Raw genomic sequence first — 54,894 nt, 5'->3', positions numbered from 1 at the left:
GTGGCTGAAGAGGCGCCCCTGCTAAGGGTGTAGGTCGTGTAAGCGGCGCGAGGGTTCAAATCCCTCCTTCTCCGCCATTTTATAATGGCCCGTTGGTCAAGCGGTTAAGACACCGCCCTTTCACGGCGGTAACACGGGTTCGAATCCCGTACGGGTCACCATTTATTTTTATCTACATAATAGTGGAGGATTAGCTCAGCTGGGAGAGCACCTGCCTTACAAGCAGGGGGTCGGCGGTTCGATCCCGTCATCCTCCACCATATATTATCATCGCGGGGTGGAGCAGTTCGGTAGCTCGTCGGGCTCATAACCCGAAGGTCGCAGGTTCAAATCCTGTCCCCGCAACCAAAGTGGTCCCGTGGTGTAGCGGTTAACATGCCTGCCTGTCACGCAGGAGATCGCGGGTTCGATTCCCGTCGGGACCGCCATTTTAAATTTAATAAGGCTCGGTAGCTCAGTTGGTAGAGCAAAGGACTGAAAATCCTTGTGTCGGCGGTTCGATTCCGTCCCGAGCCACCATTTTAAAAACATTTGTTTTTAAAATGCCGGTGTAGCTCAACTGGTAGAGCAACTGACTTGTAATCAGTAGGTTGGGGGTTCAAGTCCTCTTGCCGGCACCATTTATATCGGAGGGGTAGCGAAGTGGCTAAACGCGGCGGACTGTAAATCCGCTCCTTCGGGTTCGGCAGTTCGAATCTGCCCCCCTCCACCATTTACAGGGGCATAGTTTAAAGGTAGAACTACGGTCTCCAAAACCGTCAGTGTGGGTTCGATTCCTACTGCCCCTGCCAATTATAAAATTAACATTGCATATATACGTGGCGATTGTGGCGAAGTGGTTAACGCACCGGATTGTGGTTCCGGCATTCGTGGGTTCGATTCCCATCAGTCGCCCCATTTATAAACGATATGCATATTCCAATATTGGGCTATCGCCAAGCGGTAAGGCAACGGATTTTGATTCCGTCATGCGTTGGTTCGAATCCAGCTAGCCCAGCCATATTTGCGGAAGTAGTTCAGTGGTAGAACACCACCTTGCCAAGGTGGGGGTCGCGAGTTCGAACCTCGTCTTCCGCTCCAATTTAATTTTAATAAATTTATTTAGTCTTGAGTAAATGGCGGCATAGCCAAGTGGTAAGGCAGAGGTCTGCAAAACCTTTATCACCGGTTCAAATCCGGTTGCCGCCTCCATTTATTTACAAGCTGCCGGGGTGGTGGAATTGGCAGACACACAGGACTTAAAATCCTGCGGTAGGTGACTACCGTGCCGGTTCAAGTCCGGCCCTCGGCACCATTTATAATTTTAACTTGCCTTTTTTATTTTGCCGATGTGGCGGAATTGGCAGACGCGCACGACTCAAAATCGTGTTCCTTCGGGAGTGTCGGTTCGACCCCGACCATCGGTACTTTAGCTTTACTTGAATCTTATAATGACAAGGCTTCAACGAATACGTTGAAGTCTTTTTTGTGTTTTTCTTAACACGACAAAAATAAACCAAAATCGTGTGCACCGAATCGTGTGTATAGGAGGTTTTTATGAGTAGACGTGGAGAGTTAAATGAAAAAGAATTAAATATCATTAAAAAGAAAGTAAATGATGAAGAAGCATTTGAAAAATTCTTCAGAGACTGCTATCTAAGGAATTTAAGACCTGCTACTGTTGAGTATTATAAAAACGAATTTCAAGCATTTAGAAGGCGTATAGATAAACAATTGGTTGAATGCCAGCAGCAAGATATTGAGAACTTTATTCTAATGAGTAAACAATCTATAAAAATCACGAGCATAAATACTCGATTACGTGCACTGCGTTCATTTTATAATTATCTTTCTAAAAATAAGCTGATTGATAAGAATCCCATGCAAAACATTAAACTATTGAGAGATCGTCAAAAAACGATTGAGACTTTAGATAACAAAGAGATAGAGCTATTAGTAAAAATAATAAGAAAACAGAAAACATTTGTTTCCTTTAGGGATGAAGTAATGCTACTTGTTTTTCTTGATACAGGGATTAGGCTATCGGAATTGGTAGGTATTGAAGTTGAAGACGTTAGGGGAAATAAAATCATAATAAGAAAAACTAAAAATTTATTTGAAAGAACAGTTTATCTTTCTGAAGTCACTCAAGAACAATTGAGAAGGTATATACAAATAAGAGGACATATAGAAGGGACAAATAAATTGTTTATTAGTCAAGACAATCTTGATTTACAGCCTCACAGCATTCAAAAAAGATTTACCAAGTACGGAAATACAGCAAATATAAATAAAAGGGTAAGTCCACATACATTTAGGCACACAATGGCAAAAAGAATGATAGTTGCAGGAGTCGATGCTTTCTCTTTAATGCATTTACTGGGTCATTCAGATATTACGATTACAAAGCGATACGTTAATATGTGGGGACAAGATTTAGAGGTGAAGCATAAACTTCATGGAGCACTAAAAGGTTTGACACTATAATTTTACGAATATTCAGATAAATAATATAATTAAATAAGAGATGGTAATTAAGCTTGGCGGCTCTACCATCTCTCACTAAAAAGCAGAAGATTAAACTTCTATGTTCATATGATAGCAAGTCTTTTTCTTCTGTGTCAACAAGGAGATAGAGAGTATGAAATTAATGTCAGTTTTAAGTGGTAAAGGATTTGTTATGTATAACAAACAATTAGCTAAATCAGTATCAGTAAATGCAGCAATTATCTTTGGTCAACTTTGTGCAAGTTATGAAAGCTTTAATGGAAAAGGAATGATTACAGTAAAAGACAACAAAGAATATTTTTTTCTAACAAGTGATACATTACAGGAAGAGACTGCTTTGACTTATAAGCAACAATTAAAGGCTGTTAAGGATTTAGAACAAGCAGGCTACATAGAAACTAAAATAATGGGTGTTCCCTCGAAGAAATACTTTTATATTACGGATAAAATCGTTCAAGAGTTATTTGATGAAGTAAACTCCAGCTCTGACAAAAGGGAAGACCTAGAAATTACAACAAAACCAGAAGCAGTAGTAAAAAAGGTAACTCCTAGCTATGACGAAAGGGAAAACCTAGGAATACCAAAAGGACACAGCAAGCCTGTACAAAAAGGCTCAAGTATTAAAAAGAAAAATAAAAAAGAAAAAGATAAAAATAATAATATAAATTACAATTGTAATTTCAAGAAACCTTTAGAACCAGCAGAATTTAGAGAACTATTAAGCAATGCCTGTAATGAATTTTATTCTGAATTCACAATTGGTAGGTGGTCTAAAAAACAATGGAATATCCTTATAGGAAAGTTTGTTAATGATACTATTGAAAGTGGACAATACCTTAAAGTACCGCAAGAAAATATAAGAGGGTTTGCTTTCAAATGTATTGAAAGAATGTGTAATAACTCAGATTATAAACATTCAGAAGAGTTTGCTGACTATCAAGAAGTTATGAAAGATCTATCTCACACCAAAATAAATTCTTATACAAGTGATAAGTTCTATAACTGGTTAGAGGATGACAATGATAATTTAATTTATTAAATTAATATAGAATAGCTCTTAGAGGCTCTAGATCAGCCTGCAATGATTTTCTATTTAGGTTTAATAGGTAATTAAAAGAATACAGCGAAAATCTCTAAAAATAAGATTTATATAATAAAATTACCTAAAGTGTTCTTATAAACAAGGAGGTTAACAATGTGGAAGAGATAATAAAAAAAGAGCTACAAAAATCAGAAATAGAATTGAAAAAACAGATTAATGAAGTTCGTCTAGAAATGAAAGAGAATTTTAATTCAGTCAATAAGCGTCTTGATGAGATTATTACTCGCTCTGATAGGGTTAATCATAATAGAACGGAAATGCGTGAGCTCCTTACGAAAATCGAGAAGAATACATCTAGTTATAGAGCGAAGTGAATATACAAAGCTGACTATAATATTCCAAATTAGTTTACATAATCGAGCAAAATAAAATTGTTCGGTTTATTTTTTGTTTCGTCTGTTCACAAATTCGTCACATATTTCGCTTTACAAGAACGTGTGTTCCGATATAACAGTAGTAGAAAATAAAACTACTGGAGGTCATACAAATGACAGAACAAATTAAAGAGTTGAAAGAAAAGCTAAGTAATCTAATAAACTGGGCACGTATTCTTGATAAGACTTGCGACTCTGAAGAAGATTACAAGGAGTTAGAAAAAACTGACAAAGAAATTGATAACATTCGTGCTAAATTGTTTCAGCTAACTGGAGATTATAAATACGCCACTGTTGAAGAGGTAATAAAAAAGTATCGCAGATCATATTCAGATGTTCGTGAGTATGGAGCAATTTCACTTTCTGAGCTTTACAAACGCAAGCGAGCTAAAATCGAAATTGTTAAACGGATTCAGAAACGAAATGGGGGAAGAAGGTTGTCTGTATATATGAGTAACCTTCATATTTTTTATGTTGAAAAAGAAGAAATCGAAGCTTATATATTAAAAAATAAAATGAAGCCACTTAACCGGAGAAAGCGACAATTTGATATGCTTATAAATGAAATGCGAGATTATGCTCATTATTTTGAAGTTAGAAATCGAGTTGAAGAAGTGCATGATTTAGTTCGTCAAGTATTTGGTCCTAACAAAATGGCTTTGGATGCTAAAGTAAATGAAATTAGGAAAGTTATAAAACTGACAAAAATGTTAAGGAATCAACTGTAATGGTTGATTCTTTTTTATTATAAAATTTTAATTTTATAATTTTGCTTTACACTTTTGATTTTGAAGATATAATGCCTCTGAAATGAAAAAAACATTCTAGGCTGTATCTATGTTTATTAATGATTACAAATAAATGTATTTTTTTCTATTATAAAACAGGTAATTTGTCATAATTTGTTGTATTAATATAAAAGAAGGGGGTGTGAAAGAATGTCTGATAAACTAAGGTACGAAAATTTTGTGAGAGCAGCTTTTTCGTTTGCTCTTAAAACGCCAATTGAACGCTGGGGAGATCCTGCTACTTTGGCTAATACTGATTATTATGATGATGATTATTTACCACGTGTAAAAGCAGCTGTTTCTTATTCAATGGAAATTTTTAATGGGGAAATTCGAGAAAGACCTAATCTCCCAGAAGAAGATTACGACTTGATGGATGAGATTCTTGCTTCAGTTATACATGCACCAAATACAGAGGTATTAACGTCATTAATTAATCGTTATAAAGAAGAACTTTATCAAAAATATATTGTATAATTTATTTGAATTTATAGGGTACTGATTTATCAGTATCCTTTTTATCTCTAAAATAAGTAATTTCCCATTTGGTAGCAGATAGGGAGACACCAAATATGGAAAAAACATATGAAACTAAAAATGGTAAGGTATTTTAAACTCCGGTTAAAGAGGTAAAATACGATGTTTTTACATTTATTTACGGTTGGAAGTCAAATAATGAAGAATAGATAATAACATTCACTTGCTAATTGTTAGCGAGTGTTTTTAAGGTGAGTAGGAAAGTAGTGAAATAAAGTTAAAATCTAAAGTTGTTCCATTTTAGGACTTAGTAATTTCATAATGGTACTCATGACATGTTTCAAAATAATACTCTATCTATACTTATTTACTATACTTATAAATAAAATACTTATTATACGAAGAAAAAATCAAGATTTTTCCTTCGATGCAAATTTTAATAAAATAATTTTCCGATGTTGTTTACAAATGGAACAAGGCAGATATAAATATAGCGTAACCAAATTATATAAACAACGGAGGAAATTAAAATGTACAACATGGAAAATAAATTCTTTAAAGTCTACAAGGAAATATATCAACACGAAAAATTTAGAGAACTAACTGGAGACCATATTATTTATTACTCTTGGCTTCTAGATTTAAATGAGCTGTCGAAAAAGCATGCTAAAGATTTTACAGATAGCGATGGACGATTATTCGTTATCTTTACAGAAGAGGATGCTTATAGGTATTGCAATATAAAGAAGGGTAAACTTTATAGAATTAAATCAAAGTTAAAAGAAGTTGGGTTAATTGATTACAAAGCACAAAAAGTAAAAAAAGCTGGAATCTCAACTCCTATTTACGTCACTCCTTATGATATATGGAAGCAGAAAAAACAAATTGATTTTGCATCTTAATAACATATATAAAGTAGATCCAATCAAGTAAATGAACTAAAAAAATTCCTGAAAAATGTTCAAACACTGTCTAGAATCATTTAGTTGTATATATAAATTATAGAGCAATAAAAGTATTAAAAAGTTATTATTTTACGTACAGAAACTTAGTTTTGTATATATTAATAATAGAGAAGTAAGTTAGAGAGCAATCTATTTTTTTATCTTCTATTTTGCTCAAGTAAGCAGTAGAAGTACTTAATAAGAATTTTTTAAACATGCGTTCCTCCGCATTTTCAATTCTTTCGTTATCTTTCTACTTCTTTGATGTGTTCATTAAAGTTTCAACTGAGAGCCAGTTTTTCCATCTGGTTCTCCTCTTTTTATAACTAATTGGCGTCTAAGACGCTTGTCATAATTGAATCTTCTCTTTATGTTCTTCTTTTCTAGTTGTTATCGCTCCAGCCGAGCACAGCATCCTAAGAGGCGTACTCTTTAGTACGTCTTTTTTAATTTAACTATTTAATAAGCATCAAATATAAAATTCATTTGGTATTTATTAAATAGTTAAATCTTAGGTGGGATCTTGGTCGAATCCTACTTGTTGCTTACATGTTAAGTAATGTACTAATTCCAGTGTAGATTTGACGAATTACATCATTTTGATTGTAGTTCACGAGGCATCTCATTTATTGAGATGTCTTTTTTTATTTCGCCTACTTTTTGTTTAGATAAACAAATTTCAATAATAAAATCACAACATTAGAAAGGACAGATTAAATGAAAAATCCATTTAAATGGTCAGGTTCAAAGGTAAAGACCCAAAGTTCTGATGAATATGTTGGCTCAGCAACATTTTTTTACAGCAGACCAGTGGCGCCAGTTGATGAAACTCAAGCTCTTTCAATTCCTGCTATTAAGGCAGCAGTAGAACTTATTAGTAATTCAATCTCTCAACTTCCTATTCATCTTTATGTTGAAAATGAAGCAGATCAATCGGTTGAAAAAATTAAGAATGATCCACGAGTAAATAGACTTAATTGTACTGCTAATAACTATGATGTCGGTCAGGTTATTAAGAAACAAATCGTACAGGATTATTTGTTACGAGGAAAAGCGTACGTCTACAAAAAAGAAGATGGTTCTCTTCATGTTTTACCTGCTAGAAACGTAAACGAAGAGGGAATGACGAAAGACTATATTTCTTTTATTAAAAAAACGTATCAGTATAACGGAATGGAAACTCTTTGGTTAGATGATACGGAAGTATTTGAAATTAATTCAGGTACAAATGGTTTGCTATATGATAACGCTCAATTAATTCAAATCGCTCTTAATCAATTAGATTATACAGATTCATTGCTTGGTAACGCAGCTATTCCTACAGGTATTCTTAAAGCTTCATCAAGATTGACTGAGAAGGCAATTAATAACCTAAGAGAAAGCTGGACAAGCCTTTATAGAGGCTCCAAGAATACTGGAAAGACAATCATTTTAGAAGAAGGTATGGACTACCATCCATTGAGTTTATCCCCTGACAAAATGCAAATGGTAGAAAGTCAGAAAGCTATTGTTTCAGAGGTTGCCAGAATCTTTTCGATTCCTGAGTCGATGATCAACTCTCATGCAAACAAATATGCTTCTCTTGAACAGAATAATCTTACTTTTTTACAGTCTTGTATTGGTCCAATCATTACTTCAATTGAAGGATACTTGAATAAAAATCTTTTAACTGATACCGAAAAAGCTTTAGGTTATCACTTCCGATTTAAGACAGAAGAAATCCTTCGTACAACTGAAAAAGAAAAGATGGATACAATCGAGGCGGCTTTTAAAAGTGGCCTTTTGTCGTTTAATGAAGCTCGTCATAAACTTCATCAGCCAAAAGTTAAAGATGATTACTACTTATTATCTCTTGGTTCTGTAATTAAAAATGCAGATACCGGTGAATTAACAATTCCTAACATGGGTGTTGTAGATAACAAAAATAATCAGAAGGAGGAAAATTCAACTAATGAAAATGGAAATAAGAACGACCAATCAAATCAATCTAACGTCTGATGGCAATGACTTATCAGTTGCTGGATACGTAAACAAGCCTGGTCAACTATCCGAAGTCTTAGGAGTTACAAAGAAATTCCGAGAGAAGATCGCTCCAGGTGCTTTCAAGCGTGCAATCGAGAATCGAAATAAAGATATTGATTTTCTTGGTGAACATGACGCAAAACAACTACTAGCAAGTACAAGAAATGATAGTTTAACTCTTCGTGAGGATCCCAATGGTCTATACATGGAAGCTAAAATCACTCCAACGAGTTTTGGACAAGACTTTTATACGCTAATATCTAGTGGCTTGATTTCAAGTATGAGCTTTGGATTTAGAAGTATTAAAGATTCATGGGATTACGTTGAAGGAATGGCCATTCGTACTATTGAGGAACTCGAACTTTTTGAAGTAAGTGCTGTAAAGAATCCTGCTTATTCGCAAAGCACAATTGCAGCTCGTGGAATTGACTTAGTTCAAGAGGTGGAAGTCCCTCAACAGTTATCTGATGATAATTCGGAATATTACAAAAATATTGAAGAAGAAAGAGGAAATGACATGATTAAAATGACTACAGAAAAAGAATTACGTGAAGGTAAAGCTGAACAACGAGGATATGATGAATTTTCACGGATTATTCGTGAAGGTAAAGAGATTCGTAGAGTAAACATGACAACAGATGGAGGTTCATTAATTCCAACTAACGTTGCTAATGAGATCGTATTAAAGATGGTTGAAATTTCTCCTGTATTTGCAAAAGCTCGTAAATTCCCAACAATGGCTGGTTCATTGAAAGTAAATAAAGAAAACGATTCAGTAGTAGCAGGTTTTGTTGGAGAAGCTGAAAATTTACAAGAACAAGTAATTAACTTTGTACCTGTTGAATTAAAACAAAAACGTGTTGGTGCTGCTATTTCTTTAACAAATCAATTTATCAATGATGCTGGAATTGATATTGGTGCTTACGCAAAAGACTTGCTTGCAAGACGTACAGTTAAAGCTGTAGAAAAGAGCATGTTGATTGGTGCCGGTGGAAACGAGTTTAACGGTATTATTAATGACGTTGATGTTAAACCTACTGCCTTTGCTGGTACATTAGAAACGTTAGAAATCGATGATTTACTTGATATGTATAACTCTATTCATCCCGATTTCTTAACTACTTCTGGATTTATTTTTAATCGTACCTTCTTTAACAAAGTATCAAAAATGAAGGATCAAATGGGCCACTTCTACCTACAGAACGGTATTGTAAACGGCAAGCTAACTTACACATTATTCGGTTTAGAAGTTTCTGTTACAGACGTTCTTCCTGATACTACTCCTGCTCTATTCGGTAATATTGAAGAAGCAGTTTCAATGCTTATCAAGAAAGATATGGGTCTTATCGAAGTAGCAACTGATACTACTCAGGCCTTGAGAGGCAGTCGTTTGTTCGTACTTGATGCATTCATGGATAGTGCTGTAACAAACCCTCAAGCAATCGTTAAATTAAACGTAAGTGCTTCTTAATTATACCTAAACTTGTGAAACATTTCACAAGTATGAGAGTCGATAATTTCGGCTCTCTTTTTTATTTCTTGATAAACGAAAGGAAGTAATACAATACCATGAAACAGACAGGCATGAGCGTTAAATTATTTATCAAAGATGCTACTACTGGACAAGTATTAGCAGGTCAAAAAACAGCGTCGTTAAAGCGTAGTGCTGATAGCATTGAGGCAACGTCAAAAGATACAGCAGGATTTTGGAAAGAGAGCTTGCAAGGCTTCAAATCTTGGTCAATTGATTGTGATGGTGCTTTTGTTGAATCAGATGTAGCATACGGCTTACTTGAGACAGCATTCTTAAATTCTCAGAACGTAGATGTTTATTTAGAATTTCCTAGTGGAGCTAAATATGAAGGTAACTGTACAATTACAGACTTCAGTATGGAAGCTCCATATGATGACCTTGTTAGCTACAAGATTTCATTAGATGGTAACGGTGCATTAACTACTACTGCGGGTACGCCTAGCTAATTTGATGGAGGTCCTAACGGATCTCCGTTTAAATTTCTTCAATACGCAGATGGCTAACAAATGCCTAATAAATTACAAGGAGTGATTAGTATGAAGAATTATATTAAACATGAACGTCCAGAATATATCGAAGCACTCGAATCTATTAGGCATCTGTATAGACCTGAAAAATATAGATTCATTTTAGCAGAATCTTTAGTTCTATATTTTGCTGCTCAAACAACATGCTTAACTGACATTTTAAAGAATACGAATAGACGTTTAAAAGAGTACGGATATAAAGCTGTTTCTCTAGGCTTTATACGGAACGTATTAAACAGATAATATAAGCTGTAGTATCTAAGCATATAACAGCTAAGTAATGCAGTTAGATACAGCTTATGATAAAGCAATGTAATGCTAATGAATATGTTATGTATTCAAGGAAGTAAGTGATGTAGTTACTAATCGATGGATTAAGTTAGATAGGTAGTAGTTACATTCAGTAGATGATACAGAAGATATAGCAACAACATACGATGGATGTAGCATCATCATACAGCAGATGCATCAGCAACAGCATCATCGACTGTAAGACGTCGAAGCATCGATGGTTAGCTACAGAAGATGTAGTTGACGTAGTAGATGTAGCATCAACGATTGAAGCAATGAAGCAACATCAATTGCAATCGTTATGTTGATTGTTAGAAAGATGATTGATAGTAGATGTTAAATAGCTAAAGATGATTGGTGCTCAATAAAGATTTCGAAGAAATTCATTTAATTTTTTAAAATTTTTTTGAAAAATGGAGGCGAAAGTTTGTATCGCCCACTGTTTTAGAAAAAAACAGACACTGTACTAATATTACGGGGGAAGGTTCACTAACTACGACCAACCCAAATCGCGATTTCGTGTAAAAAAGCCCATTCAAAAGAATGGACTTGGTATTGAATATTTTATTCGTTCATCAGCATGGTTTCTTTTTTATCTCCATACCATCCATCTCCACCTGGAGCAAGATTGTAAAAAGTCTGATCACTAACTGCATTGAAAGTGTCGATATACATTTTCTCAAGCTCATTTAATTGTTCATTTGTGTAAGCATAAGCGATAATTTCTCTTTCGAAATTCTCTTCTCCAAGCTCTTCAATTGCTGCCCTTAGACGAACTCCACTACCAAAATAATTGTCATCAAATCTCGAATGCTTACCAATATACTTCATCCCATTTAGAAGATTAGTAGTTATATAGATGAATCCATACTTATTTTCAAGATCAATTTTATCTTTTTCAGATAATTTCCTTTTATTCCCTAGGTTCGTTTCTTTAATTTCTTTCCACTTACCATTAGCTTGAAGAACTTCTTTGAAGAAGCCGAAAAGGTTATTGTGAGTCCTAGCTTTGTTATTTCCATGATGCCTGTTGGTATGTTCAACACTTGAGATATGTTTTGGTTTACCTTCATAAGGGTTTTCAATGGTTACACGAATTTCATTTTCTGTCCACTGAAAAAAGTTTAATTTTAATCCACTTAAAGTTTTTTCTGATTTTCTAGCCATAATTTGCCCCTCTAATTTGCATAGAACATGTAATCCCCCATGCAAAGTAATTCTATATCAACAGTTTATTAGTTAATTAAAGTTGTAACAAGAGTTCTTTATATTTATTCTCTATAATAGAAAGAGGGTTTTTACCTCGATCTATAAAGTCTAACATTGATAGCATATCATCTTGATCTAAAATTAATATTTTTACTTGATTCCTAGCTAAGTTTCTAACTAACGAATCTTTGGCATTATCTTTAAGGCCATTACGAGCAAAAATTATACCTATATTTCCAAAGAAGGGATTCTCATTCAGATAACTAGTAAATGTATCTAAATCTCTCATACTGAGAGGTTCTTTATAATTTTTAGCGTCAAATAAGAGAAACTCACAGTTCTTAGCCTCTAACTTTCGAAGGAATGCATTATTAGAATTACTATTATCTATGATAAAGTCTCTTCTTCTTACTCCATCAATATTAGAGTTCTGAACTCGTAGATTAAACTCTTCGTAATAAGGGGAGAAACAAATATCTAAAAACTTTTCTACATAATCCTCAAAGGCATTTCCATTTGATTCCGGAATATCAACCAGTTCTTTTTGAAGTTGGTAAATTTCAGTGATAACAGTTGTTTTCAGTATGTCAAAAACACCAAAAATTTCCTTTGTTTCTAGGGAGGCTACCTTTTGATAAAAATCTATACTGCTTGTAAAATTAAATTCTGAGATTGTAAAAATAATATCACTAATATCAATAATTTCATCAAAACCAGTAAATTGTTTCTCTGCCTTTTCCTTTTCAGCATTAATAATTAGTATTTTTCTATTGCCCCCTGTATGATCTATAATATCTTCACTGATTAATTGATCTTGCAAGGGAAAAATAACATTTATTCTCGTAGCTGTAAAAGCAAAAATACCTGATTCAAAGTCCCAGTTATGTAGGCTGAATTTAGCGTAGTTATCTTTTTTCTCTAAAGGAATGTCTGGATAAAAATTGCGGTACATATTATAAAAATACTCTGCAATTTGAATTGGTTTAGCTTTTTTTACTATTTCATAAATGAAAAAGCTTCTTATTTTATCTATAATTGTAAGGTTGATGTGACTTAAAGAGTCTGTTCCAGAAGCATAACCAAAATCATCCTCTTTCTCCGTTGAAAATGAATGCTCATCTCTTGTTGTTGAAAGGTATATCCAAAATTTGCTTTGGCTTGAATCAACGACATTATAATTTTCATCGTGTATTAAGACTAATCTCATTGATGAAAAAAAATCCCGCCATTTTTGGTTGCTTTGTGTGGCTTCGACTAATCTCCTTTGTATTTTGGTGAAAAAAGGAACTATATCATTGAAGAATGTATCCTGTGGCGTAGGCAAAAAAATGACCTCCTCTATATTAATCTCTTTTTATATTCTTAATAATAACCAGCATTTACAAGAGACTACTACATTTTAATATAAAAACATACATATATGGATAAAAAGTAATAATTAACCACTATAATTCTTTTATACGAACACATAATATAGTATAATTTTACCGTAAAATAAGAAAGAAGTGGTGAAAATATGAGTATAAAAATACAATGTAGAGTAGGGCTTCCTTATATTATTAGACTAAAAGACGCAAAAGATTACGAAAGAGAATTTAATTTTCCTGAATTTTCTTTCTTTAAAATGACTTTGCTTTTTAATGATGCTGAATACGAAAGTATCTACTCAGAAAACTATGATGAGAAATCTTGTCAGTTTATGCAAATAGAAGCTATTTCAGATAAGTATCATTATCAAAATTATAAGGTTAATAAAATAGAGAAAAAACTTGTGGGAGAAACAACCTTTCAAGAATACGAACATGATGTAGAAGATGTACCTGAAGAGGTTGAAATGGATATTATGAAAGATATTTCTCCTAGGATTAATGAAATTATTGATTACATTAAAGAAAAATCAGGTATGTTTTGGTTAAGTCCTATTTCTATCAATCCCACTAGTGACATGTTAGGAATATTTACAGATTATTTTTTCTATGCACCTAATGCAAAAATTGATAGAGAAATGAGAAAAACGATTACAACGATCGATAATTATATGGAGGCTGGTTCCGGAGTAAGTGCTAATAAAATATACGATGAATTTTTTGATGACTATGAAGATTTCGAAAAAGACAAATATAGAATTAGCCATCAGTTCTTAGAAAAAGCGAAGACAGCTCTTTATGAGTCGAAAATCAATGAAGCAATTATTTACGGAGCAATTGCTCAAGAGTCTTTTATTTCAAAATATATAGAAGACAATGCACCCGAATCAGATATTATTTATAAAAAATTACAGGGTATTAATGGTTACCTTATGGATTTAAAATATAACGTAATTCTAAAATATCTTAAAAATAAAAGTTTAAAAGAAATTAACCAGTCTTACTGGAATACAATTCAAAATCTTTATAAATTGAGGAATGCTCTTATGCATTCTGGAGAAATCACACCAGAATTTTTGGATAAAAATGGATTTATATCTCTAAACTTCAATGAGATAAAAAAAGCTTTAAAAAATGTTGAGAACGCTTTTAAAGAAATAAAGAAACTTTAAAGTACCTTATAAAGTTTAAAATGTAAAAATTAATTATTTTGATTTACAATTTCAATTTTCTCGGTATAAGAAACCAAGACAAAGAGTGTCGCATATCTTATATCGAGGTGTTTCACCATGAATTTTAACTACGAAGAAATTGGAAAGTTTGATGCTCGTAAAGCTGCAAAAGCTCTCCTTGAATTATCAGAAAAAATAAAATGAGCAAGAAAGTTAACTCTGTGCCACGAAATGGAGACAGTTTTCCCCTTTTAAATTCCCTTATATTATAATAAATATATAGGAGTGTAACATATATAAAATTAACTGAATATTATAAATAATTTTCATGCGTAGAAGAAATGAAGAAATTAATGGAACTGTACTTAAAGGTAAAGGATACTGAAGTTTTTAAACAGTTTATGGATAATTACTCGGATGATATGAAAAGTACAGACTGGAAATGGTTAGAAGATGTTTTGTAGTAAATAGCATATTAAAATTATAAAATATTAATTTTATTTTATTTTCAAAAGGTATATTTAGGAAAAAGGTAGAAATTGTACTTAGTTGTAATTAAATATAGAGGGGGAAGCAAAATGATTTTAAAAGAGGTTATTTTTAAAACAAATGTTGTACAAGAATTTGTTACATACTTTTCAAAAATAAAATTCCCTGAATTACAAATAAGTACAGAATTGATTTTTGCTAGTAATAAAAATATAGAGTTCCAGTGCTTTCAAGTTTACCAAGAAACAAATCATAAGAATGAAAAATTAATTTCTTATAAAATTGATTTTCTTGATAATGAAAGGTCTTTAACACCTGTAGGAAATATCTTAGGGATACAAAAAGAGAAAAACAATGAAACTGTAAGCATCAACGTAGATTATTGGGCAATTGATCATGGTATGGTAACTGGATATACTTTATTTGAAAATGGGCAAGTTCCGTTTAGAAGTTTAACAAAAATAAGCTAATTTTATTTTAACTGTGGTTTACAAAATCAACCTTCCAGATATAAAAACTCTAGGAGGTTGATTTTTTATGTTACCAACAAAAGAAGAACTTATTAAACATTTATCAAATAAGATGACAAACCAAGATATTGCAAGAATGTATGGGATTACATTTCAGAAGATAATACAGCTTATTAAGAAATGCGGTCTTGATCCAAATGAACTCAGAAAAGTGAATAAGTACATTGTTTATCTTCATTTATTAAATAGTGAAGTTGTTTATGTAGGAAGTGGAGTCTGGTATCGGTGTAGAAGGTATACTAATAGAAGAAACTCGGAACATAAGCAACTTATGCAAGAGGGGAAAATTGAGTATAAGTTTATGGGAGAGTTTGATCGAGAAGAAGATGCGAGGAATTATGAAAAGGAACTTATAAAAAAGTATAAGGAATTGGGGCAAGCTAAATTCAATAAAAATTAATCAAAAACAATCAAAAAAATCATAAATAGTGTTGACTTTTCCGAAGGAACAAGGCATAATAATAAAGGTAATCGTGTTAACCGAAAAAACAACAAAGTTCGACAAACGTTGAAGGTAAAGATCTAAATAAGATTCGAGTTGTTTTGGGGACTCAAAATCGTGTTCCTTCGGGAGTGTCGGTTCGACCCCGACCATCGGTACTTTAGCTTTACTTGACAGGATGATTCCTGTTTTTATTTTTACTTATTGGTCGACAAATTTTGATAATATTTGCGGGTGTAGTTTAGTGGTAAAACCTCAGCCTTCCAAGCTGATGTCGTGAGTTCGATTCTCATCACCCGCTCCATACATATTGTTATCACAACGCAGTGTCTCGCTTTCAAAGCTGAGATGTTGCGTTTTTTATTTTTAGCGTAAATATAGCGTCTATCTTTTCAAGATAGACGCTATATTTACGTACATCAGTTAATGACTTGATAGGTTGCTTCGCCGCCGTGAATTTGAATGAACATGTCACTTAAGGATTTAGTTAGTTTATAAGCCTGTTCTTCTGAAAGTGAAGGTTTTAAATAGATGAACTGTACAGCTTGTGTTGTCTTTTCAGTTACGTACGCTCGGTTAGAATCGACATAAGGGCTTCCGAAAGCTCCTAGGGCATCTTTTGAAATGATTTTATTTTCTAAAGAAATGTTACGTTCATTTAGAGCTTCGTAAGACTCTTCTTTTTTACCGATAGTAAATTCAACGTGGCCCTCTATATTAGAAGAATCATAAATTCCAATTGGTACTTCATATTGCAATGAAAAAAAGTTATTAATGTCCACAGCAGAATTGATAGAAGGAAGATACGTTTGTTTTCCTATCCGTCGAATTAAAGCTTCTATAGAAGGACGGTATTTACTTGGATCCGTTCCAAATGTTTTGAAAAGCTTTCTCCACTCGCTAACACCTTCAAATTCTGTTACTTTTTTTGACTCAAGGTCAAAATAAATGGATTCTTGAAAAAGGCGCAGACGTCCTTTTAGCATTTGAGGAGAATCGCCAACTTCAATATTTTTATACTGAATGATTCCCATTTTAAAAGAAGGGCAAAGCTGTTTAATAGCGGGTGATAATGTAAAGTTCATTTTTTTGATCCTTTCTATTATAATTAGTATTTGTTCGTTTATAGATACCATCCTATCATTTCATTGAGTGAGAAAACAGTTCAATGCATGAATATATAGAATTTCTTAGAAAGGAGGCTATTACTCACTATGAATGCGTATCAGTTGAAGGAAGAAATTATTTCATACAGCAAAGAGATTGGAATCGATAAGATTGGATTTGCGAGTGCTTCTATGTTTGATGAGTTAAAGAATCGATTGTTAGCACAGCAAGAGTTAGGTTATGCTTCAGGCTTTGAGGAACCTGATATTGAAAAAAGAGTAGATCCCACATTAGTTGTTCCAAAAGCTAGATCCATTATTTCAATTGCACTTGCGTATCCTTCTAAATTAAAGGATGCACCAAAGAGCACAAAGGAAGATCGCCGAGGGATCTTTTGCCGTGCTTCTTGGGGACAAGATTATCATACGGTTTTACGTGATAGGCTTCAAAAGCTTGAAGCTTTCATAAAAGAAAAAGTACCTGCAGCTATCCTTCAATCGATGGTAGATACAGGCGAGCTGTCGGACCGAGCTGTAGCAGAAAGAGCTGGTATTGGCTGGAGCGGTAAGAACTGTGCCATTATCACACCTGAATTCGGTTCCTACGTGTATTTAGGGGAAATGATTACAGATATCCCGTTTCCTCCTGATAAACCGATAGAAGACGGCTGTGGTACTTGTAATAAGTGCGTGGATGTGTGCCCTACCGGTGCGCTTGTAACAGGCGGTCAGCTGAATTCGCAGCGATGTATTGCCTTTTTAACCCAAACAAAAGGATTTTTAGCTGAAGAATTTCGAAGTAAATTAGGCAATCGTTTATATGGCTGTGATACATGTCAAACTGTGTGTCCTGAAAATAAAGGCAAAGACTTTCATTTTCACCCTGAGATGGAGCCTGACCCAGAACTTGCGAAGCCTAAATTAAAACCGCTTTTAACGATGAGTAATCGTGAGTTCAAAGAGAAATTTGGACATGTTTCAGGGTCATGGAGAGGGAAAAAGCCAATTCAGCGTAATGCCATTATTGCACTTGCCCATTTTAAAGACCAAACCGCTGTTCCAGATTTAATTGAGTTAATTAAAAATGACGTTCGCCCTGTCATTAGAGGAACGGCGGCATGGGCGTTAGGCAAAATTGGTGATAAAGAAGCATTAGATACACTTATGAACTTAAGAGAAAAAGAAAAGGACCAAGAAGTAATTGAAGAAATGTCAAAAGGTATAGAGATGCTTCAAGAGATCTAAACCGTATTTTTATTGATAAAGTTAGCTAATGAGTCATAGCGTATAATAAACGCTTAGAAAAGTGGTGACATTATGCTAACAAAAAGGAATGTATTATATACTTTAATTAAAGCGCGTGCGGACAGCTATGTAAAAGGTGAGCTTCATGAAGACTTTAAGCCTTTCATTGAACAGCAGTGTGAGCTAAAGCGGTCTCTTGTAAAAAAAAGAGAAGTTGATGTTTTAAAATGTAATATGAAAGGTTCTATTCAATCTGCTCATACGGATCAGGAAGAAACAAGAGTATTATATAAGGTGCACATTCAGGCATTTTTAAAACAAAACGATTTTTTCTATATAGAAGAAGAAATTGAAGATCGTTTAGCTCTTTTTTATAAAGATACACTTATTCAAGATGAGCTGCTGGTAAAGGATTTTTCTGAAGATGAGGTTGAAATGGATGTAGAAGAAGTAGAGGAAGACGAAGAAAGAGCCTCTTATTATGATCGTCTTGCAGCTGTTCAGTATGCAGAAAAACATTGGGATAAACCTAATGAAAGTTATAAGCAGTTTGAGGTAAACTGCACCAACTATATCTCACAGTGTTTGCATGCAGGAAAGGCGCCGATGCGGGGGTATCCTAAAAAAGCAAACGGATGGTGGATGAGAGGGAACGCCTGGAGCTATAGCTGGGCCGTTGCTCATTCCATGCACAGCTATTTAAGTAACTCCAAATCAGGACTTCGGGCTGTGAGGAAATCCTCAGCAAGCGAACTTGTCCCGGGAGACGTTATCTGCTACGATTTTGAAGGAGATGGAAGATGGAATCATACGACGATTGTTGTAGCAAAAGACGGTCACGGTATGCCTCTTGTGAATGCGAACACGTATAATAGTCGAATGAGATATTGGGCTTATGAAGATTCAACGGCTTACACGCCAAAGATTAAGTATGATTTTTTCCATATCGTTGATCGGTAAGTCTTTCGTTTTAGCAAGTTAGTGGTATAATGATGAATAGATTTGTTAGCAGAGGTGAAAATTTGTGGGAGTACACGTAGTGTTATTTCAACCAGAAATTCCAGCAAATACAGGAAATATTGCGCGAACATGTGCAGCAACAAATACGACGCTGCATTTAGTTCGGCCGTTAGGCTTTTCAACAGATGATAAAATGTTAAAGCGAGCTGGATTGGATTACTGGGAATTTGTAAATGTGGTGTATCATGATTCATTAGAAGAAGTATTTGAAAAGTATCCTGAAGCAGGCTTTTACTTCATCACAAAATTTGGTCAACAGCCACATACAACATTTGATTATAGTGACTTAGAGCAGGATCATTTCTTCGTATTTGGGAGAGAAACAAAGGGTCTGCCAAAGCACATTATTGAAGAGAACATGGAAAGATGTCTTCGTTTACCGATGACAGAAAATGTTCGTTCTTTAAATTTATCTAATACAGCAGCTATTTTAATCTATGAAGCGCTGCGTCAACAAAATTACGCTGGTTTATCTTAAATAAAAAGCGAGGTTCAATAAAATTTGAACCTCGCTTTTTTATTTATGTCGACGATGATATGTAGTGGTTATTTTTTAACACCCGGTTTATCATTGTATCCCGCTCTGAAGATGGATGCTAAAAAAGCAATTGTTACTCCTAATACTAAAAGTAAGCGCATTGATTTTCCTCCTCAATCTAATTAAAAGGATTATACAGCTACTGCAGTTAAAACCGACTTCCCATATCTCATGATGATAATAATGACAAAATAACTCTTCTAGAGACGTAAGTTCTCTAATAAAATTTAACCGTTCCTTCTTACTCTTTTATTATAGCTAATAAATACTTCACTGTGAATGCCTAGCAAGGACAAATTTCTGAATTTTACAATTTAAAAAGCATGTTCAAACATTTTGCTGCATAGATTGTATTAATCTTGTTCACTAGCACCATAACTAGTAGGGGAGGTCCTTTAATGGATATATTAAAGAAAGTTGAAAGATACCGCGAAGAAGAGAATCGTCTTAAGTGGGAAGGGACATTTGAAGAGTACCTAAAGCTGATTAAAGATGAGCCTTTAATTGCTCAGCCTGCACACTCTAGAGTATACAACATGATAAAGGATGCAGGAATTGAAGAGGTAAATGGTAAAAGACATTATAAATTTTTCAGTGGACAAATGTTTGGACTTGAAGATTCGCTAGAACGCTTGGTGGAAGAATATTTTCACCCAGCTGCAAAGCGTTTAGATGTTCGTAAACGTATTTTACTTTTAATGGGTCCAGTAAGTGGTGGTAAATCGACGCTAGTGACCATGTTAAAAAGAGGGCTTGAAGCTTATTCGCTTACTGATCGAGGAGCTGTTTACGCTATTAAAGGATGCCCAATGCATGAAGATCCGCTGCATTTAATTCCACATCATTTACGTAAAGACTTCTTTGAAGAGTATGGTATCCGAATTGAAGGAAACTTATCTCCTTTAAATACAATGCGATTAGAGGAAGAGTATGGCGGCAGAATTGAAGACGTCATCATCGAACGCATTTTCTTCTCAGAGGACAAACGAACTGGAATTGGAACGTTCAGTCCTTCTGATCCGAAATCTCAAGACATTGCTGACCTAACAGGAAGCATTGACTTTTCAACAATTGCAGAGTATGGATCTGAGTCAGATCCGCGCGCTTACCGCTTTGACGGAGAGCTTAATAAAGCAAACCGGGGAATGATGGAGTTCCAAGAGATGTTAAAATGTGACGAGAAATTTTTATGGCATTTACTCTCTTTAACCCAAGAAGGAAACTTTAAAGCAGGAAGATTTGCTTTAATTAGTGCAGATGAATTAATCGTAGCGCATACAAATGAAACAGAGTATCGCTCGTTTATTTCCAATAAGAAAAATGAAGCTTTGCATTCACGAATTATTGTAATGCCTGTTCCATATAACTTAAAAGTGAGTGATGAGGAAAAAATTTATGACAAAATGATTCGTGAAAGTGACGTATCAGATGTTCATATTGCCCCTCATACGCTACGTATTGCGTCTATCTTTACTACGTTAACAAGATTAAAAGAGCCTAAAAAAGGCGATATCGATTTGTTAAAGAAAATGCGCTTATACGACGGTCAATCTGTAGAAGGCTATAACGATGCAGACGTAGAAGAGTTACAAAAAGAGTATACGGATGAAGGAATGAGCGGTATTGATCCGCGTTATGTCATTAACCGCATTTCATCTACCATCATTCGAAAAGATATTAAATCAATCAATGCATTAGATGTACTGCGTTCATTGAAGGAAGGGTTAGCACAGCATGCGTCTATTTCTGCTGAGGACCGAGAGCGTTACCTGAATTATATTTCTCTGGCGCGTAAAGAATATGATGAAATTGCTAAAAAAGAAGTGCAAAAAGCGTTCGTTTATTCTTACGAAGAGTCTGCTAAAACATTAATGGATAATTATTTAGATAATGTCGAAGCATACTGCAACAAAAATAAGCTTCGTGATCCGTTAACAGGAGAAGAGTTAAATCCAGATGATAAATTAATGCGTTCAATTGAAGAACAAATTGGTATTTCAGAAAATGCGAAAAAAGCATTCCGCGAAGAAATCTTAATTCGTATTTCCGCTTATGCACGTAAAGGAAAACGATTTGACTATAATTCTCATGAACGCTTACGTGAAGCGATTCAGAAAAAACTGTTTGCAGATTTAAAAGACGTAGTGAAAATTACAACGTCCACTAAAACACCAGATGAGCAGCAGCTGAAGAAAGTAAATGAAGTAGTGGCTCGATTGATTGATGAGCATGGATACAATTCAGTATCTGCTAATGAACTGCTGCGCTATGTAGGAAGTTTGTTAAATCGATAACTCAGTACTAACAAGAAAACATGGCACTTCCGATCTGTGCCATGTTTTTCTTATCTCTTAAAATAAACTCTGCATAATTAGGCTATTGTGTAGTACGCATTGCACTTAACCATCATATGATAAGTCATAAACATATACATGACACTAGACACTATAAAATGAATAGTTAATAGTAAAAGAATTAGTTAGCAAGTATACCATTCTTGCGCATAGGATAAGAGTAACCAACCTTTGAACTAAAGGTATTTGTCAGAAACTTTCGGTATAGCTTATGCATGCCGAGTAAAAACGTGCAGGTGTTTTTTAAATAAGGAGGGTAATAGCGTGGGAAAAGAAGTAGATAAAAGTTTTGCTGTCTCAAAAGAAGACTGGTCCCTCCATCGTAAAGGCCACGATGATCAAAAAAGACATCAAGAAAAAATTAAAGAAGCCATTAAAAATAATTTACCGGACTTAATTACAGAAGAAAATATCGTGATGTCCAATGGAAGAGAAGTTGTTAAAATCCCGATCAAATCATTGGATGAATATCGAATTCGGTACAATTATGATAAAAACAAACATGTGGGTCAAGGTGATGGAGACAGTAAAGTTGGGGATGTAGTAGCACGTGACGGATCTGCTGGAGATGGTCAAAAAGGAGCAGGAAAAGGTCAAGGAGCAGGTGACCAGGCTGGAGAAGACTACTTTGAAGCGGAAGTGTCCCTCATGGAACTTCAAGAGGCTTTATTTGCTCAATTAGAACTGCCTAATCTTCAGCGAAAAGAATCTGATCAAATTGTTGTGGAACACATTGAATTTAATGATATACGACGTACAGGTTTGATGGGGAATATTGATAAAAAACGAACGATGATGAGCGCTTATAAGCGAAACGCAATGACAGGAAAGCCTGCTTTTCATCCTATTTATCCGGAGGATTTAAAATTTAAAACGTGGAATGAAGTTATAAAGCCAGAATCGAAAGCAGTCGTTTTAGCTATGATGGATACGAGCGGTTCGATGGGCATATGGGAAAAATATATGGCACGAAGCTTTTTCTTTTGGATGACACGCTTTTTACGTACGAAATACGAAACGGTGGAAATTGAATTTATTGCGCATCATACAGAGGCAAAAGTAGTGTCAGAAGAAGACTTCTTCTCCAAAGGAGAAAGTGGAGGAACCATCTGCTCATCTGCTTACCGAAAAGCACTTGAATTAATTAACCAAAAGTATGATCCGAGCCGTTATAATATTTACCCGTTTCATTTTTCAGATGGTGATAACTTAACTTCAGATAACGCAAGGTGTGTAAAGTTAGTAAATGAATTAATGAAAGTGTCAAATATGTTTGGGTATGGGGAAGTGAATCAGTACAATCGACATTCCACTTTAATGTCTGCGTACAAAAACATTCAAGACGAAAGCTTTAGACACTTTATTTTAAAACAAAAATCAGACGTTTTTCATGCGATGAAAAGCTTTTTTAGAAAAGAGACCGAAGACCAAAAATATGCATAACCTAAAAGGCCTAGACTTGTTATCTAGGTCTTTTTTATGCGGTTTATTCAGCGCTTCTTTGGAGATAGTAAAAGTACGACTTTATCCAAAAGGAGAATAAGTGAATGAACGAAAATATAAAGAGTGAAATGCAAAAACATCAACAAAATCAGCGGTTGAATGCAGCCGAGTTAGGTTACTTATGGGCGCAATATTTAGGCGATACGCTGTATGTATGCGTTCTTGGATATTTTCTATCTGTTGTAAAAGATCCAGAGATTAAGGAACTTTTAAAAAAAGCACATCAGTTTTCACAAACTCATGTAGACGAATTGACGGAATTATTCAGTTCAGAAAAAATTCCAATTCCAGTAGGGTTTGGGGAACAAGATGTGAACAAAGGAGTTCCTGCTTTATTTGATGATATTTTTATGGCTATTTATGTAAACGAAATGGCCATTGGAGGTATGAAGAAATATGCCAGAGCGCTAAGCGCAGTGAGAAGGCAAGATATTTATGACCACCTATCTCGATGTGTAAAAGAAAGCGACATTCTTTTAGAGAATTCTAACCACGTTATTTTAAGAAAAAGCATGCTGATGAGACCTCCGGTTATTCCTTATCCTGTAAAAGTGAATTTTGTGGACGAAAAAACATTTATATCACCATTTTTCTCTCAAATGCATCCTTTAACTTCTTTAGAGGTTACCGCTATTCAAGAAATTGTTAATACAAATGTATTAGGTAAAACGCTGATGCTGGCCTTTAGTCAAGTAGCTACCACACAAAAATTACGCTCTTATTTTTTTGATGGAGTCAAGCTTGCAAGTAAGCAAATCAAGCACTTCACCGAATTACTGTCTGAAGCTGATTTACCAAGTCCGAGGCTGCTTGATGCATATGTAACCAACTCAACGATTTCACCGTTTTCAGATAAGCTGATGATGTATCATACTTCTACAGCGGTGACGATCGCTATTGATAACTGCGGTGCTGGTTTGTCTATGGCCTTCCGTTCGGATGTAGCAGTAGAATTTTCTCAGCTAATTGGGCGTATAGGGAAGTATGGAAAAGATGGAATTCGAATTATGATTGAGCAAGGGTGGATGGAAGAACCTCCAATGGCAACTGATCGTAAGAAGTTGGCAGAGAAATAAGAAAGATATGTTGTGGATTATCAGTAATTTTGCGGTGCTGAAACATATATAGCTAAATGAAAATAGGTTGCTCTAGACCCACTTGAATGAACAGTGATAAGATAAAAAAGCTGATTTTTCAAGAAGTAAGTCGAGGTGTGCAAATGAATAATAGTATAAGGGAGTCCATTGCGAAAAAAGTAGCATGGATTAGCGTATGGAGCAATATTGCCCTTACGCTAGGAAAAGTAATAGTAGGATGGATTGGAAATAGTGATGCCGTATTTGCTGATGGTATTCACTCTGCAGCGGACGTATTTGCCTCTATTATTGTCTTGTTGGTTATACGAGTAGCAAATAAGCCAGCAGATGATGATCATCCATACGGGCATGGAAAAGCAGAAGTAATTGTCTCAGGAATTGTAGGAATTATTTTATTGCTTGTATCATTTTATGTGGTATTTGAAGGAGTCGTTGGTTTATTCCATCCGGTTGAATCTCCAAATATTTTAGCCATGTGGATTGCTGTTATTTCATACATAGCAAAGGTATTGTTGTACCGTTATTCTTTAAACGTAGCGAAGCAGCACCACAGTAAGGCAATTGAGGCAATTGCATTTGATCATAAAGCAGATATTGTTGCTTCTATTGCGGCGGCAATTGGTGTTTTATTATCCATTATTGGTGATAAAATGGATGTTCAACTGCTGTTATACGGAGATAAAATAGCAAGTATCTTTGTTGCTTATTTAATTTTTAACATTGCCAGACAAATGATGGGAGAGTCTTTTCAAATCTTAATGGAAGGCAATATTGATGAAGAGCTACTGAAAGAACTTGAAGAAAGTATTTATGAATTTGAAGATGTGAAGCGGATTGATCGCGTCCGAGCAAGAGAACATGGCCATTACATATTAGTGGATGTACGTATTTCAATTGACCACTTTAAAACAATTAAGGAAGGTCATGATTTAGGACGAGAAATCAAAGCTACACTTATGAAAAAGCATGATAATATTCAAGAAGTACTGATTCATTTGAATCCGTATTTTCCAGATTAAAAAGACGCAGCGAAAAAATTTCCGCTGCGTCTTTTTGCATTTTTTTACATACTATTTATTTTTTTAGAAACAATGAATAATAACAAGAGACATCGAGGCAGGTGAGTGGCACTGTTAATCAAACGAAGATCTAAATGGAAAAAAAGTCCTATCTCCCTTGAAGCAGAAGAAAAAGCAGAAATTGAACCTGGTAAAAACATAGAAGAAATTGTAAAAGAACTTGAAGAACGGTTAGATTATTCAAACGATATAGGGAAAAGACAGCTGAAATTTAATCACGAGAGTGCACTTTTAGTCTATTTTGTCCCTCTTATGGATTCAATGAAGCTAAACGATCATGTTATCAAACCTTTATTAATAGAAAAAGAAGGAGAGATAAAAGAAGTCATACAGGCCGCTTCGATTACTCCTACAAAAGATTTGGATGAAATGATTAGTTTAATGAGCCGAGGTGCGTCTATTCTACTAATTGAGAATGATTCGTTTGTTTATGCAATTGACTCTACCAAAACGGCTACAAGAGAAGTTAATCAAGCACTGAACGAAAAAGTGGTTAGAGGTTCACAGGAAAGTTTTGTTGAGAGTTTGGACAAAAATCTAAACATGATGCGTCAAAAATTTTTAGATGGAAGCCTTATTGTACGCTACATCGAAGTAGGCAGTATTTCACGCACTCGAGTAGCAGTTTTATATCTGAAAAATATAGCGAACATAGAAATTTGTAATATGATTATTGATCGTATCAAACAAATTGAAGTGGATGGAGTAGATAGTGGGAGTGTCATTGAAGAGGCTCTAGAAGATTCACCTCTGTCACCATTTCCTCAGCTGCTGAATACAGAAAGGCCGGATCGAGTAATGGGTAACTTGTTAGAAGGAAGAATGGCAGTTTTAACAAATGGTAATAGTTCTGCATTGATTGCCCCTGTTAACTTTTTTACTTTTTATCAATCACCCGAAGATTATAATACGCGTGCACTTTATGGCTCATTTTTTCGGCTTTTACGCGTATTTAGTTTTTTTGTTGCGATGAGTTTACCTGCAATTTATATAGCAACGATTTCTTTTCATTACGAGTTAATTCCTCTAGACTTAGTTTTTACCGTAAAAGGCTCTCTTGAGAACGTTCCGTTTCCTCCGATAGTAGAAGCGTTTATTATGGTTTTAATATTAGAGTTACTAAAAGAGGCGTCGCTCAGGCTGCCTTCATCAATTGCTCAAACAATTGGAGTCGTTGGGGGATTAGTTATCGGAACGGCCATCGTTGAGGCGAGTTTAGTTTCAAATATGATGATTATTGTTATTGCTCTAACAGCCGTTTCTTCCTTTGTTGTGCCGTCAAACGAAATGAGTACCACGCTGCGGATTTTAAGTTTTCCTATGATGATTGGAGCAGCCGCTTTTGGCTATTTGGGTATTGTTTTTGTACTAGTTCTTATTGTTATGCATTTAGTTATTTTAGAGTCTATTACGATGCCTTACTTAATCCCTTTTGCGCCATTTAAATTTTCTGGCTTAAAGGATGTTTTTATAAGGATGCATCAGCTCTATTTGAATGAAAGGCCTGCTAACGCTAAGCCTCAAAAACGCCAACGTCAAAAAGCGATAAGGAATTGGGATTCAAATGAATAAAAATAGTATTTCAGCCAGCCAGCTGTTCTTTATCATTTTGCAAACTCAAATTGGTATTGGTGTTTTAGGGTTACCTTATAACTTATTTAAGACGGCGCATACGGACGGCTGGATTTCCATGTTAATTAGCGGGTGTATAATTCAAGTCATTACATTGTTCCACTGGGGACTAACGCATCGGTTGCCAGGTCTAACTTTATATCAAATGACCAGCAAGCTGCTTGGTAAGTGGATAGGAAATTTTCTAAATGTAGGATATGTATTTTATTACATCATTGTTTCAAGTGTTATTACTGTTTTGTATGTAAACGTGTTAAAGCGCTGGCTGTACCACTTGACGCCAGCTTATGTTCTTGTCTTTTTATTAGTTGTTATTGCTCTATATTTTGCAAAAGAGAATGTTCGAAACATAGGGCGTTTTTTTACAATTGTATCTGTATTTTTAATCATTTTAGTCTTACTGGTGTCAAATGCTTATAAAGAGGCTGATGTCCGGTATCTATTTCCGATTGGGCACAGCGGTATTCAAAATATCTTGCTAGCGTCAAAAGAAGGAAGTATCTCAATGCTAGGCTTTGAAGCCATTTTGATTTTAGCACCGTTTGTAAAGGCAAAATCCACTATGACATTGAAAATGGTCATGCTTAGTAATTGTATCGTTACGATTTTATATGTGTATATTATCATTGCTTGTTATATGTTTTTTAGCCCAGATGAAATTTTAATTGTACCAGAACCGGTTTTATATATTTTGAAGGCGACACAAAACTCAGTGATTGAACGAATCGATTTGGTTTTTATTACTTTTTGGATTATTTCTGTTATTACGTCCCTTATTATGTACGTGTATATTTCAAGTGTAGGCATGCAGGAAATATTCAAAAAGAAAACTCACCGTCCGTTTGTTCCAATTGTATTGATATTCGTAACAGGTCTTTCTATTTATTTTTCAAGAACGGATAATCTTGTGGCAGCTTTGTCACAGGCAACTAACTACTTAATTTACGTATTCATTTTCTGTATTCCTATTTGTTTGTTAATTCTATCATGGATAAGAAAAGGAACAGTAAAAAATGAAGTATAAACTTATCAAGGTATTGAGCATATGTTTAATTTTAAGTTTTCTAACAGGATGCTGGGATCAAAAATTGTTAAAAGATACGATGTTTTTGTCTACAGTGGCTTATGAAAAAAAGAAAGATAAGGTGATTTCTACTATTGCGATCCGTTCCTATACGTCTAAAGAAGGGACATTAGTGAATAAAACCTATCATGTAGCAGGGGATTCACCTCGAGACGATCGTACAAAAATTAACCAGCAGGTTTCTGGAATTGTTATGTCTGCTAAAAAAAGAATTGTTTTATTTGAAAATCAATTAGCTAAGGAGGGTGTATTAGAATTATCCGACGTTTTATATCGCACATCAGAAAGTCCTTTGACAGCTAAGTATGTCATTGTAGAAGGAAAGCCGAGTACCATAGTTGAATTACAGCAAGTAGGAGAAGAGCTAATTGGAGAGTATTTAGACGGAGTTGTTCATACGGCTGAAGTCAATTCTTTAGTGCCTGTTGAAACTCTTCAGTCACTTTGTACCGTTTTATTTGATGAAGGAAAAGGACTAGCACTCCCTTATGTGAAATTAAATACTGAAAATAAGACCGTTGATGTAATCGGTACAGCTTTATTTAATGAAGATAAATTTTCAGGCATTACATTAAATCCTGAGGAATCCAAGGTGCTTCTTTTATTAGGAAATCAAAAAGGTAAATATATGATTATGAGTCACAAAATTACCATACATGATCAACAGTATGTAGTATCGTATGATGTGTCAGGCGCTAAAGCAAAAATGCACCTTAAACCGGATGCGATGTACGGAGCGAAAGTAACCATACCGCTACATGTAAAAGTAAGCATTAATGAATTTACCAAAAATGAAATGTCATCTCCTGCATTGACAAAAAAGGTGCAGGAAGAAATTGAAAAGATTCTACAAAAAAAAGCTGAAAAAGTAGTTGGAAAGCTACAAAAAGCTAACTGTGATTTTCTGGAAATAGGAAGAGAAGCAGCTGCTTATCATCCGAGTATATGGAAAAGGCTTAAATGGAGACAGGACTATAAAAACATCTCGATTAATCCGAAAGTACAAGTGGAAATTATCCATCGTGGAATTATTAATTAAAAAAAGTCATGCGAAACGCATGGCTTTTTTTAAGTGGAAAAATGTTAGTTTACAAAATAATAAAAAGGGAATTGTATTTATTTATTGATGTGATAGGATAAAAAAAGCATGTAAATCCATTCACTACGAATGAAAGCAGTGGACATATACATATAGATAATAATAAATGGTTTGGGGAGTCAAAGAAGGTGATGTTGAAGTGAATGTAAGCATCAGGTCAATCGTTAAAAAAGTCATGTTCATTCTATTTATTGCGTATACGGCAGTGGTCATTTATGCTACTCTCATACGCGAAAACGAACATGTTTACGGAAAAGCAATGAACTTGGATTTATTTAGTACAATCCGTCTGATGTGGGACAGCGGTAATATAATGCTCACTCTGACAAATATACTGGGAAATATCGTGATGTTTGCGCCGCTTGGAATGTTTATTCCGTTGTTTATGAAGTGGTTTGACGGTTTTATTCAAGTCTTTACGACTGGTTTCTTAATCAGTTTTCTGATTGAAATTTTACAGTACAAGCTAACGGAACGAGTATTTGATATTGATGATATCTTTTTGAATACGCTAGGTACATTTATAGGCTGGGTTATTATTAAAATACTATATTGGATCAAGAACATGCTGAAAGCACGTTTCAAAAAAAGATGAAAGGACTTCTTTACGAAGTCCTTTTTGCATCTTGTTGATAGAAACACTTAATGCAGCGTCTTACGGAAGAATGTGAGGATTCAACGATAATGTGCTGACAATTTTGCTGAACAAATAATAACTTTTCTTCAAGCTGCTTAATTTGTTTTTTTAGCTGTTCTACTTCATTATTGATAGATATTTGAACCACTGTTAACAAACTCTTTAGCTTTTTCTTTCATTCCTTCTTTTCTTACTTCGTTTACATCTTTTTCATTTTCTTGAGTCATGTTACGAATATCTTGAGAAATACGCATCGAACAGAATTTAGGTCCACACATTGAACAGAAATGGGCTGTTTTAGCACCTTCAGCGGGAAGTGTTTCATCGTGATATTCTTTTGCGCGCTCTGGATCTAGTGACAGGTTAAATTGATCATTCCATCTAAATTCAAATCTTGCTTTAGACAGAGCATTATCGCGTTTTTGTGCTCCTGGATGGCCTTTTGCTAGGTCAGCAGCATGCGCAGCAATTTTATAGGTGATAACGCCTTCGCGAACGTCTTCTTTATTCGGGAGTCCTAAATGTTCTTTTGGCGTTACGTAGCAAAGCATAGCTGTCCCAAACCAGCCAATCATTGCAGCACCAATACCTGATGTAATATGGTCATAGCCTGGAGCGATGTCGGTTGTAAGCGGTCCAAGAGTATAGAAGGGAGCTTCCTGGCATATTTCCATTTGTTTATCTACGTTTTCTTTGATGAGATGCATTGGAACATGTCCAGGACCTTCAATCATAACTTGAACATCGTGTTTCCAAGCAATTTTAGTTAATTCACCAAGCGTTTCTAATTCACCGAACTGTGCCTCATCATTAGCATCTGCAATGGAACCAGGACGTAGCCCATCGCCAAGCGAAATAGCAATATCGTATGCTTTACAGATTTCACAGATTTCTTCAAAGCGAGTATATAAAAAGTTCTCTTCATGATGAGCTAAACACCACTGCGCCAAGATGGATCCTCCGCGTGAAACAATACCTGTCGTACGTTTCGCTGTCAGAGGAATATAACGTAAAAGAACACCTGCGTGAATAGTAAAGTAATCAACACCTTGTTCTGCTTGTTCAATTAATGTATCGCGGTATGCTTCCCACGTTAGATCTTCTGCTACGCCTTTTACTTTTTCAAGCGCTTGGTAAATAGGAACGGTCCCTACAGGAACAGGCGAGTTGCGGATAATCCATTCGCGTGTTGTGTGAATATCCTTTCCAGTTGATAGATCCATAATTGTATCGGCTCCCCAACGCGTTGCCCATGTCATTTTTTCTACTTCATCTTCAATAGCTGAACGAATAGCTGAATTTCCGATATTAGCATTAATTTTCACATGGAATTTGCGGCCGATAATCATCGGTTCGCTCTCAGGGTGATTGATATTATTAGGGATAATTGCACGTCCTCTTGCTACTTCTTCACGCACAACTTCAGGATTCATCTGTTCACGAATAGCGATAAATTCCATTTCGGGCGTGATGATTCCTTTTTTCGCATAGTGCATTTGCGTTACATTTTGATTTTTTTTCGCGCGCAAAGGTAAACGTTTAGTGATAAAGCGCTCGTACTGATCTCTTGGATCACCGTCATAATAACCGTTATCCTGTGGCTGAACCGTACGGCCTTGATATGTTTCTACATCGTTTCGTTCTGCAATCCACTTTTCGCGCAGAGCCGGTAATCCTTTTTGTAAATTAATTTCATAAGAGGGATCTGTATAAACACCGCTCGTGTCGTATACACGTACGGGACTATTTTCTTCTTCACCAAAAGACCCTGTAGTAGGAGACTGATGAATTTCACGCATAGGTACTTTAAGGTCTTGTCTGGATCCTTGGACATATACTTTGTGACTGTTTGGAAAAGGCTTTTTCATAGAAACTGATACATTTTGTTTTGACATTACATATTCCTCCGGTTTCGCATAAAGTGTAGCTATACCGAACCATAAAAAAAATCGGGTTCTGTGATAGACAGAACCCGATGGAATAGGCAAAAAAAGAATAAAACTATACTATTCTTTTCAAGACTACTTCCCTCCGCTGGTATAACCCAAATCAGGTTCAAAGGGTTAAAGAGTTTTATTGCACTCTTCTCTCAGTCTGAGCTATCAGACACCCCTAGTAGAAATAACATTCAAATTATTCAATTTACGGCTTAAGTTTACCATCATTCGGTAAAAAATCAACCCTTAAATAAAAAAAGCTAGACAATTAGCGTTGTCTAGCAGCATCGATTGCAATCACAATAGCTGTAATAATATGCATGATAAATCCCAAAAATGGAATCCAAGCAACCAGTGAGGTAACAAGTCCTAGTATGTTTCCATAAGCAGATAACCCTCGTCTATTAGCTAAAATGAGTGTGATAGCATGAAGAATAAATCCAATAAAAAGAGGAGTATAGCTAAAGCCCATAACAATCCCCGCGCCAATTAAAGGAATTCCCAGCAAGGCTTCATACCCAGCAGTGACCCATTTCATTGTACGTACATTTCCATTCATAGTAAAAAGCCTCCTAAAAAAGATACTACTATATACGAGAAAAGAGAGAAAAAAGTTTCAAATTACTTAGGGGATATGTCGTATAAGTCAGCCCTATTGGAATAAAATGATAGATGACAGTAAAGGGGGATGGAAAAAACATAATAATTTAGTCATTTTTTTACACTAAAGAAAAATAGTCTAGATGATTCATTTTTAGCTAAGGGACCAGAATTTATACTGAACATAGTGACTGCTTTTTAAAATAAATAAAAGCTGATATCGTGTTTTTTGGTTGTAGCATGTAAGCTTTTTATTACAAATTATTAAAGATTCTTATCTTTTTGCAAATACACATTGTATTTCATAGTTTTAACAATTATGATAAAAAAGCAAGTGTCAAAATAGGAAAATAGTTGAGCATGTAAAACGAAGCGATAAGCTTATTAATTTGAAAGAAAGGCAAGGTACATAGCTTTATGTGGGAAATTATTGTAGCAATCATTTTAGGGATTGTAGAAGGTTTAACAGAGTTTGCTCCCGTTTCGTCAACTGGGCATATGATTATTGTGGATGACCTGTGGTTAAATTCAAAAGAATTATTTTCATCTCCAGTAGCTAATACATTTAAGATTGTTATTCAGCTAGGGTCGATCTTAGCAGTAGTTGTTATTTTTAAAGATCGTTTTATTAATTTATTAGGATTGGGAAAAAAACCAGCTGCTGCAATTGGACCGACAAATCGCTTAAATTTAATGCAAGTAATTGTTGGTTTGTTACCCGCAGGAGTGTTAGGACTTTTGTTTGATGATTACATTGATGAACATTTGTTTTCTTTAAATACGGTGCTAATTGGCTTAGTGGTCGGAGCTGTATTAATGATTCTAGCAGATTTGTTTGGACCTAAACGTCCGCGTGTAGAGACGGTGGACCAAATGTCTTATGGACAAGCACTAGGTATAGGACTGTTTCAATGTATTGCTCTTTGGCCAGGTTTTTCTCGTTCAGGCTCAACGATTTCAGGAGGGGTTCTTCTTGGAATGAGCCATAAGGCAGCCGCAGATTTTACATTTATTATGGCAGTGCCAATTATGGCAGGAGCAAGTGGACTTTCATTGGTTAAAAACTGGCAGTATTTCACATCAGATGCACTACCGTTTTTTATTGCTGGTTTTATCAGCGCCTTTATTTTTGCGCTTATATCGATTCGCTTTTTCTTAAAATTAATCAACCGCATTAAATTAGTTCCGTTTGCCATTTATCGAATTGTCTTAGCGGCTATTCTATATTTTGTATTTTTATAAAATAAATAAGCGTATTTTATAGCCATTTAAACTTCTGATAAAGACTTAAAAAGCAAGAAAAAGCTATTGCAACATTGCAATAGCTTTTTTGCATAAATATATATTATTGTCTTTTGAAAGCGTTTTATAAACATGGGTATTGACAAAACGTGTCGAAAAATAGTAAATTAATATTTGTGCAGTATAAAGTTAAGTAAAAGTAAGACTTCTGTTTAGTTTTATTGACTGTAAAAAACGTATGACAACGTATAGATCGTTTTAATTTTATAAAAATTGAATAATAAGCTTAATCGTATAGAGCGGGGGAATCATTATCGGCAGTAAAGCTGCCTTGGGGTGAATCCTTACAAAAGGTAGGAAACTCTCAATTCCGAATCCGACAGTTAACCTCGTTTGCTTTATTGAGAGAAAGAGCCCAAAATAGCGTAAGTAAAAGGCTGTTCTTTCTTAAGAATAGTCTTTTTTTGTTTTTTCAGAAAAGTATATACAAATGTCATACATCTTTGGGGAGGTACATCTATGAAAAAAATTCGTTTTGGTTTGGCTACGCAGATTTTTACCGGTTTAATCCTCGGTGTTCTTGTAGGAGTAATTTGGTTTAACGATCCGCGTGTAGTAACATACCTGCAGCCGCTGGGAGACTTGTTCTTAAGATTGATTAAGATGATTGTTATTCCAATTGTTATCTCAAGTTTAGTCGTTGGAGTTGCAGGAGCAGGTAGCGGTAAACAGGTCGGAAAGCTTGGCGTTAAAACCATTCTCTATTTTGAAATTATTACAACTTTCGCAATTGTAATCGGTGTATTGATTGCTAATATTTTTCACCCTGGACAAGGTGTAGACATTCATTCAGCACAGAAGAGTGATATTTCACAATACGTTGAAACATCCGAACAGCAAGAAGGAAAGTCAGTGGCTGAAACGTTCTTACACATTGTTCCGACAAACTTTTTCCAGTCAATTGTTGAAGGGGACATGCTAGCAATTATCTTCTTTACAGTATTGTTCGCACTTGGAGTAGCGGCAATTGGAGAAAGAGGAAAGCCTGTTGTTCAATTCTTTGACGGCGTTTCTCACGCAATGTTTCACGTGGTAAACCTAGTAATGAAAGTGGCTCCGATTGGAGTATTTGCTTTAATTGGTGTAACAGTTTCGAAATTCGGTTTAGAGTCACTCCTTTCATTAGGAAAGCTTGTTATCTTAGTTTACTTAGCGTTAATTTTCTTCCTACTTGTTGTATTAGGAGGAATTGCGAAATGGGCAGGAATTAACATTTTCCACTTATTCCGCTATATGAAAGATGAACTGTTGTTAGCATACAGTACATCTAGTTCTGAGACAGTTCTTCCGCGAATTATGGAAAAACTTGAAAAGATGGGCTGTCCAAAAGCTATCGTATCGTTCGTTGTACCAATTGGTTATACATTTAACCTAGATGGTTCTGTTCTCTATCAAGCGATTGCAGCGTTATTCTTAGCGCAGGTGTATGGTATTGATTTAACGATCGTTCAACAGCTGACGCTCATTCTGGTATTGATGGTTACATCTAAAGGAATGGCTGCGGTGCCAGGAACATCATTTGTTGTATTACTGGCTACTCTTGGAACAATCGGCGTTCCGGCAGAAGGATTAGCCTTCATTGCGGGAGTAGACAGAATCATGGATATGGCACGTACGGTTGTTAACTTAGTAGGAAACACACTAGCAGCAATTGTGATGTCTAAATCTGAAGGCAAATTTGACCCTAAAAAAGGTACAGAGGTCATGAGAGCCGGCTAATTTATAAATTAAAAAGCTACTTATTCTATTCAAAAAATTAGAATAAGTAGCTTTTTTCATAATAATTCCTTTATTATTATGGAAATTGACCCTATAATATGTAACATCAGGTATAAATATATCCAAATTTTATTCTTACATAAAAGCAGTCACTGGTTCCTTTCTTTATCAATAAATATAGAGATAGCTTAGCTAGTTGGGGGATAGTAGAGTATGTGGAAAAAGCGAATATGGGTCATCGCCTCGATAGTAATCGTATGTTTGTTAATCCCTTACAGTTTACCGATTGTGTTTGCTTTATTAACAGCATTAGCGCTTGAGGGTATTGTTCAAAAATTGCATCAATCTTTTAAAATGAAGAGAGTCTACGCAGTGCTTATGACCTTCATTTTATATGTTGTTTCGCTCATACTTATTGGATTTTTTATTGTTCGGACAATCGTTACGCAAGTGGTTGCTCTTTCAAAGATAGCGCCTTCATTTGTAAAAGAAATCTATGAAACCGCGATTTATCCAACTATTATCAAGTGGAAATACTATTCAAACGCTCTTCCTACAGAAGTGATTTCTTCTATCGAGCGCACGCTTGAAAAAACCGTAAATTCATTAGATTCTCTATTAAAAAGTACCGTGGAAATCATCATTAGCTTTGCTGCTACTGTTCCTGGGTTTCTACTAGAGTTTCTTATTTATTTAGTAGCGCTTGTATTTATCAGCCTTGAGCTGCCTGCTATTAAAAATAAAATTAAGTCATTTTTAACAGAAGAAACGAAATATAAGCTACAAGTTGTCATCACTCAGCTTATCCAAGCGGGGGTTGGTTTTATTAAGGCACAAATTATTTTAAGTGTCATGACGTTTGTAATGGCTTATGTAGGGCTTTGGCTATTAGATGTTCCGTATACCGCGCTGCTTAGTTTATTAATTGTAATTGTCGATATCTTACCAATCCTTGGGACAGGCTCGGTGCTCGTTCCATGGGGGATTTTTGCTCTTACGCAAGGACATGACTCATTAGCAATCGGCTTATTTATTCTATTTGGAGTCATTACGGTAGTAAGACGTGTAGTAGAACCAAAAGTATTTTCTACAAATATGGGTATTTCACCTTTGGCTGCATTAGTTAGTTTGTACATTGGATTTAAACTTTTAGGTTTTGTCGGGTTGTTTTTAGGACCGGCTTTAGTTATTTTATACGATGCTCTTCGTAAAGTAGGTATTATTCAAATTAACTTTAAACTATAAAAGCGCTGGATAAAACTAGCGCTTTTTTTTTATTGAAACTTTTGTAGTACGTCATACGTAAAGAGGGAAAGGAAAAAACTATGTCGCGTTGGTTTTTATCTATCAATCGGCTAAATTATAGTTTTGCAGTCTTAGATTTAATGACATGAGGAGGAGAATTTTTGTTAGAGTCGGTTTTACTTTCTTTAATTGAAGCGCTAAAACAGCTCTCTTATTTTGGCGTAATTTTAGCATTAACGTTTGAGTTTGTCCCCGCAGAGCTTGTTTTACCTTTAGTAGGGTATTGGGTGTACCAAGGTGATATGAACTTGTATCTGGCTATCCTTGCAGGTACAGTAGGCGGTGTGTGTGGACCGTTGACTCTTTATGCACTGGGACGTTACGGTGGACGACCGCTAGTTTTAAAATATGGAAAATATTTTTTGGTGAAAGAAAAAGAAATTGACGCTGCCGATCGCTTTTTTAATAAGTACGGCAGCGGGGTCGCTTTTTTTGGACGGTTTATTCCAGGAGTGCGTACGGCTATCTCTTTTCCATGCGGGATGGCAAAAATGAATGTATGGCTGTTTTCTATTTACACATTTGTTGCGATGCTTCCAGTAACGGCTATTTACGTATATTTAGGATATAAGTTAGGACCTAAGTGGAAAGAGGTGGGTCCGATTGTATCTCAATACATGCAGCCTATTGGAATCGGAATTGTTGTTTTAATTGCGTTGTTTTTCATCATTAAATATGTGCGGAATAAACAAGTAGGACAGAGCTGATAAATCGAGGAAAAGAGTGAGGATATGTCAGAGCATGAACAATTGAGAATAGAATTGCGAAAAATTGAAAAGTGGGAGAAAGACCAAAAAGGACTTTTTTTCTGGGAGCGGCTGGCTCGCTTGCCTTTTTCAGCTTTAGATAAAGTAACGCCAAAGTTCATTCATCAAAAAATAGAAAAATTATTAGATGAAATTGCTAAGTATGTTGATAATGGAGGCCAGTATTTAGCTAATACGTCTGCCACGCTAGAGAAAGCATCAGCCCAATTACAAGAAAATAAGCAGCTGTCAATAGAGGATGTTCAGCATTTATCTCTGCAGGAAATGGATGAGTTGGCGGAGTATTTTATTGAAGTCCGAAAAAAGAATGCGCAGCTGCAAGGAGCTACAACCGGAGTAGGTGGAATTTTCACACTGGCGATTGATATTCCTTTTGTATTGGGACTTACGCTTAAGACACTGCAAGAAGTGGCTGTTTCTTATGGTTACGATCCCACTGAGCAAGAGGAACGCATTTTTATGGTCAAATGCATGCAGTTTTCATCCTCTGATATTGTAGGAAAGCGTGCGATTTTAGAAGAATTAGCAAGCGGCAATCGAACGCGGAGCTTGCAGCAGCTCCAAGGTTGGAGAGAAGTGTTTCTAACCTATAGAGACAACTTGGGATGGAAAAAGCTATTTCAAATGATTCCTATAGCAGGGATGGTGTTTGGGGCGTATATTAACAAACAAGCGATTAGCGATATAGGAGAAGTTGGAATGATGCTTTACCGTAAAAGACGCATTTTAGAAAAAGTCTCACAATCTAAAAAATAAAAATAGGCTGGTATGAAAGTATTTTAGTTGAAGAAAAATCCGAACGAGTTTGATTCTTAGTTGAGAATCAAATACGTTCGGATTTTTTTATTGATATAGTAAATGTAGCTTTCATGTATTTAGTTGCCTCTAGGTGTTGATTGGAGGGCAAGGCGAAGACTCCTGCGGAAAAAGCGGAACAGATGAGACCCCGCAGGAGCGCAAGCGACGAGGAGGCTCAACGGCCGCCCGCGGAAAGCGAAGCCTTGCACGGAAATCAACAGCGGTGTAACGAGCGATTCATATTAGATCGTTTACCTTTTTGTTCGTGTGTAGATGGGATTGATTTGTTTATGTCTTAATTACTTTTTTTCGACATTATTTCTGGGGAAATATGTCGAGGTGTGTTAAGCCTATTTCCTTAATCAAAATGAAAAGTAGGAATGGTAATAGTATTTTTTCGTCTGGCAATCAGTAAATAAATAATTCCAATTATACTCCATACAATACCGATAAATAAGGATGTTTTTTCTAAGTTAAGCCACATAAAAAATAAAAATAAACTGCCGAGTAAAGGCATAAGTACATATGAAATATATCCACTGAGAGATCGTTTGTTTTGTTGAATAAAATAATGGATAAAAACCGCTATGTTAACTGAACTGAACGCAATTAAAGCACCAAAATTAATTAAAGAGGTAGCTTTTTCAAGAGACAGACTTAGTGAAATTAAAGAGAGACCACCAATAATGACTACGTTCCAAACAGGCGTCTTTGTTTTAGGGTGAATATAGCCAAAAATTCTCCGTGGCAGATAACCATCTTTCCCAATTGCGTAGAGAAGTCTTGATGCACTCATATGTGAGACAAGTCCAGAAGCAATAGTTGATGTTAAGGCTGCTGCTACAAAAATAGATTGAAACAGCTGGCCGCCAATTTTATAAGCGATTTCAGCCGATGCACCTTCTAAATCATGAAACAAAGAGGCTGAAGGGAAAAGAAGCTGAGCAAAGTAAGAAACCGTAATAAATAAGGCGCCTCCCGTACATGCAATAATGAGAATCCCTTTGGGAATGGTTTTCTCAGGCTTAAGTGTTTCTTCAGCCATGGTGGTTACAGCATCAAACCCTAAAAAAGAAAAGCATAAAATAGCTGCTCCGTTTAATAAAAGAGATATAGAAGCCGATTCACTTATAAACGGTTTAAATGATAGCTCTTGCCCTTGAGTTGTAGCACTTAAAATAATAAAGATGATAGCTACTAAAATTTGAAAAGCAACTAATAGCGTACCAAAAGAAACGGTTAAATGAACGCTAAAAATATTCATTATGGTCATGATGACCACAAAGCTGATAATCCATACGGCTTTTGGAACACCTGGAAACAGAGAGCTTAGGTAAATATTTGTCAAAAGTGCATTAATCATCGGTAGAAATAGATAATCAAGAAGAGCCGTCCATCCTACCAAAAAACCAATGCTTGGATTCATTACTTGCTGTGCGTATGTATAAGAAGAACCAGCTCCAGGAAAAGCTTTTACCATTTTTCCATAACTAATGGCTGTGAATAAAATAGCAATCAACGTGAATGCATAAGCACCTGAAACATGGCCATCTGTGGATTCAGTTACAATGCCAAATGTATCGAAAACGGCCATGGGTGCCATGTAGCCTAATCCTATCACGACGATATGCCATAATTTTAGTTGTTTAAGAAGAGAAGGTCCATGATTCATATTTGTCATCCTTTCTGTGTATAATCATTCTGCAATATTTATTATTATACTATATTGTTAGATTTGTCATCTTTTTTTGAAAAAGAAGAGAAAATTGCGCGCTAAGAGATAAAGAGCGTTTAGTTAATTACTAGATAAAGCAAAAAAATGCTTTTTTTCACTTTGATTTTTACCATTGAGTCTAGAAAGCATTTTACATAAAATGAAAGAAAGTAAAAAAGCTTTCGATTAGTATGATCTACTTGTAATAAATACGAAAACAAACTTTTGAATGCGGTTACATTTTTGCGGGTGTATAAACTTATAATGATGATAAAGGAGATGAAGGAAGTGATTGCTACACCCTATATAAACTTGGAGATAAACAAGGGACCAGGTGTGCATGTTGTATTGGATGAAACAAAAAAAGATGGTGTTTATTTTATTAAATTAACGGTCAAGTCGATTAAAAAAAGAAGTCTTCCAAAAATGGCGTTAAAATGGAGCGTTCCGTTGTTAGATATCCAGCTATATAAATCTATACAAACTAGTCAGGGAGATGTGAGTACCTCTTCTGTTCATTGTTTTATGAATAAAAATGGCTCTAACCGCTACACTATTGCATGTTCAGACATACTTCACCCTATTCGGTGTGCCCCCAATTGGAAGGAAATGTGTCTAGATGTGGAGATGAACTTATTTAGTGAAAGCACTTGGTCTCTTCATAGCTACGAAACTGAACTGCGAGTAGATACAAGAATGATTGAAATAGAAGAGTTATTCAAAGATTTAGCGAAATGGTATGAAAGAAAAGAGATTAATCTAGCATCTGCTGTTGAGCATGCAACGGCAATAGATGAAAAAGGAAATGTCTCGTTAGATATTTGATGGTGAGGAGAGAGATAAAGTGGGGATCTTATTTAATGAACGTACAAAGGAGTTTCACCTGCAGGGCCGCGATGTAAGTTATATCTTTTCAGTGTTGAGAAACGAGCAGCTTGGTCACTTATACTATGGAAAAAAGCTTAAGCACCGTCCGTCCTTTCAGCATTTTTTACGTGTGGAAACAAGAGGAGCTAGCGCTTCGGTCTATGAAGGAGAACTAGCATTTTCTCTTGAAACAATCAAACAAGAGTATCCTTCTTATGGGACAACAGACTTCAGAGAGCCAGCCTACCAACTTCTTCAGCAAAACGGAAGCCGAGTCACCAATTTTGAATACGATAACCATAAAATTTACAAGGGCAAGAAGCCATTAAACGGCTTACCTGCTACATACGTAGAAGAAGAGAGTGAAGCCACGAGTGTAGAAGTTGAACTGATTGATAAATTGCTCAATGCATCACTTATTTTAACGTATACCGTTTACGAAGACCGAAATATTATTACGCGTCACGCACGATTTGAACATAGAGGAGAAGAACCAGTCGATATTTTGCGTATCATGAGCGGCAGCATTGATTTGCCCACATCAAACTATGAAATGGTTCAGCTTTCCGGTGCTTGGATTCGAGAGAGACACGTGAAAACAAGAATGCTTCAGCCGGGTATTCAAAGTATTTCTAGTGCGAGAGGTACAAGCAGCAGTCAGCAAAACCCGTTTTTAATTTTAAAGAATCCAGCTGCAACTGAACACAGTGGAGAAGCGTATGGTTTTAGTCTTGTATACAGCGGAAACTTTCTTGGACAAGTGGAAGTAGATCACTATAATGTATCAAGAATAACGATGGGTATTCACCCTTTTGATTTTCAGTGGCGACTAGAAAGTGGACAAACTTTTCAATCACCAGAACTAGTATTGGCTTATTCAAATAACGGGCTAAACGGTCTTAGCCAAGAGTATCATGAGCTTTATCGCAAGCGTCTCGCTAGAGGAAAATGGCGGGATTTAGAGCGACCAGTTTTAATTAATAACTGGGAAGCGACGTATTTTGATTTTAACGAAGAGAAAATTGTACACATTGCCAAAGAAGCACAAAAGCTGGGCGTTGAACTTTTTGTATTGGATGACGGCTGGTTTGGTAAACGTAATGATGATACAACTTCTCTTGGAGACTGGTTTGTAGATGAAAATAAGCTTCCGGGCGGTATGAAATCATTGGCTCAAAAAGTAACGGATTTAGGTATGGACTTTGGATTATGGTTTGAACCTGAAATGATTTCAAAGCAAAGCAACTTGTATGAAAAGCATCCAGATTGGTTGATTCATGTGCCAAATCGTCATCAGTCTCATGGACGAAATCAATATGTGCTTGATTTTTCACGAGAAGAAGTAGTGAATTATATTTATGAACGAATGGAAGCTATTTTAAGTGAAGCACCTATCTCGTATATAAAATGGGATATGAACCGAAATATAACGGAGATTGGATCTGTTGGGCTACCCGCGAATCGCCAGTTTGAAGTAGTACATCGCTACATTTTAGGAGTATATGATTTGTATGAGCGACTAACAAAGAAGTTTCCGGATATTTTATTTGAATCGTGTGCAAGCGGGGGCGCTAGATTTGATCCGGGAATGCTTTATTATGCTCCTCAAGCTTGGACGAGTGATAACACGGACGCGCTTGAACGTCTAAAAATTCAGTACGGCACTTCTTTTGCTTATCCAATCAGTTCAATGGGAGCACACGTATCAGCCGTACCAAATCATCAAGTACGCAGAGTAACAAGTCTAGAAACAAGAGGAGACGTTGCGTATTTTGGCGCATTCGGTTATGAGTTAGATGTTACGCTGATGACAGAAGATGAAAAAGAAACGGTAAAAAAACAAATTCAGTATTATAAAAAATACCGATCTCTTATTCAAAATGGAAGATTCTATCGATTAAAAAGTCCGTTTGAACAAGATGGAAATGTGACGAGCTGGATGGTTGTTTCATCCGATCAAAAGCAGGCAATCATCGGTTATTATCAAGTATTAGCTAGATCAAATCCTTCTTATGAACGCATTGAGCTAAAAGGGCTTCATCCTGATTATGAATATACAGTGATGGAAACAGACCAAACAGCTTATGGAGATGAGCTCATGTACGCAGGAATTGCTCTAACTCATGAATATCCGGGTGTTGAAGCATACGATAAAAAATCTGGAGACTTTGTATCGGTTATTTACACACTGCAAGCGCAATAAGCAAAGAGGCTGGGACATAACGAAATAAATCCAATCGAAAGATGAACAAATGAGATACATGAGCTGGACTGCTTATGACACCGCAATTGATTTCCGTGCAAGGCTTCGCTTTTGCTCCTGCGGGGTCTCACCTGTTCCGCTTTTCCCGCAGGAGTCTTCGCCTTGCCCTCCAATCAACTGCTAGAAGGAACGAAACAAATAAAACGATATGCATCATCCAAAAAAAAACGAACCACTCATCAAAGAGGTTGATGAATGGTTCGTTTTTTACTTGGGCTCAACTACTTTTGTCCCAGCCTCTTTAAGTTAACTATTATTTATGAAGTGTTGACATAAAAGGCGTGATAATGGTAACTTTTAGTTATAATTGTTAACTTTATATTTTTTTAGTTTACTAAAGTGGAGGGGAATCGATGGAAACCACAAGTTTAAGAGATTGGAAAGCACTTGCTCAGTCTATTATTAAAGGGAAAGAAATTACATATAAAGAAGCGCTTCAACTTCTTCATGTACCGGATGAAGAAGTGTTAGAGGTCATGAATGCCGCGTACTTAATTCGTCATCATCATTATGGGAAAAAAGTAAAGCTTAATATGATTATTAATACTAAATCGGGTTTATGCCCAGAAGACTGTGGATATTGTTCGCAGTCGATTGTATCAGAAGCGCCGATTGATAAGTATGCGTGGTTAACAAAAGAGAAAATTGTAGAAGGTGCTTTTGAAGCTCAAAAAAGAAAAGCAGGTACATATTGTATCGTAGCGTCAGGCCGCCGCCCTACTGATAAAGAAGTAGCGCACGTAGTGGGAGCGGTAAAAGAAATTCGTCAAAAGACAGACTTGAAAATCTGTGCCTGTCTAGGATTTTTAACAGATGATCAAGCACACGAACTAGTCGAGGCGGGTGTTCATCGCTATAATCATAATTTAAATACTCACGCTGATAACTATGACAATATTTGTTCTACGCATGGCTATGAAGATCGAGTCGATACGGTTACTACATCTAAAAAAGCAGGTTTGTCACCTTGTTCCGGTGCAATTTTTGGAATGGGCGAGACAAATGAACAAGCCGTTGAATTAGCTTTTCAAATTAAAAAGTTAGATGCAGATTCTATTCCATGCAATTTTCTTGTTGCCGTTCCAGGAACGCCTCTAGAAGACAAAAAGGCGTTAAAGCCAATGCAATGCTTAAAGCTGTTAGCGATGATGCGTTTTGTAAATCCAACCAAAGAAATTCGAATTTCAGGAGGCAGAGAAGTTAACCTCAGATCACTTCAGCCGCTTGGTTTGTTTGCTGCAAACTCAATTTTTGTAGGCGATTATTTAACGACTCAAGGTCAAGAACCTACAGCTGACTGGGGATTAATTGAAGATTTAGGATTTGAAATCGAAGAATGTGCACTGTGAAGCCGTTGAGAAATCAACGGCTTTTTTTATCTTCAGCAGATTTACAGGAACTATACGTTTACTTTACAAAACTCAACAGCTTCTTTATATTGCCTTCACAAATAACCATTATTATAAAACATGTGAACGATAAGTGAATAGTTACTAAGGTTATGAAATTGAGAAACCACAAAAAACAATAGGTCTATATAAACATCCTATGCGTTTTTTGTGGTTTTTTTATAAATGAAAGGAAGGAATCGTTTTGAATAAGGAAGCAGATTTCTTACAACAGCTTGGACAAGATCGTTTAATTGCATCCATTAAAAGTCCGAAAAATTTAGAGCAATTTTTAGAAACAGAGATCCAGGCCGCCTTTTTATTAACGGGAAACATCAGTGTAATTAAACGCTATGTAGATTTACTCAAACAGCATAATCGAACGGTTTTCTTACACATTGAAAAAATTCCGGGAATTAGCTATGACCGGGAAGGGCTTAAATTTCTCGCTAAGTTTGTAAAGCCCACAGGTATCGTAACCACTAAAAGTTCACTCATTAATTACGCAAAACAGGAAGGGCTGGTTGCTATTCAGCGGCTGTTTTTAGTGGATACAGACGCAGTAGCACAAGGGTTAAAAACCGTTCAAGATATTAAACCGGATGCATTAGAACTAATGCCAGGATTGATTCCGGAGATGATAGAGAAAATCGTTAAAAAAACAAGTATCCCTATTATTACAGGTGGACTCATTCAAAATGAAAGCCATATCCAAGCTGCTTTAAAAGCAGGGGCTACGGCAGTTTCTACAGGAAAATCATGGCTGTGGAAAAAATATGAATGAGCGAGAAAGGAGCGTTTTTAATGAAAAAAGTAGAGTTAGTTAACGTTGGAAAGTCATACGATCAAAAAACAAATGTCATTCAAGATATTAATGTCACAATTGAACCTGGAGAATTCTTCGTATTAGTAGGTCCTTCAGGGTGCGGGAAAAGTACAATGCTGCGAATGATTGCCGGATTAGAAGAAGTCACACAGGGAGAGTTGCTAATCGGGGATGTAAAAGCAAATAAACTGCTTCCAAGTCAGCGCGATTTGTCCATGGTGTTTCAAAACTATGCTTTATATCCGCATTTGACAGTAGAACAAAATATTCTTTTTGGTCTGCATACAAAGAAGATTTCAAAGCAAGAACAGCACAAGCGCTGCAGGGAAGCAGCAGAAATGCTTGGTTTAAGTGAATATTTAAAACGAAAGCCTAGACAGCTTTCGGGAGGACAGCGTCAGCGTGTAGCACTCGCACGTGCTATAGTTACTCATTCACCTATTTGCCTGATGGATGAGCCGTTATCCAACTTGGATGCGAAGCTGCGAGCAAAGATGAGATCAGAAATTCGCCAGATTCAGCGTAAGTTAGGTATTACGATGATTTATGTCACGCATGATCAAACGGAAGCGATGACGATGGCGGATCGAATGATGATTTTAAATGGAGGTAATATTCAGCAGGTTGGGCGTCCGCTCGATATTTACAATGCACCGGCAAACACGTTCGTAGCGTCGTTTATAGGTTCGCCCCCTATGAACTTATCAAACGTTTCTATAGAAAATAACTTACTCGTTTTTGAAGATAGAAGAGCTATTTCTATGAGTGCATCATACAACAACCTTAGCGGTAAAAAGGAAGTTGTGGTTGGAGTAAGACCTGAGCACGTTCAGCTTGCGACAAACGACAACACCAGCTTTATCGTAGAGGTAGATAATGTCGAAATTCTAGGAACGGAAACACTGCTTACATTTCAAATGGGAGACAAACAGTGGATGGCTAAGTGGAACGGTCAATGGAATATAAAAGTGGGAGAGCGCGTCCCTATTTTTATCGATCCAAAACACCTGTTTTTATTTGATAGTGATACAGGTTCATGCTTGCACTATGAACCATCCACGGAAGATTTAACTGTAAAGGGGGCATTTGTATGAGTGCTGTTACCAAAACAGCAAACTCGCCTGTTTCTGTTTCATCAAATCCACAAGAAAAGAAGTCAATGCCTAACCTATTGGTAGGATTATCTTACTTGCTGCCATCATTATTGTTATTTGGTGTATTTCTTTTCTACCCAATGATTAAGACCTTATATTTAAGTCTTTTTATTACAGACACACAGGGAAATCCCTTGAAATTTGTAGGATTACAAAATTTCTTTTATCTATTTACAGATCCAAACTTTTTACAAAGTATGAAAGCCACTTTTTTATTTGTACTATACACGGTGCCTATTGGCTTAATTATTGCATTATTCCTAGCGCTAATCGCAAATGAAAAGCTAAAAGGAATTGGTTTTTTCAGAACAATGTTTTCATCTACGATGGGAATGAGCGTAGCGGCTTCTTCTGTAATTTGGATGTTTATGTATAACCCGACAATCGGTGTTATTAATAAAGTATTAAATCTTGTAGGCATTCATGATGTGCAGTGGTTATTAGATCCTAAGTATGCGCTGATTGCTGTGTCCATCTCTACGATTTGGATGAACATTGGGTTTACCTTTTTAATTTTACTTGGCGGGTTACAAAATATTGATGAAAAGCTGTATGAAAACGCGCGTATTGCTGGAGTTAGCTATTGGTATCAGCTCCGTAAAATTACGCTTCCTATGCTTTCGCCAACGCTGTTTTTTATTATCACCGTTTCGTTTATTAACGCGTTTCAAACGTTTGGACAAATTGACATTTTAACAAAAGGCGGGCCTACAGATTCCACAAATGTCATTGTTTATTCAATCTACAAAGATGCATTTGTAAACTATAATGTTGGCTCTGCAAGTGCTCAAGCTACAATTTTGTTTTTCTGTATTCTACTGGTTACGGCTCTTCAATTTAAGCTTGGAGAAAGGAAGGTACATTATCAATGAGCATCACGAGAAAATGGACAACTTATTTGTTACTCATTGCAGCTACTTTAGTATTGATGTTTCCTATTCTATACGCTTTTTCCATTAGTTTTATGAGTGGAGCGGAAGTGTTGGAAGGGAAGATTTGGCCATCATCTTTTTCATTTGAAAACTATCGGGATGCTTTTGAAAAAGTTCCGCTGCTTCATTATTTAATTAATAGTCTTGCTGTATCTATTTTTGTCATGGCCGGGCAGCTGTTAGTTTCAAGTTTGGCTGCTTTTGCATTTGTATTTATTAAATTTAAAGGAAGAGATGCTATTTTCTTTCTCTTTATTTCTACGATGATGATTCCATGGGAAGCAACGATGGTTCCTAACTTTTTAACAGCACAAAAGCTAGGCTGGATTAATAACTATTTGGGATTAACAATTCCTTTTTTCGCCTTAGCATTTGGAACATTTTTATTGCGTCAACAGTTTAAAACCATTCCGGGCGAGCTGTATGAAGCTTCTCAAGTCGCAGGGATCAGCCGCTTTCGTTTCTTTTGGAATGTTGTGCTTCCTGTTTCTAAAACAAGTCTAGTTACGCTTGGCGTATATAGCTTTTTAACAACATGGAATATGTATTTATGGCCACTGTTAGTTACAAATACAGAGGATGTTCGTACCGTTCAGATTGGTTTAAAACAAATGCAAACGCAGGAGATTTCAACTGATTGGGGAGTGGTTATGGCCGCTGTCGTAGTTGTTATTATACCGACATTATTACTATTATTCCTAGGTCAAAAACGTCTTCAAAAAGGATTAACACAAGGTGCAATTAAATAGGAGAGTGAATGTGATGAAAAAGATATTGGCTATCGTAACGGCATGCTTGCTAGTCATTCTAGGCGCTTGCTCAAACTCAACTGGTTCTTCGGAAGCGCAAGAAACTAAAAAAACAGCATCAGGTAAAACAGAAGTCGTTTTTTGGCACGCCATGAGCGGTGACCTTGAAAAATCACTCAATAAAATAGTCGATGAGTACAATAAATCTCAGGATAAAGTTGAAGTAAAGCCCGTTTTCCAAGGAACGTATGAGGAAGCACAAACAAAATTTAATACGGTAGCAGGAACTAAAGATGCACCTGCTATCATGCAAACGTTCGAAGTAGGAACGAAATTCATGATAGACAGTGGTAAGGTTCAGCCTGTTCAAAAATTTATTGATGAAGACCACTACGATACTTCACAGTGGGAGAAAAATATTTCAAGCTATTACCAAGTAGATGGAAAGCAATATTCAATGCCGTTTAACTCTTCAACACCTGTGTTAGTTTACAACAAAGATGCCTTTAAAAAAGCAGGGTTAGATCCTGAAAATCCACCAAAAACGTATGATGAATTAAAGGCAGCTGCAAAGAAACTAACAGAGAAACAAGGAAATAAAACATCACAATACGGTTTTTCAATTCTAAATTACGGATGGTTCTTTGAAGAGCTAGTTGCTTCTCAAGGCGGTTTGTATGTAGATCACGAAAACGGTCGTAAAGGGGATGCCGAGAAGGCAGTATTTAATGGAAAAGAAGGACAAAACGCATTTAATTTAATCAATGACATGTACAAAGAAGGTACCTTCTACAATGTAGGGCAAAACTGGGACGATATGCGCGCAGCATTTCAATCTAAAAAAATTGCAATGTTTTTAGATTCATCAGCAGGTATTAAAACATTAGTAGACAATGCTCCATTTGATGTGGGTGTATCAGATCTTCCTGTGCCAAAAGAAGAGGATCGCCAAGGAGTAGCTATCGGGGGAGCATCTTTATGGATGTCTAAAGGAATTAGTGATGAAACATCTAAAGCGGCGTGGGACTTCATGAAATATTTAGCAACACCAGAAGTTCAGGCAAAATGGCACGTGGAAAGTGGCTATTTTGCGGTTAATCCTAAAGCATATGATCAAGAAATCGTAAAGAAAGAATGGAAAAAATATCCTCAACTAAAAGTGACGGTTGATCAGCTTCATAAAACTAAATCAACTCCGGCAACACAAGGCGCTTTAATTTCGGTGTTTCCGGAATCACGCCAAAAGGTAGTAACAGGAATGGAAAGCCTGTACCAGGGAGTAAAGCCGAAACAAGCACTTGATCAAGCAGCAAAAGAAACGAATAGAGCATTAGAAGTAGCCAATCAAAAATAACGTATGATTACGAAGCTCGTCTTTCAAGTTATTTTGAAGACGAGCTTTTTGTTTAGTGAATGACTAGTTAGGGGAGATAGAGGACAATGAATAATTCAATTGATCTTTATGCGCATCGCGGCTTTAGCGGACGATATCCTGAAAATACAATGATTGCATTTGAAGAAGCTAGAAAAATGCGAGTTTCAGGTATTGAATTGGATGTACAACTAACCAAAGACGGAGAAATAGTAGTGATTCACGATGAACGAATTGACAGAACGACGAATGGAATGGGATATGTTCAAGAATTTTCATATAAACAGCTGCGGTTATTCGATGCTGGAAGCTGGTATGATTCTCGTTTTTCTAAACAATCAATTCCCACGTTAATAGAAGTGTTTGAGTGGATGATGGACAAAAAGACAGAAATGACCGTGAACATTGAATTAAAAAATGACCAAATTTACTATCCAAAACTTGAGGAAAAAGTTCTTCGTCTAATCGATGAGTTTGATTTAGAAGATCAAGTTATTTTGTCATCTTTTAACTATGATAGCTTGGCTAAAGTGAGATCTCTCCATTCATATATCCCAACAGGATTTTTATTTGAAGGGGTGAGTGAAGATGCGATTGGAAAAGCAAAATCGATAGGTGCGCACCTGCACTGTGATATGTCGTTTGCTCTTTCTTCGTACGGGAAAAAAGCAAAGCAAGAAGGATTAGACTTACGAGTATATACAATTAATGAACTGAATGACTTTTTGAAGCTCCAGCAGGCTTCAGTAAAAGTAGTGATGACAGATTACCCTAACCGTTTTTCCTCTACAATGTTCAAAGGATGACGCAGAAAGGCCGTATGTATTCGTACGGCCTTTTTTATAGGGTAAATATTATTTTATTCTGAATAGTATAAAATTTATATTGTGAAATTGTTTTATAGATGATATATTGAGAATAGATTATAATGTTCCTTATGAAAGCGAATACATGTTGCGTAGCTCCGCAAACGTTCATTTGCCGGTCCCTAGCATCGTCTGTTATCTCTTTTAGGAGGAATAAAAAATCATGTATGATCAAGATACTATCTATATTATTGGAGATGCCAAAGCTCCTCAAAGCAATCCGATTACTAAAAAGTTCAATCAGTATTTTTTAGGATTGGTAGTTGATAAAACAAATGGAAAAATTATTGATGTGGAATGCTCAGCGACGATTGAGTTAACCGTTCGATTTGTTCAATCGATTTTTATTGGACGTCATATAAGTGATCCCACCCTTATAGACGACATTAACAGCCGCTACTTCGGGTCTTCCCAAAAAGCGCTGGTGGTAGCGTTGCATGATGCACAGAAAAAATATCAGCAAATAACAGCTGCTTTGTCTACATAGACCTAGACGAAATCCAGCCTGACGTTTTCAAACGTTGGGCTGGATTTTGTTTTGCATAAAAACATTTTCGGGGAGATGAAGGGGGAAGAATAAATGATTCAAGATGGATTTATGTATGTGAGTGTGTTAACTGCCTTTGCTGCGCTCATGGTAGGGATTGAAAAACGATTTAAAGCCAATGGATTTTTTAAGTTTATTCCAGGTATTGTACTTATTTATATAGGAGCGGCTCTTATGCAAACGGCAGGATTATTTGGGGATAGCGAGTCAAATGCCGCCATGTATGCAGGCGTTAAAAATGCACTTCTTCCTGCTATGCTGATGCTTATGCTGTTAAAGTGTGATGTTCGAAGTGTAATTAAACTTGGTCCAAGAATGCTGGGAGGATTCATCGTTGCGGTTTTTAGTATAATGATAGGCTTTATCCTCGTCTATGCCATCTTTAAGAATTTCTATGTAGAGAATACGTGGAAAGCTTTTGGTGCTTTATCAGGAAGTTGGACCGGTGGGTCAGCTAACATGGTTGCCCTTCAAGGGATTTTGGATGTTCCAGAAAATATATTTGGCTACGCTCTTATGATGGATACGATTAACTATGCCGTATGGGTTATGTTTATGTTTTGGCTTGTACCATTTGCATCTAAATTTAATAAATGGACAAAAGCAGACGTCAGCTTTATTGAGAATAGTATAGATGAAGTCGCAGCAACATCTGAAAGCGAAAAAGAAGGTCCTCAGTTTCAGCATCTTCTTTATTTGCTTGGGCTAGGTTTGTTCGTTTCGGCATTGTCTACATTTATCGGAGGGCGTTTGCCTGAAGTGGGAGCCGTTATTAATGCAACGAGCTGGACGATTATGATTGCTTCTGTCGTTGGTTTAGTGCTTGCTGTAACTCCAGCGGCAAAAATTCCAGGTACGCTCGATGTATCAAACGTTATGTTATACATCGTTGTAGCGTTAATTGCTTCTCAATCAGATTTTTCAAATTTAGTTCAGGCTCCTATTTACTTAGTATCTGGTTTTCTCATTATGTTCGTCCACTTAGTGATCATGCTGTTGCTAGCTAAACTATTTAAATATGATTTATTTACGCTCGGGGTAGCCAGTTTAGCTAATATTGGCGGAATGGCGTCTGCTCCAATGCTTGCAGCTGCTTATAACCGTGCACTGATTCCGGTAGGAGTCATTATGGCTCTGATGGGTTCCTTCTTAGGTACTTATTTTGGTATGATGATCGCCAAAATTTTAGGGGCGATCTAAGAATAAACCAAAATAGGTATAAAAGAATATGTGTGCTGAATCGAAAGGAAGCGATTGAAATGATAATTAAAGACATAACTGTAAAGCATCAAACCGTTCCACTGCTCGTTCCGTTTAAAACAGCGCTTCGAACAGCAACAGAGATAGACAGCATAAGTGTAGAGATTCAGTTAGAAAACGGAATAAAAGGAAAAGGAGCGGCTTCGCCAACATATGTTATTACAGGCGATTCTTTAGAAGGCATTCAAGCTGCACTTCAAGGACCTATTAAACTAGCGCTAATAGGGGAGGATATACGTCAGTTTCAAAAACTCTTAAAAAAAATTCAAAGCTGCTGTATTCACAATTCAAGTGCTAAAGCGGCTGCTGATATCGCTTTGCATGATGCTTATACAAAGTTTCTCAACATTCCTTTATATGCTTTCTTGGGCGATAAGCAGCCTATCTCTACGTGTATGACGATAAGTGTTGATACACCTGAAAAAATGGCTGAAGACGCACACAAAAGTGCAGCGGACGGATTTGACATTTTAAAAGTGAAGGTAGGTTCAATTCCTGAGCTAGACCTTGAGCGTATTAAACATATTCGATCTGTCATTCCGGATCATGTAAAACTTCGGTTGGATGCAAATCAAGGATGGACTCCAAAACAAGCAGTGCAATTAATTAATGAAATGGAAGCTCTCAATTTCGGTATTGAACTGGTAGAACAGCCTGTCGCTGCTCATGATTGGGAAGGGTTAAAGTTTGTGACTGAACGAGTAAACGTACCCATTATGGCAGACGAGAGTCTATTTTCTGCGAAAGATGCATTAAAGCTTGTAAGCGGGCGGTACGTGGATCTTTTAAATATTAAGCTAATGAAGTGCGGAGGCATTAATGAAGCAAGAAAAATCGCGAGTATTGCTGAGGCGAACGGTGTTGCGTGTATGATTGGAAGCATGATGGAACCATCATTTTCCGTGGGAGCAGCTGCTCATCTGGCAGCCGCTCATCCCAATATCACGTATTTTGACTTAGATGCTCCTCTTTGGCTTTCAACTGAACTGGATGTGTTAAAGTACAGCGGTCAAGAGGTTTTCTTATCAGATCTTCCTGGAATAGGAGAAATCACCGTTCCTATCTCAAAATAAAAAGATAGTAATATAGTAGAAGGAGAGAGACGATGAATATAAAACGTTGGCTTTTGACGGTAACAACAGTTATTTTAGCTACATTTGGAGTCAGTGCAGTTCCTTCTGTTCATGCTTCTGAAGAAAAAGAAACTGCTTATATAGATGTCGCAGCAGCTACTCTTTGGACAGCACCAAACATCTTGCGTGAAGTGGACGCTCCGTCAGCTACTAATCCTGTAGATATGAAGAAGTGGACCACATCGATGAATTTGAAACAGAAGCAGCAGTTATCTAGTGACGGGATGCTTGAGACACAAGCGTTATATGGAAACAAAGTAACGGTTTTAGAGAGACAAGGAGATTGGGTCAAAGTAGCTGTAGACGGACAGCCTACTTCTCGAAATGAATTAGGATATCCCGGGTGGATGCCTACTAAACAATTAACCTATAGCAAAAGGTACGAACAGTATGCAAAGAAGCCTTTTGTAATGGTGACGGCTCCGACTACTTATTTATATCATTCGCCTTCTTTGAAAAAGAAAGGTATTGAAGTTAGCTATAATACGCGCTTACCTCTTTTGGTAAAATCAAAGAGTGCATATAAAGTATTAAAACCAAATGGAAAGACAGCATGGGTTTCTGCAAAAGCAGGAAAAATCTACGCTTCTCAAAAAGATATTCCTGTACCAACTGGCACGGAGCTTGTTGAAAGCGGAAAGGCATTTTTAAATCTTCCATATTTATGGGCTGGCATGAGTGGTTTTGGATTTGACTGCTCTGGATTTACGTTTACGATGTACCAGTCCCATGGTATTACAATTCCACGTGACTCAGGCCCACAGTCTAGAGCAGGGAAACCAGTAGAGATGAACAATCTTCAACCCGGAGACTTATTATTCTTTGCCTATAACCAAGGGAAAGGAAGCGTCCACCATGTAGCAATGTATGCGGGAGATGGTATGATGATTCATTCGCCGAACTCCGAGCGGACAGTAGAGATTATTCCTTTAAACACGAAGGGGTATATTGAAGAGTATGCAGGTGCACGTCGTTATTTACCTTAATTAGTAAGATAAGAAAGAAGCTCTTTTTGTGAAGGGCTTCTTTTTTAATATAGGTATAAATAAAAATTAGAAAATTTAGATTATTTACGTTTAACTACTTCTCAGTAGGGGAAGAGGTAAAGTAAGAAAAAAAACATTTTTCTTCTCGAAACATATTGACTTTATGTGCAGGGCGTTATATTATTATAAAGCGTCGTTGAGACATAACAGTAACAACGAAGCTGAAAAAAGAATTTTAAAAAGTTGTTGACATTACGTCG

50 protein-coding genes, 15 tRNA genes and 2 riboswitches are annotated in these 54,894 nt (G+C 36.1%); of the genes, 59 read left to right on the top strand and 6 right to left on the bottom strand.

All coding sequences use genetic code 11. From position 1 onward, the window contains the following. The first annotated feature begins 86 nt into the window (after window positions 1–86). The 25 genes from ACRPLQ_RS25535 to ACRPLQ_RS25415 all read left to right on the top strand — a co-directional run bounded on the left by ACRPLQ_RS25535 (window position 87) and on the right by ACRPLQ_RS25415 (window position 10,854). Window positions 87–161, top strand: a tRNA-Glu gene (locus ACRPLQ_RS25535). Window positions 162–184: 23 nt separating this feature from the next. After that, window positions 185–260: transfer RNA gene (locus tag ACRPLQ_RS25530), tRNA-Val, on the top strand. Between the two features lie 11 nt (window positions 261–271). Beyond that, window positions 272–348: transfer RNA gene (locus tag ACRPLQ_RS25525), tRNA-Met, on the top strand. A 4-nt stretch (window positions 349–352) separates the two neighbouring features. Continuing rightward, window positions 353–428, top strand: a tRNA-Asp gene (locus ACRPLQ_RS25520). 15 nt (window positions 429–443) lie between these two features. Next, a tRNA-Phe gene (locus ACRPLQ_RS25515) sits at window positions 444–519 on the top strand. Window positions 520–544: 25 nt separating this feature from the next. After that, window positions 545–620: transfer RNA gene (locus ACRPLQ_RS25510), tRNA-Thr, on the top strand. A gap of 8 nt (window positions 621–628) precedes the next feature. Further along, a tRNA-Tyr gene (locus ACRPLQ_RS25505) sits at window positions 629–712 on the top strand. 5 nt (window positions 713–717) lie between these two features. Further along, window positions 718–791: transfer RNA gene (locus ACRPLQ_RS25500), tRNA-Trp, on the top strand. 30 nt (window positions 792–821) lie between these two features. After that, window positions 822–897: transfer RNA gene (locus ACRPLQ_RS25495), tRNA-His, on the top strand. Between the two features lie 28 nt (window positions 898–925). Continuing rightward, window positions 926–1,000: transfer RNA gene (locus tag ACRPLQ_RS25490), tRNA-Gln, on the top strand. A gap of 5 nt (window positions 1,001–1,005) precedes the next feature. Next, window positions 1,006–1,080: transfer RNA gene (locus ACRPLQ_RS25485), tRNA-Gly, on the top strand. Window positions 1,081–1,117: 37 nt separating this feature from the next. After that, window positions 1,118–1,191: transfer RNA gene (locus ACRPLQ_RS25480), tRNA-Cys, on the top strand. Window positions 1,192–1,205: 14 nt separating this feature from the next. Continuing rightward, window positions 1,206–1,294 (top strand) — tRNA-Leu (locus ACRPLQ_RS25475). Between the two features lie 30 nt (window positions 1,295–1,324). Continuing rightward, a tRNA-Leu gene (locus ACRPLQ_RS25470) sits at window positions 1,325–1,406 on the top strand. 130 nt (window positions 1,407–1,536) lie between these two features. After that, window positions 1,537–2,466: a tyrosine-type recombinase/integrase gene (locus ACRPLQ_RS25465; RefSeq protein WP_432236327.1), complete on the top strand. Its 930-nt coding sequence runs from the start codon at window positions 1,537–1,539 to the stop codon at window positions 2,464–2,466. Between the two features lie 154 nt (window positions 2,467–2,620). Further along, window positions 2,621–3,526, top strand: coding sequence for a hypothetical protein (locus ACRPLQ_RS25460; protein ID WP_432236326.1), 906 nt, complete (start codon window positions 2,621–2,623; stop codon window positions 3,524–3,526). A 158-nt stretch (window positions 3,527–3,684) separates the two neighbouring features. Continuing rightward, the gene (locus ACRPLQ_RS25455; RefSeq protein WP_432236325.1) at window positions 3,685–3,903 is read left to right on the top strand and encodes a hypothetical protein; all 219 of its coding nucleotides are present in this window, start codon (window positions 3,685–3,687) and stop codon (window positions 3,901–3,903) included. Window positions 3,904–4,076: 173 nt separating this feature from the next. After that, window positions 4,077–4,691, top strand: a complete 615-nt coding sequence (locus ACRPLQ_RS25450) for a hypothetical protein (RefSeq protein ID WP_432236324.1) — start codon at window positions 4,077–4,079, stop codon at window positions 4,689–4,691. Between the two features lie 210 nt (window positions 4,692–4,901). After that, a complete protein-coding gene (locus tag ACRPLQ_RS25445) occupies window positions 4,902–5,228 on the top strand; it encodes a hypothetical protein (protein ID WP_432236323.1) in 327 nt (108 codons plus the stop codon). 530 nt (window positions 5,229–5,758) lie between these two features. Next, complete coding sequence (locus tag ACRPLQ_RS25440) at window positions 5,759–6,130, top strand: replication initiator protein A (RefSeq protein WP_432236322.1); 372 nt, start codon at window positions 5,759–5,761, stop codon at window positions 6,128–6,130. Window positions 6,131–6,889: 759 nt separating this feature from the next. Continuing rightward, a complete protein-coding gene (locus ACRPLQ_RS25435) occupies window positions 6,890–8,170 on the top strand; it encodes a phage portal protein (protein WP_432236321.1) in 1,281 nt (426 codons plus the stop codon). Then, on the top strand, window positions 8,124–9,665 hold the full coding sequence (locus tag ACRPLQ_RS25430; protein WP_432236320.1) for a phage major capsid protein: 1,542 nt from the start codon (window positions 8,124–8,126) through the stop codon (window positions 9,663–9,665). The genes ACRPLQ_RS25435 and ACRPLQ_RS25430 overlap by 47 nt, the downstream gene beginning before the upstream one ends. A 98-nt stretch (window positions 9,666–9,763) precedes the next feature. Further along, complete coding sequence (locus ACRPLQ_RS25425; RefSeq protein ID WP_432236319.1) at window positions 9,764–10,174, top strand: phage major tail protein, TP901-1 family; 411 nt, start codon at window positions 9,764–9,766, stop codon at window positions 10,172–10,174. 90 nt (window positions 10,175–10,264) lie between these two features. Further along, window positions 10,265–10,498 (top strand): hypothetical protein, encoded by a 234-nt coding sequence (locus ACRPLQ_RS25420; RefSeq protein ID WP_432236318.1) that lies wholly within the window; start codon window positions 10,265–10,267, stop codon window positions 10,496–10,498. 194 nt (window positions 10,499–10,692) lie between these two features. After that, a complete protein-coding gene (locus ACRPLQ_RS25415; RefSeq protein WP_432236317.1) occupies window positions 10,693–10,854 on the top strand; it encodes a hypothetical protein in 162 nt (53 codons plus the stop codon). Between the two features lie 256 nt (window positions 10,855–11,110). On the opposite strand, the gene ACRPLQ_RS25410 is transcribed toward ACRPLQ_RS25415, so the two are convergent. Both ACRPLQ_RS25410 and ACRPLQ_RS25405 read right to left on the bottom strand, forming a co-directional pair. Continuing rightward, window positions 11,111–11,713 (bottom strand): GIY-YIG nuclease family protein, encoded by a 603-nt coding sequence (locus tag ACRPLQ_RS25410; protein WP_432236316.1) that lies wholly within the window; start codon window positions 11,711–11,713, stop codon window positions 11,111–11,113. Between the two features lie 76 nt (window positions 11,714–11,789). Then, a complete protein-coding gene (locus tag ACRPLQ_RS25405; RefSeq protein ID WP_432236315.1) occupies window positions 11,790–13,079 on the bottom strand; it encodes a hypothetical protein in 1,290 nt (429 codons plus the stop codon). Between the two features lie 192 nt (window positions 13,080–13,271). On the opposite strand from ACRPLQ_RS25405, the gene ACRPLQ_RS25400 reads away from it, so the two are divergent. From ACRPLQ_RS25400 to ACRPLQ_RS25385, 4 genes are all read left to right on the top strand, one after another. Continuing rightward, window positions 13,272–14,294 carry a hypothetical protein gene (locus ACRPLQ_RS25400; RefSeq protein WP_432236314.1) on the top strand — a complete coding sequence of 341 codons (1,023 nt, stop codon included), beginning with the start codon at window positions 13,272–13,274 and terminating at the stop codon, window positions 14,292–14,294. A 578-nt stretch (window positions 14,295–14,872) separates the two neighbouring features. After that, window positions 14,873–15,253 (top strand): hypothetical protein, encoded by a 381-nt coding sequence (locus tag ACRPLQ_RS25395; protein WP_432236313.1) that lies wholly within the window; start codon window positions 14,873–14,875, stop codon window positions 15,251–15,253. 67 nt (window positions 15,254–15,320) lie between these two features. Further along, on the top strand, window positions 15,321–15,713 hold the full coding sequence (locus ACRPLQ_RS25390) for a hypothetical protein (protein WP_432236312.1): 393 nt from the start codon (window positions 15,321–15,323) through the stop codon (window positions 15,711–15,713). 272 nt (window positions 15,714–15,985) lie between these two features. Beyond that, window positions 15,986–16,059, top strand: a tRNA-Gly gene (locus tag ACRPLQ_RS25385). A gap of 115 nt (window positions 16,060–16,174) precedes the next feature. Here ACRPLQ_RS25385 and ACRPLQ_RS25380 read toward each other — a convergent pair. Beyond that, entirely contained in the window at window positions 16,175–16,840 is a 666-nt protein-coding gene (locus ACRPLQ_RS25380; protein WP_033580874.1) for a B3/B4 domain-containing protein, read from the bottom strand. 129 nt (window positions 16,841–16,969) lie between these two features. Here ACRPLQ_RS25380 and queG point away from each other — a divergent pair, with 129 nt between their 5' ends. The 11 genes from queG to ACRPLQ_RS25325 all read left to right on the top strand — a co-directional run bounded on the left by queG (window position 16,970) and on the right by ACRPLQ_RS25325 (window position 30,107). Next, a complete protein-coding gene (gene queG / locus ACRPLQ_RS25375) occupies window positions 16,970–18,106 on the top strand; it encodes a tRNA epoxyqueuosine(34) reductase QueG (RefSeq protein WP_033580873.1) in 1,137 nt (378 codons plus the stop codon). Window positions 18,107–18,178: 72 nt separating this feature from the next. Then, a complete protein-coding gene (locus ACRPLQ_RS25370) occupies window positions 18,179–19,066 on the top strand; it encodes an amidase domain-containing protein (protein WP_028412692.1) in 888 nt (295 codons plus the stop codon). 64 nt (window positions 19,067–19,130) lie between these two features. Beyond that, complete coding sequence (trmL, locus tag ACRPLQ_RS25365) at window positions 19,131–19,604, top strand: tRNA (uridine(34)/cytosine(34)/5-carboxymethylaminomethyluridine(34)-2'-O)-methyltransferase TrmL (RefSeq protein WP_016762878.1); 474 nt, start codon at window positions 19,131–19,133, stop codon at window positions 19,602–19,604. A 458-nt stretch (window positions 19,605–20,062) separates the two neighbouring features. Then, window positions 20,063–21,958: a PrkA family serine protein kinase gene (locus tag ACRPLQ_RS25360; protein WP_013055179.1), complete on the top strand. Its 1,896-nt coding sequence runs from the start codon at window positions 20,063–20,065 to the stop codon at window positions 21,956–21,958. Between the two features lie 324 nt (window positions 21,959–22,282). Further along, the gene (gene yhbH, locus ACRPLQ_RS25355; protein ID WP_028412691.1) at window positions 22,283–23,461 is read left to right on the top strand and encodes a sporulation protein YhbH; all 1,179 of its coding nucleotides are present in this window, start codon (window positions 22,283–22,285) and stop codon (window positions 23,459–23,461) included. Between the two features lie 104 nt (window positions 23,462–23,565). Beyond that, the gene (locus ACRPLQ_RS25350) at window positions 23,566–24,597 is read left to right on the top strand and encodes a DUF3231 family protein (protein ID WP_028412690.1); all 1,032 of its coding nucleotides are present in this window, start codon (window positions 23,566–23,568) and stop codon (window positions 24,595–24,597) included. 143 nt (window positions 24,598–24,740) lie between these two features. Then, entirely contained in the window at window positions 24,741–25,637 is an 897-nt protein-coding gene (locus ACRPLQ_RS25345; protein ID WP_226313313.1) for a cation diffusion facilitator family transporter, read from the top strand. Window positions 25,638–25,742: 105 nt separating this feature from the next. Then, entirely contained in the window at window positions 25,743–27,269 is a 1,527-nt protein-coding gene (locus ACRPLQ_RS25340; protein WP_165636553.1) for a spore germination protein, read from the top strand. After that, window positions 27,262–28,353 (top strand): GerAB/ArcD/ProY family transporter, encoded by a 1,092-nt coding sequence (locus ACRPLQ_RS25335; RefSeq protein WP_165636554.1) that lies wholly within the window; start codon window positions 27,262–27,264, stop codon window positions 28,351–28,353. Before ACRPLQ_RS25340 ends, ACRPLQ_RS25335 begins: the two co-directional genes overlap by 8 nt. Next, window positions 28,343–29,452 carry a Ger(x)C family spore germination protein gene (locus tag ACRPLQ_RS25330; RefSeq protein ID WP_154990985.1) on the top strand — a complete coding sequence of 370 codons (1,110 nt, stop codon included), beginning with the start codon at window positions 28,343–28,345 and terminating at the stop codon, window positions 29,450–29,452. Before ACRPLQ_RS25335 ends, ACRPLQ_RS25330 begins: the two co-directional genes overlap by 11 nt. A 199-nt stretch (window positions 29,453–29,651) precedes the next feature. Next, window positions 29,652–30,107 carry a VanZ family protein gene (locus ACRPLQ_RS25325; RefSeq protein ID WP_223269067.1) on the top strand — a complete coding sequence of 152 codons (456 nt, stop codon included), beginning with the start codon at window positions 29,652–29,654 and terminating at the stop codon, window positions 30,105–30,107. Between the two features lie 167 nt (window positions 30,108–30,274). Here the strand turns inward: ACRPLQ_RS25325 and thiC are convergent, their stop codons facing one another. Together thiC and ACRPLQ_RS25315 are read right to left on the bottom strand one after the other, a co-directional pair. Continuing rightward, on the bottom strand, window positions 30,275–32,044 hold the full coding sequence (gene thiC / locus ACRPLQ_RS25320) for a phosphomethylpyrimidine synthase ThiC (RefSeq protein WP_325076364.1): 1,770 nt from the start codon (window positions 32,042–32,044) through the stop codon (window positions 30,275–30,277). Between the two features lie 114 nt (window positions 32,045–32,158). Further along, window positions 32,159–32,273: riboswitch (TPP riboswitch) on the bottom strand. An 81-nt stretch (window positions 32,274–32,354) separates the two neighbouring features. After that, window positions 32,355–32,645, bottom strand: coding sequence for a hypothetical protein (locus ACRPLQ_RS25315; RefSeq protein WP_014461804.1), 291 nt, complete (start codon window positions 32,643–32,645; stop codon window positions 32,355–32,357). Window positions 32,646–33,103: 458 nt separating this feature from the next. Here ACRPLQ_RS25315 and ACRPLQ_RS25310 point away from each other — a divergent pair, with 458 nt between their 5' ends. The 6 genes from ACRPLQ_RS25310 (at window position 33,104) to ACRPLQ_RS25285 (ending at window position 38,806) form a co-directional block, all read left to right on the top strand. Beyond that, window positions 33,104–33,928, top strand: a complete 825-nt coding sequence (locus tag ACRPLQ_RS25310; protein WP_028412683.1) for an undecaprenyl-diphosphate phosphatase — start codon at window positions 33,104–33,106, stop codon at window positions 33,926–33,928. 273 nt (window positions 33,929–34,201) lie between these two features. Then, a riboswitch (cyclic di-AMP (ydaO/yuaA leader) is annotated at window positions 34,202–34,341 on the top strand. A 106-nt stretch (window positions 34,342–34,447) separates the two neighbouring features. Next, window positions 34,448–35,707, top strand: coding sequence for a cation:dicarboxylate symporter family transporter (locus ACRPLQ_RS25305; protein WP_028412682.1), 1,260 nt, complete (start codon window positions 34,448–34,450; stop codon window positions 35,705–35,707). A 213-nt stretch (window positions 35,708–35,920) separates the two neighbouring features. After that, the gene (gene ytvI, locus ACRPLQ_RS25300; RefSeq protein WP_013055188.1) at window positions 35,921–36,952 is read left to right on the top strand and encodes a sporulation integral membrane protein YtvI; all 1,032 of its coding nucleotides are present in this window, start codon (window positions 35,921–35,923) and stop codon (window positions 36,950–36,952) included. A gap of 161 nt (window positions 36,953–37,113) precedes the next feature. Beyond that, window positions 37,114–37,719 carry a DedA family protein gene (locus ACRPLQ_RS25295; RefSeq protein WP_013055189.1) on the top strand — a complete coding sequence of 202 codons (606 nt, stop codon included), beginning with the start codon at window positions 37,114–37,116 and terminating at the stop codon, window positions 37,717–37,719. 24 nt (window positions 37,720–37,743) lie between these two features. Next, window positions 37,744–38,535: an EcsC family protein gene (locus ACRPLQ_RS25290; protein WP_155008806.1), complete on the top strand. Its 792-nt coding sequence runs from the start codon at window positions 37,744–37,746 to the stop codon at window positions 38,533–38,535. 136 nt (window positions 38,536–38,671) lie between these two features. Continuing rightward, window positions 38,672–38,806 (top strand): hypothetical protein, encoded by a 135-nt coding sequence (locus tag ACRPLQ_RS25285; protein WP_255256646.1) that lies wholly within the window; start codon window positions 38,672–38,674, stop codon window positions 38,804–38,806. A gap of 129 nt (window positions 38,807–38,935) precedes the next feature. On the opposite strand, the gene ACRPLQ_RS25280 is transcribed toward ACRPLQ_RS25285, so the two are convergent. Beyond that, entirely contained in the window at window positions 38,936–40,249 is a 1,314-nt protein-coding gene (locus ACRPLQ_RS25280; RefSeq protein WP_028412680.1) for an APC family permease, read from the bottom strand. A 321-nt stretch (window positions 40,250–40,570) separates the two neighbouring features. Here ACRPLQ_RS25280 and ACRPLQ_RS25275 point away from each other — a divergent pair, with 321 nt between their 5' ends. The 13 genes from ACRPLQ_RS25275 to ACRPLQ_RS25215 all read left to right on the top strand — a co-directional run bounded on the left by ACRPLQ_RS25275 (window position 40,571) and on the right by ACRPLQ_RS25215 (window position 54,634). Continuing rightward, window positions 40,571–41,116 (top strand): hypothetical protein, encoded by a 546-nt coding sequence (locus tag ACRPLQ_RS25275; protein ID WP_432236328.1) that lies wholly within the window; start codon window positions 40,571–40,573, stop codon window positions 41,114–41,116. A gap of 19 nt (window positions 41,117–41,135) precedes the next feature. After that, a complete protein-coding gene (locus tag ACRPLQ_RS25270; RefSeq protein WP_432236311.1) occupies window positions 41,136–43,361 on the top strand; it encodes an alpha-galactosidase in 2,226 nt (741 codons plus the stop codon). Between the two features lie 413 nt (window positions 43,362–43,774). Beyond that, complete coding sequence (gene bioB / locus ACRPLQ_RS25265; protein WP_165636558.1) at window positions 43,775–44,770, top strand: biotin synthase BioB; 996 nt, start codon at window positions 43,775–43,777, stop codon at window positions 44,768–44,770. Window positions 44,771–45,014: 244 nt separating this feature from the next. After that, window positions 45,015–45,593, top strand: coding sequence for a glycerol-3-phosphate responsive antiterminator (locus tag ACRPLQ_RS25260; RefSeq protein ID WP_028412676.1), 579 nt, complete (start codon window positions 45,015–45,017; stop codon window positions 45,591–45,593). Window positions 45,594–45,613: 20 nt separating this feature from the next. Beyond that, complete coding sequence (locus ACRPLQ_RS25255) at window positions 45,614–46,729, top strand: ABC transporter ATP-binding protein (RefSeq protein WP_028412675.1); 1,116 nt, start codon at window positions 45,614–45,616, stop codon at window positions 46,727–46,729. Beyond that, the gene (locus ACRPLQ_RS25250; RefSeq protein WP_028412674.1) at window positions 46,726–47,661 is read left to right on the top strand and encodes a carbohydrate ABC transporter permease; all 936 of its coding nucleotides are present in this window, start codon (window positions 46,726–46,728) and stop codon (window positions 47,659–47,661) included. The genes ACRPLQ_RS25255 and ACRPLQ_RS25250 overlap by 4 nt, the downstream gene beginning before the upstream one ends. Then, window positions 47,658–48,470: a carbohydrate ABC transporter permease gene (locus ACRPLQ_RS25245; RefSeq protein ID WP_165636560.1), complete on the top strand. Its 813-nt coding sequence runs from the start codon at window positions 47,658–47,660 to the stop codon at window positions 48,468–48,470. Before ACRPLQ_RS25250 ends, ACRPLQ_RS25245 begins: the two co-directional genes overlap by 4 nt. Window positions 48,471–48,483: 13 nt before the next feature. Further along, window positions 48,484–49,824, top strand: a complete 1,341-nt coding sequence (locus tag ACRPLQ_RS25240) for an ABC transporter substrate-binding protein (RefSeq protein WP_028412672.1) — start codon at window positions 48,484–48,486, stop codon at window positions 49,822–49,824. Window positions 49,825–49,910: 86 nt separating this feature from the next. Continuing rightward, window positions 49,911–50,648 carry a glycerophosphodiester phosphodiesterase gene (locus ACRPLQ_RS25235; protein WP_028412671.1) on the top strand — a complete coding sequence of 246 codons (738 nt, stop codon included), beginning with the start codon at window positions 49,911–49,913 and terminating at the stop codon, window positions 50,646–50,648. A 223-nt stretch (window positions 50,649–50,871) separates the two neighbouring features. Beyond that, complete coding sequence (locus ACRPLQ_RS25230; protein WP_098112428.1) at window positions 50,872–51,195, top strand: DUF3870 domain-containing protein; 324 nt, start codon at window positions 50,872–50,874, stop codon at window positions 51,193–51,195. Between the two features lie 93 nt (window positions 51,196–51,288). Continuing rightward, window positions 51,289–52,455: a DUF819 domain-containing protein gene (locus ACRPLQ_RS25225; protein ID WP_367078855.1), complete on the top strand. Its 1,167-nt coding sequence runs from the start codon at window positions 51,289–51,291 to the stop codon at window positions 52,453–52,455. A 59-nt stretch (window positions 52,456–52,514) separates the two neighbouring features. Then, a complete protein-coding gene (locus ACRPLQ_RS25220) occupies window positions 52,515–53,588 on the top strand; it encodes a dipeptide epimerase (protein WP_165636562.1) in 1,074 nt (357 codons plus the stop codon). 32 nt (window positions 53,589–53,620) lie between these two features. Next, on the top strand, window positions 53,621–54,634 hold the full coding sequence (locus tag ACRPLQ_RS25215) for a C40 family peptidase (protein WP_033580858.1): 1,014 nt from the start codon (window positions 53,621–53,623) through the stop codon (window positions 54,632–54,634). The last annotated feature ends 260 nt before the right edge of the window (window positions 54,635–54,894 follow it).

Origin of the sequence: Priestia sp. TRN 1309, from assembly GCF_050846875.1 — a bacterium.
In the GTDB taxonomy this organism is placed as follows: Bacteria; Bacillota; Bacilli; order Bacillales; family Bacillaceae_H; genus Priestia; species Priestia zanthoxyli.
The sequence above is the reverse complement of the archived record's forward strand: the minus strand, read 5'-3'. Positions and strand labels throughout refer to the sequence as shown.

Coding starts and splice junctions, on each gene's coding strand:
- ACRPLQ_RS25465 (WP_432236327.1), top strand. CDS start 1,537: ATGAGTAGACGTGGAGAGTTAAATGAAAAAGAATTAAATATCATTAAA.
- ACRPLQ_RS25460 (WP_432236326.1), top strand. CDS start 2,621: ATGAAATTAATGTCAGTTTTAAGTGGTAAAGGATTTGTTATGTATAAC.
- ACRPLQ_RS25450 (WP_432236324.1), top strand. CDS start 4,077: ATGACAGAACAAATTAAAGAGTTGAAAGAAAAGCTAAGTAATCTAATA.
- ACRPLQ_RS25445 (WP_432236323.1), top strand. CDS start 4,902: ATGTCTGATAAACTAAGGTACGAAAATTTTGTGAGAGCAGCTTTTTCG.
- ACRPLQ_RS25440 (WP_432236322.1), top strand. CDS start 5,759: ATGTACAACATGGAAAATAAATTCTTTAAAGTCTACAAGGAAATATAT.
- ACRPLQ_RS25435 (WP_432236321.1), top strand. CDS start 6,890: ATGAAAAATCCATTTAAATGGTCAGGTTCAAAGGTAAAGACCCAAAGT.
- ACRPLQ_RS25430 (WP_432236320.1), top strand. CDS start 8,124: ATGAAAATGGAAATAAGAACGACCAATCAAATCAATCTAACGTCTGAT.
- ACRPLQ_RS25425 (WP_432236319.1), top strand. CDS start 9,764: ATGAAACAGACAGGCATGAGCGTTAAATTATTTATCAAAGATGCTACT.
- ACRPLQ_RS25420 (WP_432236318.1), top strand. CDS start 10,265: ATGAAGAATTATATTAAACATGAACGTCCAGAATATATCGAAGCACTC.
- ACRPLQ_RS25415 (WP_432236317.1), top strand. CDS start 10,693: ATGGATGTAGCATCATCATACAGCAGATGCATCAGCAACAGCATCATC.
- ACRPLQ_RS25410 (WP_432236316.1), bottom strand. CDS start 11,713: ATGGCTAGAAAATCAGAAAAAACTTTAAGTGGATTAAAATTAAACTTT.
- ACRPLQ_RS25400 (WP_432236314.1), top strand. CDS start 13,272: ATGAGTATAAAAATACAATGTAGAGTAGGGCTTCCTTATATTATTAGA.
- ACRPLQ_RS25395 (WP_432236313.1), top strand. CDS start 14,873: ATGATTTTAAAAGAGGTTATTTTTAAAACAAATGTTGTACAAGAATTT.
- ACRPLQ_RS25390 (WP_432236312.1), top strand. CDS start 15,321: ATGTTACCAACAAAAGAAGAACTTATTAAACATTTATCAAATAAGATG.
- ACRPLQ_RS25380 (WP_033580874.1), bottom strand. CDS start 16,840: ATGAACTTTACATTATCACCCGCTATTAAACAGCTTTGCCCTTCTTTT.
- queG (WP_033580873.1), top strand. CDS start 16,970: ATGAATGCGTATCAGTTGAAGGAAGAAATTATTTCATACAGCAAAGAG.
- ACRPLQ_RS25370 (WP_028412692.1), top strand. CDS start 18,179: ATGCTAACAAAAAGGAATGTATTATATACTTTAATTAAAGCGCGTGCG.
- ACRPLQ_RS25360 (WP_013055179.1), top strand. CDS start 20,063: ATGGATATATTAAAGAAAGTTGAAAGATACCGCGAAGAAGAGAATCGT.
- ACRPLQ_RS25350 (WP_028412690.1), top strand. CDS start 23,566: ATGAACGAAAATATAAAGAGTGAAATGCAAAAACATCAACAAAATCAG.
- ACRPLQ_RS25345 (WP_226313313.1), top strand. CDS start 24,741: ATGAATAATAGTATAAGGGAGTCCATTGCGAAAAAAGTAGCATGGATT.
- ACRPLQ_RS25335 (WP_165636554.1), top strand. CDS start 27,262: ATGAATAAAAATAGTATTTCAGCCAGCCAGCTGTTCTTTATCATTTTG.
- ACRPLQ_RS25330 (WP_154990985.1), top strand. CDS start 28,343: ATGAAGTATAAACTTATCAAGGTATTGAGCATATGTTTAATTTTAAGT.
- thiC (WP_325076364.1), bottom strand. CDS start 32,044: ATGTCAAAACAAAATGTATCAGTTTCTATGAAAAAGCCTTTTCCAAAC.
- ACRPLQ_RS25315 (WP_014461804.1), bottom strand. CDS start 32,645: ATGAATGGAAATGTACGTACAATGAAATGGGTCACTGCTGGGTATGAA.
- ACRPLQ_RS25310 (WP_028412683.1), top strand. CDS start 33,104: ATGTGGGAAATTATTGTAGCAATCATTTTAGGGATTGTAGAAGGTTTA.
- ACRPLQ_RS25305 (WP_028412682.1), top strand. CDS start 34,448: ATGAAAAAAATTCGTTTTGGTTTGGCTACGCAGATTTTTACCGGTTTA.
- ytvI (WP_013055188.1), top strand. CDS start 35,921: ATGTGGAAAAAGCGAATATGGGTCATCGCCTCGATAGTAATCGTATGT.
- ACRPLQ_RS25290 (WP_155008806.1), top strand. CDS start 37,744: ATGTCAGAGCATGAACAATTGAGAATAGAATTGCGAAAAATTGAAAAG.
- ACRPLQ_RS25280 (WP_028412680.1), bottom strand. CDS start 40,249: ATGAATCATGGACCTTCTCTTCTTAAACAACTAAAATTATGGCATATC.
- ACRPLQ_RS25275 (WP_432236328.1), top strand. CDS start 40,571: ATGAAGGAAGTGATTGCTACACCCTATATAAACTTGGAGATAAACAAG.
- bioB (WP_165636558.1), top strand. CDS start 43,775: ATGGAAACCACAAGTTTAAGAGATTGGAAAGCACTTGCTCAGTCTATT.
- ACRPLQ_RS25255 (WP_028412675.1), top strand. CDS start 45,614: ATGAAAAAAGTAGAGTTAGTTAACGTTGGAAAGTCATACGATCAAAAA.
- ACRPLQ_RS25250 (WP_028412674.1), top strand. CDS start 46,726: ATGAGTGCTGTTACCAAAACAGCAAACTCGCCTGTTTCTGTTTCATCA.
- ACRPLQ_RS25245 (WP_165636560.1), top strand. CDS start 47,658: ATGAGCATCACGAGAAAATGGACAACTTATTTGTTACTCATTGCAGCT.
- ACRPLQ_RS25240 (WP_028412672.1), top strand. CDS start 48,484: ATGAAAAAGATATTGGCTATCGTAACGGCATGCTTGCTAGTCATTCTA.
- ACRPLQ_RS25235 (WP_028412671.1), top strand. CDS start 49,911: ATGAATAATTCAATTGATCTTTATGCGCATCGCGGCTTTAGCGGACGA.
- ACRPLQ_RS25230 (WP_098112428.1), top strand. CDS start 50,872: ATGTATGATCAAGATACTATCTATATTATTGGAGATGCCAAAGCTCCT.
- ACRPLQ_RS25225 (WP_367078855.1), top strand. CDS start 51,289: ATGATTCAAGATGGATTTATGTATGTGAGTGTGTTAACTGCCTTTGCT.
- ACRPLQ_RS25220 (WP_165636562.1), top strand. CDS start 52,515: ATGATAATTAAAGACATAACTGTAAAGCATCAAACCGTTCCACTGCTC.
- ACRPLQ_RS25215 (WP_033580858.1), top strand. CDS start 53,621: ATGAATATAAAACGTTGGCTTTTGACGGTAACAACAGTTATTTTAGCT.